The sequence below is a fragment of the Ochrobactrum teleogrylli genome (assembly GCF_037482325.1).
Lineage (GTDB): Bacteria > Pseudomonadota > Alphaproteobacteria > Rhizobiales > Rhizobiaceae > Brucella > Brucella teleogrylli.
In genome coordinates, this window is record NZ_JBBHKQ010000001.1 from 2,466,330 (window position 1) to 2,523,031 (window position 56,702).

Below are 56,702 nucleotides of genomic sequence, written 5' to 3' on the forward strand. Positions count from 1 at the left end.
TTAACTTTTCCCTGCTTTTTCCTTTGGTTATCAGAATGCAACCAGGTGTAAGAATTCGGAAATTCTTCCTAATATGCGTTTACCGATAGCAAAACGGGCGGAAAAACCGCCCGTCATTCAAGTAGCAATTTGGTTTGTTTTACAGGGTCTTGCCGGGGTTCATAATCCCCGCCGGGTCGAAGGCCGTCTTGATGCGGCGCATCAGGTCGAGCGCGAAAGGCTGCTTGAAATGCGCAAGCTCGTCCCGCTTCAGGCGACCGATGCCATGCTCGGCAGAAATCGACCCCCTGTAACTTGTGACAATCGTGTGGATGCGGTGATTAAGCGCGCCCCAATGGGAGAGGAATTCCTTTTTGTCCGCGCCAATCGGCTGCGACACGTTATAATGCAGGTTGCCATCGCCGATATGGCCGAAGCAGACAATGCGTGCACCGGGGATCATGTCCAGCACCGCCGCATTGGCTTCGCGGATAAAGGCCGGGATGGATGAAACGGGCACGGAAATATCGTGCTTGATCGAGCCGCCCTCCGGCTTTTGCGCCCAGGACATTTCCTCGCGCATTTTCCAGAAGGATTGCGCCTGCGCGACGCTTTCTGCAATCGCCGCATCCTGAAGAATATCCGCCTCAAAAGCTTCGTGAAGAATGGTTTCCAGCGTGGTGCGCGCATCTTCTTCCGAGCGCGTGGAGGAAATATCGATCAGCACATACCAGTCATGCGGGCTTTCCAACGGATCGCGCGCGCCATCGACATGGCGCACCGTGAATTCGACTCCGACACGCGGCATCAGCTCAAACCCGGTCAGCGACGGGCCTGCATGTTCGGTCGCGAGCTGGAACAGGCGCAGCGCGTCGTCCGGGCTGCGCATCCCGGCATAGGCGACGCCCTTGCCCTTCGGCTGCGGAAAGATTTTCAGAACCGCCGCCGTGATGACGCCGAGCGTGCCTTCAGAACCCACGAACAGGTCTTTCAGGTCATAGCCGGTATTGTCTTTCTTCACATAGCGGAGGTCGTCGAGAATTTCGCCGGTTGGCAAAACCACTTCGAGACCGAGGCAAAGCTCGCGCATATTGCCATAGGCGAGCACCGCCGTACCACCTGCATTGGAACCGAGATTGCCGCCGATCTGGCACGAACCTTCCGCGCCCAGCGACAGCGGGAACAGGCGGCCCGCCTTCTCGGTCGCGTCCTGAAGATTTTTGAGGATGACGCCTGCCTCGACGGTGGCCAGATTGCCCACCGTATCAAGCGCGCGTATCTTGTTCATGCGGCCAAGGGCCAGCACGATCGTCGTGCCGCTTTCATCCGGCGTCTGCGCACCGACGAGGCCCGTATTGCCGCCCTGCGGCACAATAGGGGTTTTCGTTTCGCTGGCGAGCTTCATGATCGCCGCGACTTCTTCCGTGGAGCCGGGACGCAAGACCAGGGCCGAATTGCCCTTATAAAGGTCGCGCTGTTCTATCAGATAGGGCGCAATGTCTTCCGGCGCGGTGAGTGCGTTCTTTTCACCCACGATGGCGGCAAAACGTTCGATCAATCCGGTGTCCATATTGGTCCTTTGAAATCTAGCGCGGTGCGGCAGCGCGTTTCAGACGGTCGTTGATGGCCTCGCCGAGACCGTCAAAGGGAATGGGTTCAACGGCAATGGTGCTGGCACCGGTGGCGTCAAGCTTGCGCATGAAATCGAAAAGATTGCTGGCCGCCTCGCGCAGATTGCCATCGGCACTGAGGTTAAGCACGGCCTTTGCCGTCTCGGCTCCGGCTACACGCGACGGCCCGAAAGCCAGCAGCGCCTCGCCCGGTTGCACATCGCCAACCGCAAGCCGCATGGCGGCATCCGGTGCATAATGCGAGGCCATCATGCCCGGCGCGATGATATGCGCCTGAATGGCCTCGGTCTGTTCGGTGCGCACCAGCTTTGTGCCAATCGCTGCTTCAATGTCCTCTGCCGCAAGCCCGCCGGGCCGCAACAGACGCACCATGTCGCCCTCGACCTTCACGATAGTGGATTCCACGCCCACTCCGCATGGACCGGCATCGAGGATCAGGTCTATTTTGTCGCCAAGATCGTCCGCGACGGCTTTGGCGCTTGTCGGACTGATACGCCCGGAGGTATTGGCGCTCGGTGCCGCAACAGGGCTGTCCAGCGCCGTGATGACCTCCTGCACGCGGCCATGCGGCATGCGGATGGCGAGCGTCGGCAGTCCCGCCGTCACCAGCGGATGAATGGGCCGACTGGTATCCTGTTGGTCTTTCAGCGGCAGCACGATGGTCAGCGGGCCGGGCCAGAACAGTTCCGCCAGCTTGCGCGACAGGGCATCGAAGGTAACATAGCGCTCTGCCATGGCAATGCCGCTGACATGGGCGATCAGCGGGTTAAACTGCGGGCGACCCTTGGCGGCGAAAATACCGGCCACGCCTTCGCCGTGCGAGGCATCGGCGGCAAGACCGTAGACGGTTTCGGTGGGAATGGCGACAAGACCGCCGCGCCGCAGGATTTCCACCGCGCGCTGAACTGCCTCATCATCGAATTTCATTACATCTGACACTGGTTTTCCGCCTCTCGGGCGTCCAAGTTGAGTGCATCCCGAAAAGTGCAAAGCGGTTTTCGGACAAGATGCACGCATAGATATGAGCGCCTTCTGCCTACACAAGCGCGAAGCCCTGCGCAAGCAAACAGGCGGTTTGCCTCGTGCACATTTATGGCAACGCGACCCGGAAAATTGCGTTTTGTTAGCTTTTTTGCGGCAGGATGTTACTATCCATGCTTGAGGTGAATAATGTTATCGCGATTTATCGCCATTTCACTGACTGTCGCCGGACTGCCCGTTGTTCCATCGGCCCACGGGGCGGAACTTGCGCGAACGACCTATGCGGTCGGCTCCATCGACTATATCGGCTATGACCGGATGGGCGCCAACGGGCTGCCTGTCTGCGGCGCTTGCAGCCAGCGGCAGGAGGCTGAAGCCGAAGCGCTGAAGGAAATCGAAGCACGGCGCAAGCGCGCCCGCGCCTATATGGCGCGCATGCAGGGCAAGCCGCTGCCGGAAGACGTGCAGGAACAGCCCGCTATCATCCCGACCGAACAGAAGATGCCGGACTTCGACCCCGCCAAGCCCGTGCGCGTCGTCGGCGATCCGTGGGCTGGCGCATCGGGAGAAATCGATCTGAGTTCGCTGACGCTCAGACCCAGCCTTCAATAATCCTCAAATAAAAATGGCGCCAACCGGCGCCATTTTTATTTCGTGTGGGCGGGCTATCAGCCAGCGATCTTGGAGAAATCCGCAACCTTGCCGGTGGCCGTGCGGATCAGGTCGAGCAGAGCCAGACGGTTGGCGCGAACATTTTCGTCCTCGTCGTTGACCAGCACTTTTTCGAAGAACGTATCGACCGGGCCGCGCAACTTGGCCAGCGCCAGCATCGCGCCCGAAAAATCTTCACGGGCGATCGCCGCTTCGGTTTCGCTCGATGCGAGTGTCACCGCTTCGAACAGAGCCTTTTCCTCGTCCAGCTTGAGAAGCGAAGCATCGACGCTGCTCGCGACTTTGGTGCCCTTCTTCTCTTCCGCTGCCAGAATATTGGCGGCGCGCTTAGTGCCTGCCAGCAGGTTTTTGCCGTCTTCCTCATTAATGAAGACGATCAGCGCTTCCAGGCGGCGTGCGACCAAAAGCAGGTTGTCGGCTTCCGGCGTCAGCACGGCGTCGATAGCATCGTAACGTGCGCCTTCGTCTTTCAGATGTACCTTGAAACGGTCGTGCAGGAAGGAAAGCAGATCAGCCAGCACCGGTTCGGCACTGCTGTCAGCTTCGGCACGGACTTCCGTCTCATAGTTACGCAGCGCATTATCGACGTCTTGCTCGCCATCGACATCGCCAGACTTTTCACCTGCAAGCTTCGCTTCAAATTCGCGCAGCTTGCGCTGGACCTGACCTTCTTTCAGCGCGGCAAAGGCGGAACGGAACAGCGGCAGCAGCGGGAACTTCCAATCCTGCGACAGCAGAAGGCGGATCACGCCCAACGCCGCACGACGCAAAGCATAAGGATCCTTCGAACCCGTCGGCTTTTCATCGATGGCCCAGAAACCGACCAGCGTGTCGAGCTTGTCGGCCAGCGCGACGGCAACCGAAACCGGGTTCTTCGGCACCACATCGGACGGGCCTTGTGGTTTGTAATGTTCTTCAACCGCTGCGGCGACGGCTGCATCCTCGCCCTGAAGTAAAGCATATTTGCGGCCCATCGCGCCCTGAAGCTCGGGGAATTCACCCACAACTTCGGTGGTCAGATCAGCCTTGGCCAGCACTGCCGCACGTGCAGCAAGCTTCGGATCGGCGCCGACCAGTGGCGCGATTTGCGCAGCCAGTTCGCGGATACGCTCAACGCGAGCGCCTTGCGTCCCGAGCTTGGCATGGAAGGTCACGTTCAACGCGTCCAGCCGCGCCATGCGCTGATCGAGCGGCTTCTTCAGGTCAAGGCCGAATTTCTCCGCCGAGGCGCTGAGCTTGTCGAGGTCGGGCAGATCATGCTGATCGGTGTGCCAGAAATAGAGCGCATCCGACAGACGTGCGCGCACCACCTTGCCGTTACCGTATGCGATTTCCGTGCCGCCATCGCGGGCTGCGATGTTCGACACCAGAATGAACCGGTTGGACAGCGCTTCCGTTTCGCCCTGCTTGCGCGTGACAAAACACTTCTGGTTGGCGCGGATGGTGAGGCGGATGACTTCCGGCGGAATGGCCAGAAACTCTTCCTCGAATTCGCCCATCAGCACGACCGGCCATTCGACAAGACCGGACACTTCTTCCAGAAGCCCTTCGTCCTCGACCAGTTCGAGACCCGACGCGAAAGCAAGGTTATGCGCGTCCTGCGAGATCATTTCCTTGCGGCGTTCGGCATCGAGCACCACAAAAGCCTTTTCCAGCTTTTCGACATAATCATCGAAGCGGCGCACCTTGATCGCCTGACCGTCGCTCAGGAAACGATGACCATAGGTCAGATTGCCGGACTTGATGCCGTCAACGTCGAAATCGATAACCACCGTTTCCTCGGTTTCAGGGCCGAAGGTGCACAGGATCGATTGCAGCGGACGCACCCAGCGCAATGCACCGGGCTTTGCCGAAGCCGCGCCCCAGCGCATGGATTTCGGCCACGGGAAATTGCGGATCGTCTGCGGCACCAGCTCGGCGACGATTTCTTCCGCCGGGCGGCCCGGCTTCGTCAGATGGGCGACATAGAAATCGCCCTTCTTCGGATCGGAATGCACATGCGCCTGCGCAACATCGCTGAGACCGGCCTTGCGCAGAAATCCCTGAATGGCCTGCTCGGGTGCAGTGACCGACGGGCCCTTGATGTCTTCATGCACGTCCTTGGAACGCACGGTCAGGCCACGAATATCGAGCGTCAGACGACGCGGCGTCCAGTAGGCGGTCGCGGCTTCATAGGTCAAACCGGCTTCGACCAGACCATCGGTGATCATCTTTTTCAGATCGCCGGCGGCCTTGCGCTGCATGCGGGCCGGGATTTCCTCGGAAAAGAGTTCGAGAAGTAAGTCAGGCATTACACAGCCTCATTCTTGTAATTAAAGCCGCCTGCATCGGTGAGCAGAAATGCCTCGCCGCACTGACGCGCGAGATTGCGGACGCGCAGGATATAGCTCTGGCGTTCGGTGACCGAAATCACGCCGCGCGCATCCATCAGGTTGAAAACATGGGATGCCTTAATGCACTGGTCATAGGCGGGGAGCACGCATTTGTGCAAAGAACCCTCGCCCGTGCTGCCCGCCTTCAGGATGGCTTCGCATTCACGCTCGGCATCAATGAAGTGGCGATGCAGGATTTCGGTATCGGCCATTTCGAAATTGTAGCGGGAATATTCCTGCTCAGCTTGCAGGAACACATCGCCATAGGTGACCTTCTCGTCGCCTTCGAGACCGTTGAAATTGAGGTCGTAGACATTGTCCACGCCCTGCACATACATGGCGAGGCGCTCCAGACCATAGGTCAGCTCACCGGCAACCGGCGAGCATTCAATGCCGCAGACCTGCTGGAAATAGGTGAACTGCGACACTTCCATGCCATCGCACCAGCATTCCCAGCCAAGGCCCCAGGCGCCGAGCGTCGGGCTTTCCCAGTCGTCTTCCACGAAGCGCACATCATGCAGCGTCGGATCAAGGCCGATGGCCTTCAGCGAACCGAGGTAAAGGTCCTGAAGGTTCGGCGGCGATGGCTTGATGATGACCTGATACTGGTAATAATGCTGCAGCCGATTGGGGTTTTCGCCATAGCGGCCATCCTTGGGACGGCGCGACGGCTGCACATAGGCGGCTTTCCACGGCTTCGGCCCGAGCGAACGCAGCGTGGTTGCCGGATGGAACGTACCCGCACCCACTTCCATGTCGTAAGGCTGCAAAATAGCGCAACCATGTTCCGCCCAATAGTGATGGAGCGTCAGGATCAGACCCTGAAAGGAACGGGTGGGATGCATATGTGCGGGCAACATGCTGGACGAATTAGACACCGGGCTGGGCCTCGTTATTGAAATGATGGCCCGGTCTAAGCAGGATTTCCGAAAAGTGGCAACCGGTTTTCGGATAAAAATCCTGCCAGATCATACATCAGCACCGCAGGGTCAAGCACAGACTGCCGGTTTCAGTGTCCTATCGCCCTGAAACCGGACCTATCTGCCGCTTTTAATCCGTCGTCGGCTTTTCCGGTGTGGGCGCAGCTGGTGCAGGCGCGACAGCAGGCGTGTCCTGCTTCGGTTCTTCCGGCTTCGGCTGGTCCGGCTTTTTCTCGCCTGGCTTGGTCGCATCGGCGGAAGACTGGCCCGGAACGTCGGGCAGGCCCTTCTTCAGCTTTTCCTCGATCTTGACGAGTTCTTCCGGCTCCGGCTTGCCTGCAATCGCATGGTTCCACTGAAACGTCGCCTCAAGCTGGCGACCAACGCGCCAATAGGCATCGCCCATATGATCGTTGATCGTCGGGTCTTCCGGGCGCAGCTTAACAGCCTTTTCCAGTTCCACCACCGCTTCGTCGTAACGACCGAGCTTGTAATAGGCCCAGCCCAGCGAATCGACGATGTAACCGTCCTGCGGGCGCAACTCGACCGCCTTCTTGATCATGTCGAGCGCACGATCGAGATGGATGCCCATATCGACCCAGGAATAACCAAGATAATTCAGCACCTGCGGCTGGTCGGGATAAAGCTCCAGCGCCTTGTTGAAACTCGGTTCCGCCTTGTCCCACTGCTTCAGACGCTCATAGGCGATGCCGCGCTGGTAGAAGACCGGCCAGTCCTTGCGTTCCGGCGTCTTGATCTGTTCGACAGCCGCGTCATAAATCTTGGCGGCTTCGGCGAAATTCTTGTCCTGCGCGTAAACGCCACCCAGCGCCAGATAGGTACGGATGTCGGTCTTGTCGCGGCCCAGAAGCGTCTTCAACTGCTCAATGGCCTCGGCAGACTTGTCATTATCGGCAAGGTTCAGCGCGCGCTGCATTTCGGCATCGCGGCGATAGGGCGATTTTTCCGGCACTTGCGCATAATATTCCACTGCCGCTTCCGGACGGCGCAGCTTGGCCGAAATATCGCCAAGCTGGAACAGGGTCGCATCATTGCCCGGACGCAGCGGCAGCGAGAGTTGCAGATAAAGCTTCGCAAATGCCTCTGCACCGCTGCGGTTGATCGCGGTGCCGAGCGTATAAAGCACTTCACCAGCGCCCTGCTGCGGCGTTTCGATCAGGCGGTCAACTTTCTGCCCCGCCTCGACCTGCTCGCGCAGTTCGGTGAGCGTCATGCGACCATTCAGCAGTTCCTCGCCATCCTTCAAGATCTGGATGGCCCCGGCCTTGTCGCCCTGACGCAGCTTGAACGAGGCATAGGCCATAATGATGCGTTCATAGGTGTCGGGCGCAGCGCTGCCGCCGGGACGGTCATCGAAGGCCTGCTGGTAGAATTCCGCCGCTTCCTTCTTCATCCCGGCCTGATCGGCGATCAAAGCAGAATTATAGGTGCGGAACAGGCCATACCATTCGGGGCCTTCCATCTTCTTGATATCGGCCAGTGCCTGCTTGGGATTGCCCTGCCCCACCTTGACCCACGCATTCATGAAGCCTGTCGCAAGCCGGTCCATGTCGGACTGCATGGACAGCATCAAAAGCGGTCCGACCTTGCGGTACTGCTTTTTGGAAATAGCGTCGATGGCAAGGGCGACGCGAGAGAAACGCTCGATATCCGGCACATTCTGCAATTCGGAAGCAAGTGGCAGGGCGTCTTTGAAGCGGCCTTCGGTCAGCAGAACGAGAAGCAGGTCCTGCTTGACCTGACTGTTGCCCGGATCGAAAGCCATGGCCTGACGATAGAAATCGGCGGCGGCGGACAGGTTGTTATCGGCTTCGGCGGTGCGGCCCGCCAGATAGGCGCCAGCAAAGGAACCGGCCCGAACAGCAGGCGTGACGACGGGAGCGGGATCGGCTGCCGCCTTGGCCCATGCGCCGCTGGCAGGCATTGCAATTCCCGCCAGAAGCGAAAAAAGCAAACCGTAAAGCGGGCCGTTTTTCATTCCATGCCGCATGAAGCCCAATCCTCTTCTCACATTCCCACCTGTGCCATCGGCAACGAATCGCCGACCGTATCCAAAACCGACAAGCCGTCTCCTCACCGGAAAAGGCACTTCAAGCATGGCCTTTTTGGGATGAGGGGGCAAGAAAAGCATCCGTGATGGGGTGCTTTTCCTGATCGATCCCGTTCGAAATATTCGAACTCAGTTCACGCGGCTGATGCAGAAGTCGATGACTTCGATGAGGGCATCCTTTTCCGGCGAGGCCTTCAGCGGCGCCAGAGCATCGCGGGCAATCTCGCCAAAGTGGCGCGCACGCTGCACGGTATCGGCAATCGCGCCATGTTTGGTCATCAGGCCGATGGCCTTTTGCAGCGATGCATCGTCGCTGGCACCGTCCTCGATGGCGTGCTTCCAGAACGCGCGTTCATCATCGGTGCCACGACGGTAGCTGAGAATCACCGGCAGCGTGATCTTGCCTTCGCGGAAGTCGTCGCCCGTGTTCTTGCCCAGATCGGCAGCCGAGCCACCATAGTCGAGCGCATCGTCAACCAGCTGGAAAGCGAGACCGAGATTGAGACCGTAATCCCGCAAGGCTGCGCGATCCGAACGCTGCACACCGGCGATGATCGGGCCGACTTCGGCAGCCGCCGAAAACAGCGCCGCCGTCTTGGCCTTGATGACCGCCAGATATTCGTTTTCGGTGGTTTCCATGTTCTTGGCAGCGGCAAGCTGCATGACTTCGCCCTCGGCGATCACCGAAGCAGAGGTCGCCAACACGTCAAGCGCGTCGAGCGAGCCGACATCGACCATCATCTTGAAAGCCTGACCGAGCAGGAAATCGCCGACGAGAACGCTGGCCTGGTTGCCCCAGATCATGCGGGCGGTGCTTTTGCCACGGCGCAGATCGCTTTCATCAACCACATCATCGTGCAAAAGCGTTGCGGTATGCATGAATTCGACAGCGGTTGCGAGACGCACATGACCGTCGCCGTCGTAACCGAACATGCGGGCGGCAGCGAGCGTCATCATCGGGCGCAGGCGTTTGCCGCCCGACGAGATCAGATGATTGGCGACTTCGGGAATCATTTCGACGTCGGAACCGGCGCGTGACAGGATCATTTCGTTTACGCGCGCCATATCGGCCTTCGTCAGGTCGACAAGCGGCTGCACCGATCCTGTCTGCTTTTTCTTGTCGTCGAGATTCAGAACCACACCCAATGCCATTACTCCTTGATGGGGCCGCCACCATATTTAAGCGCGGCGGAATGCTCAAGACGCATTCCGTGCCTTCACTGCCTGTTCAACATTGACGGAAGCTGTTGTCAATGCGGTGCATTGGCTCCAAACTAGGTAAATGATCGAACTTATCCGCACCAACGATTCCGTCCTTTTGTCTTTCGCCGAAGCCTTGATGAAGGAAGCGGGAATAGCTTATTTCATCGCAGACACCAATATGAGCATTATCGAGGGGTCGTTAGGCGTACTGCCGCGCCGTCTTCTGGTCAGTGAGGATCAGCTGGACGAAGCGCGGCAAATCCTGATCGATGCCGAGATTGAACACGAACTGCGCGATCAATGACCCTGACGACCGAAGACGAGATTGAAGAAACGCTGGATGTCTTTCATCGCGGCGCTTTTCATCTCGTGCAACCGGCAATGAAAGGGCATCGCTCCGGCGTCGATGCGATGATCCTTGCAAGCGCGGTGCCGGACGGCTTTGCCGGACGCCTCGCCGATCTTGGCAGCGGTGCGGGTGCAGCCGGGCTTGCGGTTGCGGCCCGATGCGCGGCAAGCCGCATTACCCTTGTCGAACGCTCTGGCCTGATGGTCGGCTTTGCCAGAAAGACCATCGCGCATCCCCTGAATACAGCTCTGGCAGACCGCCTCGCGATTGTGGAAGCGGATGTGGCGCTGACCGGAAAAGCGCGTGTTGCGGCAGGTCTTGCCGATAACAGCTTCGATTTCGCCATCATGAACCCGCCTTTCAACGAAGCGGCGGACCGGCGCACGCCCGATCCGCTCAAGGCGGAAGCGCATGTCATGCCCGAAGGCATGTTCGAACAATGGGTGCGCACGGCGGCGGCCATCGTCCGGCCGGGCGGCGGCATCGCCATCATAGCGCGACCGGGCTCGATTGCGCTCATTCTGGAAGCGCTCACCGGGCGCTTCGGCGGCTTGCGCATCGTGCCGGTGCACCCCCGCGGTGACGCAGCGGCAATCCGTATCGTCGTCACCGGCACGCGGGGCAGCCGCGCCGGTCTCTCGTTCATGCCGCCACTCGTCCTGCATGGCGACAGCGGCAACGGTTTCACACCCCGCGCCAATGCCATCAACAACGGCCAGACCGCGCTTCTTTGATCCGGGGAGAATAAACCGTGCTGCTTATCGTCGGAACCGTTCGGCTGCCTGCTGCGAAGTTGAATGAGGCGCGCCCTGTCATGCAGCAAATGATCGAAGCCAGCCGCGCCGAGGCTGGCTGCATCGACTATTCCTATGCCGCCGACATTCTCGATCCGGGTCTTATCCATGTAAAAGAGCTGTGGCTGGACCGGGCTTCGCTGGACAAACATTTTGCCTCCGGGCACATTGCCGCCTGGCGTTCGACATGGCCGACACTCGGCATCACCGACCGCGATCTTGTGCTCTACGAAGTGGATGCGCCGCAAAGCACCTAACAGTTTCTTTAAGGAGACCGATGAACCACAGTCCAAATTCCGCTCGCCCCGTATCTCTCATGCGACGCTTTCTGGATAGCGAGGTTGCCGGTGGCCTGGTGCTGATGGCAGCGGCAGCGCTTGCGCTCATCGTGGCCAACTCACCCTTCTCGCAAATCTATTTCGATGCGCTTCACGTCTATATGGGCCCATTGAGCCTTGCGCACTGGATCAATGATGCGCTGATGGCGGTGTTTTTCCTGCTCGTCGGGCTGGAGATCAAACGCGAATTCATCGACGGGCAGCTTGCAAGCTGGCCAAACCGGATGCTACCGGGCATTGCCGCAGCAGGCGGCGTGATCCTGCCTGCGATCATCTTCGCGTCGCTGAATTTTCACGATGCCGAAAAAGTGCGGGGCTGGGCGGTGCCTTCCGCAACCGATATCGCCTTTGCGCTCGGGGTCCTGTCGCTGCTCGGCTCACGCGTACCGTCGAGCCTCAAGGTTTTTCTGGCGACGCTCGCCATTCTCGATGATCTGGCCGCCGTCGTCATCATCGCCATTTTCTACACAGCCGAAATCTCGATGCCCTATCTGGGCGGGGCTTTCATAACTGCGATTGCGCTTTTCGCGATGAACCGCATGGGCGTGATGAAGCTGCTGCCCTATCTGATCGGTGGCGCAATTTTGTGGTTCTTCGTGCTCAATTCCGGCGTTCACGCCACCGTCGCCGGTGTGGTGACAGCGCTGATGGTGCCGCTGAAACCTGCGCCCGGCAAACCGGATGACATGACGTCACCGCTGCACATCCTCGAACATGCGCTGGCAAAACCGGTCGCCTTCCTCATCGTGCCGATCTTCGGCTTTGCCAATGCGGGCATTTCCTTTGCCGGGCTCGATGCCTCGGTGATGGGCGACACGCTGACACTCGGCATTCTGCTCGGGCTTTTTGTTGGCAAGCAGCTTGGCGTGTTCGGCGCAGCCTGGCTCGCCATCAAGACCGGCCTTGCGCAAAAGCCGATGGGCGCCAGCTGGGCGCAGCTTTATGGCGTCGCCATATTGTGCGGCATCGGCTTTACCATGAGCATTTTCATCGGGCTTTTGTCCTTCCCGTCCGATCTCATGCAGACCGAAACGAAAATTGGCGTTCTGGCCGGTTCGGCGCTCTCGGCCATATTCGGCTACGGACTGTTGCGGATCGTGGCAAAACCCGCGAAAAAATGATCCTACTCACCCTCCGAAGATATAAATTTTCGGAGGGTTTTCTTTGTGTTTCCCAGATTGGTTCCTACATTGGCAACCAACAGTTGATCCAGTTTGGAGTTTGCCTTGCCCGGTTTATTGACGCGCCTTGTTCCGCGCCGCTTTCGCAATGCCGCAATTGAAATTCCCGTCGTGCGCCTGCATGGCGCCATCATGAGTGGGGGTTCAGCGCTGCGCCCGTCGCTATCGCTGGCATCGACCGCCGCCGTGCTGGAAAAGGCTTTCAGCAACAAGCATGCGCCAGCCGTGGCGATTTCGCTCAATTCTCCCGGCGGTTCACCGGTGCAGTCGCGCCTGATCTATCGCCGCATTCGCGATCTCGCCTCCGAACACCAGAAAAAGGTTTTCATCTTCGTTGAGGATGTGGCCGCATCCGGCGGTTATATGATTGCCCTGGCCGGTGACGAGATCATCGCAGACCCCTCCTCCATCGTCGGCTCCATCGGCGTGGTGTCCGCGTCATTCGGTTTTCCGGAATTGCTGAAGAAAATCGGCGTGGAGCGGCGCGTCTATACCGCCGGCAGCAACAAGGTCACGCTTGATCCGTTCCAGCCGGAAAAGAAGGCCGACATCGAACGGCTGAAATCGCTGCAACTCGAAATCCACGACACCTTCATCGAAATGGTCAAGGAACGGCGTGGCAACAAGCTTGTCGAGGAATCCGACCTGTTCACCGGCCTGTTCTGGACCGGCACGACAGCCTTGCAGCTCGGCCTCATCGACGGGCTGGGCGACATGCGCAGTTTCCTGCGCAAGACCTATGGCGACAAGGTGGAGCTCCAGCTGATCCAGCCCCAGCGCGGACTGCTTGGCCGCAAGGTTCCGGGCGTCGGCATGGCGCTTTCATCGGCGTTTTCCGGCTTGGAACCGGCGGAAATTGCCGCCCATCTCGGCGACGGCCTGCTCTCCGTTGCTGAAGAAAAAGCGCTTTGGGGACGCTATGGTCTTTGAAACATCACGGTTTCTCGTGATAAGATGTCAGAAATGACAGGGTGCGATAAGCGCGCGCCCAACACGACACATAAGGAATTTGGTCATGCCACAGCTCATTTTTCTGCTGCTGATCATCATCGCCGCCTGGTATGGCTACCGCTCGTTCAAGCGTGAAGCCACACGCGTGTCGCAGCGCGTTCGTCAGGCCGAGAAGGAAGCGCAGAACCGTGCCAACGGCACGCTGGTGCAGGACCCGAAAACCGGCGAATATTACGTCAAGAAAGACTGATCCGCTTAAACCCCGATGACCGACACCCTGTTGCGCGCCCGGCCTGCTGACAGCCGGTCTGTTACCCGTCTTGCCCCTGCGAAAATCAACCTCGCGCTGCACGTCACCGGACGGCGCGACGATGGCTATCATCTGCTCGACATGCTGGTGGTCTTTGCGCACTATGGCGATACGATAACGGTTGCCGATGCTCCGGAAGACCGGTTTACGGTCAGCGGGCCTTTCGCCTCGGCGGTTCCCCTCGATGGCGGCAATCTGGTGCTCAAGGCGCGCGATGCATTGCGCGCGCATTCCGGGCGCGATCTGCCGCCCGTTGCCATTCATCTTGAAAAAAACCTGCCCATAGCATCGGGTATTGGCGGCGGCTCCAGCGATGCGGCGGCCACATTGCTTGCCCTCAACACGCTCTGGAACCTCCAATTCGATTTCGACCGGCTCGCCGCGCTCGGTCTGGCGCTTGGCGCTGATCTGCCCATGTGCCTGCATGGTGCGGCGCATGGCACGCCGCTGACGGCGCGCGGCATTGGCGAAGACCTTGCACCTGTTACGGGCCTTCCGGCCCTGCCCCTGCTGCTCGTCAATGACGGCACGGCGCTTGCCACGCCCGATGTGTTTCGCGCCCTCGACAAGCGGAACAATCCCGCCTTGCTGCCGCCCGACCAGAATGAACTCGGCGCGCTCTGCCATTACCTTGGCACGACGCGCAATGATCTCCTGTCGCCAGCCCTGGCGCTTGCTCCGCAAATCGGCGACAAGCTTGCGCTGCTACGGGCGGGCGATGCGCTATACGCCCAGATGTCCGGTTCCGGCGCGACCTGTTTTGCAATCTTCGCCGACGAAGACGCCCTGCAAAAGGCCGCAGCCCGCATGAGAGCCGAAAAGCCGGACTGGTTTGTCATCGCGACCGGCACAGCTGCATCGTAACCCTCACACAGCTGTAACCCGCCTCCTCCGATATTGATTCTGCCTGCTTTGCGCTTGCGTGCAGCCCGCAGAAATCCATTCTCCTTCGATAGTCAGTAACACCCTATTCAAAAGCCAGCTATTGTTCACTCTTATTGGACAATAAACACGGACACTCTGTTCGCGATTTATGAACAAAAAGCGTCATATAACAGTCACGTGATTGCTGGTATATCAATCAAACTGTTGATTTTACGTATATATTTTTCCTATTTTCGATTGTTTCCAAATATTAACGAGCACGAATGTGTGATTAACAAAACATTTTCGTGACTGGAACTTTTGCCCATTGTCACCCATTTCAGCTGCATCGGAACGACGAAAAGAAACGCCGCTCCAGTTTCCAAGGAGATAGGAAATGAAAAAGATTGTTCTTGCTGCTGCTGCCCTCGCCCTGAGCGCCGGCGCTGCCTTCGCTGAAAACCCATATGTTGGCGAACCTGCAGACCTCTATGCAAATGACCGCACCCCGGTTGTTTCGCAGACCGTTGACCACACCGCAACCGCGACCATCCAGTCTGGTTCGGCCTATCAGGACGGCTCTGCTCATCGCTTTGGCGATGCTTCGCCTTCGAGCTACCAGAACTAATCAGGCCAACGCCTGACTGCATAACGGGCGTCGCGCTAAAAACGCCGCTGACGCCCGCCCTGCCGGAATCCTCCCAAGCAATCCCGGCGATTGATTTCCCCTCCCTGATGGATGGCATTTCGGCCACCCGGGACGCCCCGGACAGAACCCAGTGATTGGGTGTCGTTCGTGCGGCAAACGAAAAGGAATATGAAAATGAAAACGTTTGCTCTTGCTGCTGCCGCCCTTGCCCTTAGCGCCGGTGCTGCCTTCGCAGAAAACCCACATGTTGGCGAACCTGCAGACCTTTATGCAAACGACCGCACCCCGGTTGCTTCGCAGACCGTTGACCACACCGCAACTGCGACGATCCAGTCGGGTTCGGCCTATCAGGACGGTTCCGCGCATCGTTTTGGCGACGCTTCGCCTTCGAGCTACCAGAACTAATCAGGCCAAAGCCTGCTGCATAACGGGCGTCGCGTTCGAACGCTGACGCCCAAGGCCGGGCCTCAAACGATCCGGCTTCAACAGTTATCTCCCCGAAGGATGGTGCCTGAGCCACCCGGGTGCCCTTACTTGCTTCCCGATTGGTTCGGGTGCCATCCGAAGGGCGATCTTCAAAGGAATATGAAAATGAAAAAGCTTGCTCTTGCTGCCGTTGCCGTTGCCCTTAGCGCCGGTGCTGCTTTCGCAGAAAACCCGCATGTCGGCGAACCGGCCGACCTCTATGCAAACGACCGCACCCCGGTTGCTTCTCAGACCGTTGACCACACCGCAACCGCGACGATCCAGTCGGGTTCGACCTATCAGGACGGTTCTGCACATCGTTTTGGCGACGCTTCGCCTTCGAGCTACCAGAACTAATCAAGATAGAAGCGAAAGCTGCTATCTTACAAAAAGGCGAAGCTCCTGCTTCGCCTTTTGCTGTTTAGAGCCTGAATCAAAAAGCGGCACGTGTGTGCGAAAATGGTGATTTTCGAGTACCGGAGCGGGGCGTACTCAAAGTACGTGAGCACCGGAACGCAGAAGATTGCCATTTGCAGCCACACAGGACGACTTTTGGAACAGGCTCTTAGGGACCGCTTCAATCCTGCGTGGGCGGATGAATGCCATGCTTGAGCCGCACTGGCTTCATCTGACGCGGAAGCCCAGCAAAAGCCATCCCGTCCAAAATCAGAGGCTTGATCATATCCAGCCGAACCAGAAGCCCGGCATCGAGCGTCGGCCCCTTGCCGAACACTGCCGCCTTCAACCCGCCAAGCCCGCGCTCCCCGGCCAGCGTGAACCGCGCCGGATCACTTGTGCCTTCCATATGGCGACGCGCAACTTCTTCCCATCCATCCTGCGGAATAGCGCCCGGCGCGAGAACCAGAACCCAGGGCGTGCGGATCTCGCTTAACGCCGCCGCCTTATCCGCGCCATCGCTGAACGAACATCCGGCGCCAATCGCCACCAGTGCGGTTTCATCCGACGAGCCTTTGTCGATCACCAGAACGCGACGAACAAGCCCCTCCACCACCGCTGGCACAAGCGCCGACAATGTGTGGGTCAGAGGCTTTTCGGAATTCTGCGTTTCTATAATCACGGACAGCATGCGCGCTTCTTATATCAACAGCGCGTGAACGGAAAGCGGAACGAACTATGTTCTTGATTTGTTCTTACTCTTCGGATAGGAATAGATTCATCAGACAGAGTCGGACAATTACCAGAAGCGTTGCCGCATGCAAGCCGTCAGAGGCTTTGCCGGACATGCTTTGAAGCTCCGCAGGGAGATGAAGATGGCAGCTATCCAGCACGCAGATATCATCAAGCAGGCAGACATGGCCGCATTCGGCACTGGCCGTGCGGAGCATGCCAACGCGCTTGTCGGCGAAGCGGGGCTGAGGATCGATCACAGCCGTCGGCGTGGACGCGGTGCGGGCATTAATCCGACGGGACGCTTTGAGCCGACCACGCGCGAGGATTTCGACGACGGCTGGACGACGCTGGAAGAGCTGCCCGCTTTTAACACCGATGTGCAGGTGGAAAAGCCGCGCACGATCATCACCCGCAACGATTCTCCCGATATCAGCTTCGACCGTTCGATCAATCCTTATCGCGGTTGCGAGCATGGCTGCATCTATTGTTTCGCCCGCCCGAGCCATAGTTATATGGGGCTGTCGGCTGGTCTCGATTTCGAATCCCGCCTGTTCGCCAAGCCGGATGCGCCGCGCCTTCTGGAACGCGAACTGGCGAAGGCTGGCTATCAGCCCAAGACGATTGCCATCGGCACCAATACCGATCCATACCAGCCGATCGAGAAGAAATGGCGCATCATGCGCGAAATTCTCGAAGTTCTGGAGGCAGCCAACCACCCGGTGGGCATCGTAACGAAATCGGCGCTTGTGGTGCGCGATATCGACATTTTGAGTCGCATGGCTGAAAAGGGTCTCGCCAAGGTCGCGCTATCGGTAACGACACTCGATGCGCATCTGGCCCGCACGATGGAGCCGCGCGCCTCGACGCCGAGCCTGCGCCTTCAGGCAATCCGCAAGCTGACCGATGCGGGTATTCCGGCTTCGGTCATGATGGGACCTGTCATTCCGGGTATCAACGATCACGAGATCGAGCGCATTCTCGACGCGGCTTATGCGCAAGGAGCGCGCGAGGCTGGCTATGTGCTGCTGCGCCTGCCGCTGGAAGTAGCGCCCTTGTTCAAAGACTGGCTGCTGCGCAATTATCCTGACCGCTACCGGCATGTGATGTCGCTGGTGCGCTCGATGCGCGACGGCAAGGATTACGATGCAGAATGGGGCAAGCGGATGCGCGGCACCGGCCCTTATGCCTGGCAGATCGGCCGCAGATTCGAAATCGCCGCCCGCAAGCTCGGCTTTAACACCCAGCGCAAACACCTGCGCACCGATCTGTTCGAACCCGTCCAGAAAGGCGGCAAGCAATTATCCCTGTTTTGATGGCCACCCCCAATACGGGTTAACACACTATCTTTTTCCGCCTGTCCCGTCAGGCGGATCGGGTCCTGCTTCCCGCCACCATTCCTCTTGGCAGGACCTTGCGGAGAATCGGAGGCAATGCGAAAATCGCCGCCTCATGAAAAGCACGGCTTCTGATTCTCCTCTTCTATTCGACATCCCACTCGTGCCCGACTTCTCTGAAGAAGCGAGGCTGCTGGCGCGTGGGCTTCGCCATATTGTCGGCATCGATGAAGCGGGGCGCGGGCCTCTCGCCGGGCCGGTCGTAGCTGCTGCCGTGCTGCTGGACGCAAGCGACGTTCCCGACGGGCTAGACGATTCCAAACGTCTCAATGCAGCCAAGCGCGATGCGCTCTATGAGACTATTCTGGCGAAGGCCATAAGCGTCTCTGTTGCAAGTCTCAGCGCCCGCAGCATCGATGTCAGCGATATTCGGAAAGCTGCTTTGGAAGCCATGCGTCGCGCCGTACACGGGCTGATCTTACAGCCATGCCACGCATTGATTGATGGGCGCGATGTACCGCCCGGCCTGCCCTGCCCCGGTTCCGCCCTCGTGAAGGGCGATCAGCGCTCCGTGTCGATTGCTGCGGCTTCCATCGTCGCCAAAGTGACGCGGGATCGCATGATGGAGCGCGCAGGCAGCGTTCACACGATCTACGGCATGGAAGTGCATGCAGGCTATGCAACCGCCCGCCACCGCGCCGCCATTGAAAGCGACGGCCCCATCCCCGGCCTGCACCGTTACACTTTCGCACCGATCAAGGGACGCTTTGAGCCTCACACTTAAGCGCATCGTGTAGATGCGAAACGCCTGAACGGAAATCAGTCCGCAGGAATGAGCCCTTATCCGGCTCGGTCCGAAAAGATGCGAGCGCAAAACCGGAAGCTGCACCGATCGAATCCTGGTGGATTTATCAGGCGCCACTGGCGGCGATCAACCAGATCGCGCCGGTTATGTCATCCATCGCCCCCGGTAGCTCCATTCTTTTCGAATACTCGGCATGTCCCTGAATGGCTCATCCATTCCACTGGTATGCACCGCCGAATTGGCGCACCCTCTCCGAGGCCTTATTAAAACAAAAATGCCGCCCTTTCAGGCGGCATTTCAAAACTCAAAAGGTCGCGAGAACCTTAGTTCATGTTCGACTTGACCTGAACCAGTGCGTCCTTGAACAGACCGCCGGAAACCTTGGTGTCAACCTTGTCGGCGACAAGCTTGCCAGCGGCGGCAACGGCGAGATCGACAGCCGAAGCGCGGACGGCATTGATAGCGTCGACTTCAGCGGTTGCGATCTTCTGTTCAGCCAGCTTGTTACGGCGGGCCACATATTCTTCAGTCGCACGCTTGGCGTCTTCGAGAAGAGCCTTGGCTTCGCGTTCAGCAGCGGCGACGATATCGCCTGCTTCCTTTTCGGCTTCCTTGCGCTTGCGATGGTATTCGGCCAGAAGCTGCTGTGCTTCTTCGCGCAGCGTACGGGCTTCTTCCAGTTCCTTCTTGATGTGATCGGCACGCTCATCGAGCGAACGACCAACCATGGCCGGAACTTTCAGATAGGCGAGGATCGCCAGGAAGATGATGAGGCCAACAAGTGCCCAAAATGTAGCGTCCATTGTCCTCTCCTCAGGCGTTCACGGCCTTGACAGCGGCTGTTACCGAAGCCTTGTCGGCCTTGGTGCCCAGAAGCTGTTCGACGATTTCAGCCGTGGTTTCCTCGGCGATGGTGCCGACGTCGCTCATGGCCTTGGCCTTGATCGCAGCAATACGCTCTTCGGCGTCCTTGAGCTTGCCTTCCAGCGCAGCTTCGGCAGCAGCGCGTTCGGCGTCTGCTTCGCCCTTGCCTTTTTCGCGAGCAGCTTCTGCAATGGAAGCGGCCTTGGTGCGGGCCTGGGCCAGTTCCTGCTCATAAGCAACGATGGCGTTATCGGCATCCTGCTTGAGACGGGCAGCCTGCTCGAGATCCTGGGCGATACGGTCACGACGGGTTTCGATCACGCCGCCAATGCGCGGCAGAACCACGCGCGACATGAACAGATAGAAAAGACCGAAAGTGATCGCCAGCCACAGAAGCTGCGAGGCGTAGTGGGTGGAATCGAACGGAGGGAATACGCCGCTGCCGTGTCCGGCATCCTGCGCGACCCCGGTTTCGGTGTGCACAGCATCAGCTGCGCCGTGCTCACCAGCAGCTGGTGCCGGTTGCGATTCGGTGGCGGTTTGGGCAAACGCCGTGGACACGAACATCCAGATTTCCCCTTAAATCGAGCATGATCTGATCCGAAAACCGGTTCCCGTCTTCCGGGATCATGCCTACTCGAACGTCATATGCAAAGGCCAGCCGCGCTGCATTTCAAGATACAGATCGCGGCAGGCCAGACTCTTGAACCGTTTATTAGACGGCGAAGAGGAGCAGAAGCGCGATGAGCAGCGAGAAGATGCCCAGAGCTTCCGTAACGGCGAAACCGAACACCAGACGGCCGAACTGGCTGTCAGCAGCGGACGGGTTGCGCAGAGCGCCGGAGAGGTATTGGCCGAAGATGTTGCCGAGGCCGAGAGCCGTACCGGCCATACCGAAACAGGCGAGACCGGCGCCGATGTACTTTGCTGCTTCCGCTTCCATGTTAAGCTCCTTCTGGATTGAAATATAAGCGCGGATTTCAGTTCTGGCGGTCGCCCGCCGGTTTGAACTCAGTGTCCCGGATGTACTGCGTCGTTGATGTACATGCAGGTGAGAACGGTAAACACGTAGGCCTGGAGGAAGGCTACGAGGAATTCGAGTGCGGTGATCGCAACCGTCATGATGAGCGGCAGCACCGCGCCACCGACGCCGATGGGCCCAAGAGCGGCCAGCGAAACAACAAAGCCGGCAAAAACCTTGAGCGTGATGTGGCCTGCAAGCATGTTCGCAAAAAGACGAACCGAGAGGCTGATCGGACGCGACAGGAACGAGATGATTTCAATGGCGACAACCAGCGGCACGATGATGCCGGGAACACCGCTCGGCACGAACAGCTTGAGGAAGCCGAAACCGTGCTTGAAGAAACCGTAGACGATGACCGTACCGATGACCAGGCACGCGAGAGCGAACGTCACGATGATCTGGCTGGTGACAGTGTAGAAATACGGGAAGAGACCGATGAAATTCGCGACCAGCACGAACATGAACAGCGAGAAGACGAAGGGGAAGAACTTCATACCCTTCGAACCAGCCGAATCCCGCAGGCTTGTCGCCACAAATTCGTAGGCCATTTCCGAAACCGACTGCAGACGGGTCGGGATAAGACCGCGGCCCGACGATGTCAGATAAAGGAAGCCCGAAGCGACCACGACGGTTGCGACCATGAAAGCCGAAACATTCGTGAACGACAGGTCAACGCCGCCTACATCGATGGGAATCCACCGAGAAATCTGGAACTGATGGATCGGATCGTTCGCCACCTTAACCTCGTCTGTCTTCCCTGCCCGAAGGCGATTTGGCCTGCCCGAAGGCGATTTAGTCTGCCCTGAGGCGACTTGGTCTACCCGAAGGCGTTTCAGTCTCGGGGCCCGACATGCATCCGGCCCGCTTATCACTTACACTTGAACGAACTTTACCGTAAAGTCCGCCAAGTCTTATTTCCTGTCACTCTTTTCCGCGTTAGTCTTAATGCCGCCTTGATCGGCGACATAACCTACGGAACGAAGCACATTGAGGACACCCGCTGCGAAGCCCAGTAGGAGAAATACGATCAATCCCCAAGGCGACGTGCCGGCGACACGATCGATGAACCAGCCAAGCACCGCACCCACCACGATCCCAGCGATAAACTCGCTGGAAAGCTTCATGGCCTGCGCGACCGAACTTGCCGTCTCCGACCGCTCCTCCTCGGAAGCTGGCTTCTTGAACATGCCCTTCTTGACCAATTCGGCCTCAAGACGGTTCAAACGCTGATCCAGCTCCCCGGAAGCAGGTTGCCCTTGCCCATCCTTGACAGCACCGGATGGCTTTTCGGGCTCAATTCCCCGTGCCATTGGCAGCTCCTTTTTTCAAGAAAGGCAGGTTCAAAACCCCATTTCCAAGTTGCGCGCAACATATTGACACCCCGCCCGCTAGTCAAGGCGGTGAAGCCACTGCTCCAGAAGGTTTTTTATTCATAAAAAACAATTGGATAGCTAATGGTGCGACTCATTTTCCGCCCAAAGTCCAAGAATGTGGCGCGAATCCTTCACTTTTTCGTTGCCACTATCCCCAGCGTATCGCAGCCGGAGCGGCTCCAGCGCCAATGAAACGCGGGCCCTGCTTCAGCCATCCGGTTTCCGCCGCGATCAACGATCAAACTTGCCCTGGATTCGCGTGAGAGCGCACTGCGCCAAGTGCTTGCTGTCGAGCAGTGAAACACAGACAGGGAAAGCTGGGTCAAGAACGGGCGCAACGCAACAGGCGGAAGAGGTTGCCCTCTCCCGCCTGTTTGTTTTCATAATGACAGTTTCGCTAAACGGCACGTCGAAGCCGATCTGCCGTCGGCTCTAACGCTTCATGCCAAGCAGAACCGTTCCTTGCCCGGCAAAGCTTAAAACTTGCCAGAAAGGCCGATGATCGCGCCGAAGGCCGTATCCTTGTTGACCGTGCGGTTTACATAAGGCGTCACGCCGATGCTGACGGCATCGCTGAACGCATAGGAAACCGTGGTCGACAGGCTGCCGCGTGTATGCGCCGCATCGGAATCGAACTTGAACGAGCCGATATAGTCGGCGCTGGCGATTACGCTCGGGTCCTTGTGCGACAAATCCTGCTCGATCTCGGCATTGACGGACCAGTTGACCTTGTCGGTCAGCGCCATGCCGTAATTGAGACCGAGATAGGCCGTGGTGCGCTGTGACTTCACATCCGAATAGGTGAATGGGAAATGAGCGCCGGATTCGGTATAGCCGTCCATTTTCAGGTCGGTATAGTCCAAGCCGCCGTAATAACCGAACGATGCCTTGTTGCCGAGATCAAACGACTGCCCTGCTTCCAGCTGTACGCCCCAACCATTGACGGTGCTGTCACCGCTGCCCGGTTCGGTATAGCCCAGCACCTGACGCGTCCGCTCGACATCATAGCGATTGATCGCAGCCGAACCACGCATATACCAGGTTCCGCTCTGGGTCCGGTCTTTCCACTGCGCATAGATACCGCCGCCGAGATTATTGTTGGTGCGGTCGAAATTGTCCGGCATGTCCTGCCAGAACGTATGGGCAATGGTTGCGCCTGCCGAGAAATTATCGGTGAAGGCGTGACCGAGCGTCATCCAGCCGAGCACATCCTTGCTGTCGCCTGCGCGGCCAACGTCGGAATAGATGCCGTACCAGCTTTCGCCACCCCGCGCCATGCCGAGACCGGCGCCGGAGAAGTCGTTGAAGCCCTGACCGCTGCTGCTGCCGCCCATCAGCCGGCCAACAATGGCGCCTTGCGAGCCGACGACCGAGAAGGTGTCATTGGCAAGTGCGGCAACCGTCTGCACCGTATTGGTGACATCGATGCCGACAGGCGTGGGCGTTGGTTCCGGTGCTGGTGTCGGCTTCCCATTCGCGTTCGGGTCCGGATCAGGGGTCGGAGTGGGGTTCGGCTTAGGATCGGGCGGCGTTACCGTCACGAGTTTCCAGAGCGCGGTATGTGGAACAGTATCGGCGCCATAAGAGTAACCGACGATCACAGTCCCATCAGCAGAGACGCCGCTCGTATAGGAAGCCTTGCCCCCCAAAGTCCCAAGGTCTGTCGGCGATGTCGCACCGCCAATCCAAACCACGGCGTGGATTGCATCGCTCTCATTCGTCGCATGGCCAACGATAACCCCCCATTCGCTGAAACGGCAGTTGCGTCAGAAGCCTTGCCCCCTAAAGTGCCCAGATCGGTCGGTGTTGTCTCTTGATTATACCACGCTACGGCATGGGTATCAGCTGTTGATGAATACGTTGCCCCCCCGATGATGACACTGCCATCAGCGGACACAGTACGGGCAAAAGAGCTCGATCCGCCATTCAAAACGCCCAGATTCACCGGATTCGCGTTTTTGCCGTACCACGCCACGGCGCGCAAATCTCCACCAGCCAGGTTCGACTGTCCAACAATTACGGTTCCATCGGCAGACAAGCCGCGTGCGCTGGAGTTACCACCCAAAGTCCCAAGATCCACCGCATGCGAATCTATGTCGTACCATGCCGCAGCATGGTTATGTGTCGCATCCAAATCTGCCGAACCGACAATCACCGATCCATCGTGGGAAACGGCAGCCGCGGCGGAAGTAGCGCCACCCAATGTTCCAAGATCAAGGATCGAATAGGCACCGTTAACACGCGACCAAAGAACGGCATGACCGTTGTTCAAAGCACCATTACTGTTCGAGGATCCGACAATCGTCGTTCCGTCAGCCGAAATTGCATGGGCGACCGCCGTACTATTGGCATCGAGAGCGTCAAGACCAGTTGGCGTCGACGTTTCATTCAACCACACCAGAGGGCGCTGCACACCTTGGGCGTCGACCGTGCCGCCAAAAATAACCTTCCCGTCAGCAGACGCACCATTCGCAGAAAACGGACGACCTGCGTCCAAAGCCAAATTTTGGAGGACAGTCAGTTTTCCAGTTTTGCTATCCCAGACTGAAGCAGTAGTAGCGCCGCCAGTCGTATCTGCAACGTACCCAAAAATCACACTGCCGTCAGCAGAAACGCCTTGGGCAACAGACCTAACCCAGCCAGCCCCCTCAACCAAAATGGGTGCAGGGTTAGGATCAAGCTCCAGCTGCTGCGCCATCGCAATATGTGCAACGCCTAATAAAGAAGATGTACCAATAAGCAAATACGCCAAATTCTTATTTAAAACTTTCATTACCCCTCACACATCAAAAAAGATGAACAAACTCCGATGATTCCTATCTTATATTTATTTTAAAATATCATGTCTATATTACAAAATATTCATATATACACTAATAAAGTTAAATATGAAGTAACTTTATCTATATATTATTTTACATCTAATTTAGATAATAAGAATAGCTACGCGCAGGCGGGCCGGATCGACACGCCAGACATTTATTCGCGCATATTTTATGAAATCGAAGCCGCAGCAAGCTCTGCTAAAGCGGGCCTTTGCGGGTGGATACCGGATAGATCAAAGCTGTATCAGTGGGCAGTCCAGCGGGCTTGCCGCCGCGGGCTTCACACTTTTGCTGGAAATGCTTTCTTCCCTACGCTTTTCCGAACGCAAAGTCGCTTCGCAATTTTTGCTGGAAATGCTTGTCAGCTCCACCCGCCGCCATAGGTGCGGTAGAACACATGAAGGCCGATCTTGGTCAGCTTCTTCATGGTGGGTGCCCAGAAGGGCTTCACATAGGTTGCATGATAATGCGTGGCCGAGCCCACTTCCGGCAGCCATATCTGACCGGACGACACCGTCTTCGCCACCTGCTGCGCCATGCGCCATTGCGGCATCTCGGTAACACGATGTTTCTGCCCGTCGCAGGCAAAGGAGAACTGGCAGGCATTCAGCCAATCGCGGTTCTGATAGACCACCCCGCAAATGGTGCCCGGATAGGCCGGGTTGCGCACGCGGTTGAGCACGACCTGCGCCACAGCCACCTGCCCTTTGACCGTTTCGCCACGCGCCTCGTAATAAACGGCTTCGGCGAGGCACTTCTGTTCGCCCTTGCTAAATGCCGAAGGCGGCAACGGAGTTGCCGCCCAGTCGTGATCTTCCTGTCCGATGGGCGGGACGAAACGCCCCTCGCTCGGGTCTGGTTTCAGGATACTCTCAAAGGGTGATGTTTTTCCATAATCAGGCGCAGACGGTGCATAACCCAGGGCCAGCACATCCGGCTGGTCATTGTTGATCAGCTTGGCCAGTTGCACCGGCATTTCTGCGCGCGGCTTTGGCGGCTTCACGGCATGGAAGGCCATGGTGATGTCGATTTCCTTGCCTTCAAGCTTGCTGGAAAAGGCCATCTTGGTGTCGGTCTTTTCCGGCGGGCGGGTGATCATGCTGATCTTGTCGAACATGCTGCCCGCGGTGAACGCCTTGGCGGGCGCCTTTGGCTGCACCGAGACCAGACGGCCCGTCTTGTCGGCGCGGTTGATGCGGTTTTCGTCCGGGTTGGGATCATCCGGGCCGAGCTTCGCGGTCTTCTTGCCGCCCGAAAGCGCTACACGACCGATGCCCGGCACTTCGATGCCGTTGGTGGCGATGCTGCCGGTGACGGTCGTTGCATCGACAAAGGGCATTTCCGCCTGATGCACCGAACCAACGGGAGCCTTGGCGACAAAAGCCGTCCAGCGATGCGTGCCGAGATCAGCAGACGGCACGAGGCTCGCCATATCCTGAAAGGCAATCGCATTGGAATTGAAGAGATAGGCGAAGGCTGTGAGGACCAGCGGGATCAGACGCTGCGGCCTGCGGGCGATGTGACGCGGTTTCGCGCGCACGGCATAATAGCGACCATCCTCCGGGCAATAGCCCGTGACAGGATAATGCCATACCGGCTCGGCAACGGCCTTCCGTCGGCCAAACAGCGCTCGTATCGACACAAGACGCACCGCACACTCCACTCACACAGACTTCAGTTCTCGCGCACAGGTTCCGAAGCCGTTTCACGCTTTTCGGGATGTGCTTAACGAAGCCGATAATGGAGTATTAACCTTGATGGATCGTTAACGATGTCTTGTTTACCCTTTGAAAATATTGATTAATTTTGAATTAACACTGTCCGCCCAACGATTGTTTTCATTGCGTTTTTGAGTGGCAATGGTCAAAACGGTATGGCAGGGATAAAAGCCCTTTGGCAAAAAATGCCTGCATAAGATTACCGACAGGAACCAGCGAACGTCATTGGCACGTGATATTCAAACAGAGGCAGAATGGACTTTTTCCAAATGTTTGCGGCTGGCCTTATCAGCATAGTTGGATGTTATGCTGCTTCAGCGGAAGTCATGAACCTCAGAGTGACCAGCTCATCCATGATGCCCACTTTTGGTCCGGGGGATGTGGTCGCCACCACCAGCTATGCGTCGACCGAAACCATGGAACGGGGCGATCTCGTTGCCTACAAGGTCCACTATATATCGAAAAGCTTGTTGGGCGGCCCCGGCCAGCTTGTGGATACGGTATTCCTCGGGCGGATCATAGGCTTGCCTGGAGAAACAATCGAGATCGAGGACGGGATACCAATTATCAATGGTGAACCGCTTAAGATGACACCAATTTCATCGACTCTCGATGGGGGGTGCCCCGAAGAGACAGAATCCAGCACTTATTATCAATGTCGTTTCGTGCGGGAAACAACACCGAAAGGCAAAAGCTATATACTGCTGGACATGGTCAATAATAGTTTCGGTGATAATATCGACGCAAAGACACTCGCGGATAATGAATACTATATTATGGGGGACAATCGGGACAACGCGAATGACAGCCGCTTTCCATCGGTCGGCCTTGTTCTCAAGGACCAAATAAAAGGTAAGATTCGCATGTTTTCCGCATCGGTCCGCAAGCCGGATCGTCAGTGGCGACTGGATGGCTTTCCGGGATTTAAGTAAGCTCTATCAAGCGCACTCGACAGCAATCGTTCGGAGGGGAATGATGAACGCAATCTTCAAGACGGCCTGCATCAATGGTTTCATTGCAATGGCGTTTCTGGCATCGCCGGGGAGCGCCTTCGCCAAATCGCCCTGCGACGGGGTTACCACGAGCCTGACCAAGCAACAGCGGTCCGATTACTCGGCCCTGATTGCCAAAAGCCTTCGCAAGAAGGTGAAGCCAACTGCGGTCAAAATCGACAGTTTCATGCAAAGCGGTGAATGGGCAGTCGTTTATGCCGATGTTCCGGTCGCCGACCCCGGCTATTTCTTCTTCGACCTTTCAGGCAAGACACCGCAGCTTAAAGACGTCTGGGGCGGCATGGCCGACAGGAGTGAAGTGCCGGATCTGGTCAAATGGGCCAAAAAGCTTGGCGCGAATGGAAAGATCGCCAGCTGTTTTGCCGATACGGCAACTGCATCCTAAAGCGCTTGTCAGAACAGAGCGCCTTTGGCAATCACTTCACCGACCAGCGGTCGATATCGGCGTCCTGTCCGATCAGCGCCAAACCCGTGGCAATCGAATCGAACTGGTTGGAGCTGGTCACGGCCGCATCGGGAAAGCGGCTTTCGAATGCGGTGCGGATGGCCGGCACAAAGGACGTGCCGCCCGTCAGGAAAACGCGGTCGATATTGCCGGATTGCAGTCCGGCCTTTTCCACGGCTTCATCCACCGACTGTTCGATCTGGCGCACATCCTCGGCGATCCAGTTTTCGAAATCGTTGCGGGTGATATCCGAGCGAATTTCAAAATCGTCCGCCTTGAAATGCAGTTCCGCGATGCGCTCGGATGAGAGGCGAACCTTCAGGTTCGAAACGGCGCGATAGATTTCGTAGCCGTAATCATTCTCGATCAGATTGATGAAATGCTCCAGCGCTTCCGGCTCGACCGCCTGCTTGGCAAGCTCGGTCAGGTCGCGGATCGTCGCGGGCGAGTTCATCAGGAACAGCGTGTTCCAGCGCGCGAAATTTGCGTAATAATGGTTCGGCATGGTCAGGCGCTTGCCGAAGGACTTGTATTCCGTGCCCTTGCCGAGCAATGGCGAAACCGCATTGTCGATGATGCGGTAGTCGAATGTGTCGCCCGCAATGCCAAGACCGGTCTGGCTCATCGGCGTGAAGGAAAGACCGCCCTTACCTACTTCGAAGCGCACGATGGAAAAATCGCTCGTGCCGCCGCCAAAGTCGGCCACCAGAACAGTCGAATCCGCCTTCAATTCCTGCGCATAAAAATAAGCCGCGGCCACCGGTTCATAGACATAGTGAATGTCGGTGAAGCCGAAGGCGCGAAACGCCTTTTCGTAGCGCTGCATGGCCAGCTGCTCGTCCGGCGAGCCGCCTGCAAAAATAACCGGACGCCCGACCACCACGCGATTGCCCTTTGGCGGCAACCTGTCGCCGAGGCGCGCGGCAACCGTTTCGAGGAATGTCGTCAGAATATCCTCGAACTTGAACCGTTTGCCGAAGACCGGCGTATCGGTGAAGGATTTTGACGCCGCAAAGGTCTTGAAGGATTGCAACATGCGCGTTGAATGCGGCGCATTGACAAAAGCATCCATCGCCCATGGGCCGCTTTCCACCGTGCGCTCGCCGGTTTCGCGATCTTGCCAGAAACAGAGGATCGAGCGATAGCCGGTCACGTCGGCGCCATCCTTGACGACGCTCAGCACAGCCGCGGTGCCATCGGGGCTTGCAACCGACAGAACCGTGTTGGTGGTGCCGAAATCGATGCCTAATGTCACGCCATCAAATGGGCTCTCAATAGCCTTCGTCATCGTGGCACCTTTTGGGAGAAAATCGGGGAGCGGGCGGATTAGCAGCCGCGACGACCAAGCTCAACCCGTTAATGTGCGTTTTGATGCCAACGGATAAGATCGGCGCGAAAAAAATACCTGAAACACCGGCCCAACCCATCATGTAACGAACGGAAAAGAAGTTTGAAGTAAAAGATTGTAGGTTTTTTGAAAATTTATAGAATTTTTGTTTTCAGACTGTTAGGTTTCAGCCCCGCATCCGGAGTGGTTCACCTTTTAGAGCATAATCCGATCAAACCTGCTCTCATAATACCGCCAGAACTGCTCCCTTATTTGTTCTCACCGCATGAATGCGACGCCGGGTGATTTCTTCCGACTGCATAATGCTCCAGGCTGTCCAACAAATGAAAGCGATACTCATGGCGTTTCTCTCACGTACACTTCTCGCCACCGTCTTGCTGTCTGCAAGCGCCCTGCCCTTTGGAGCGCTGGCTGAAGAATCAGCGGGCCAGCCGCTCGCCACCGGCTATCACAGCAGCGGTCAGGTTACCGCCGAGGTCAGCGGCGCCATCCGCGACGGCGACAAGCTAACCGTCAAGGTTCGTTTCAAGAACGCCACGGAAGGCGACAACGTTTCCTCGACGCTTTACAGCTCCATGTCAGACAAGGAGTACGAGAATGATTATTACCTTCTCGCCGGCGACAAGAAGTATCTGCTGTTGAAGGACTCCGAGGGCAAGCCGCTCACGCCAACCTCCGTTTCACTGTTCGGCAAGGGGCCTGTGGTCGGCGTCTGGCACGGCGTTTTTCCGGCACCACCGAAAGATCAGAAGGTGACGCTCTATATCAAGGGGGTCGAGCCGCTCGGACCATTCGCCGTTCCCGCCGAATAGGGGGAACAGCCAATGGCTACAATCCATCGATTGACCCGTCTCGGTCTGATCGGCCTTGCTGCGCTGTGCCTGCCGTCGGTCGGAACAGCGCAGGATGCAGGGCTGAATACGGATAAGAACGCCTATATCCGTGATCTTGTGCCGGAAATCCGCGATCTGGTTTCGGCTTCCGGCGGTACGGATGACAACGCACGCGGCCTTTCGGCCGCAGCGCAACAGATTGTCGAGAAGAGCGGCAACATCACGATGCGCGAGACAGACAACAGCGTCGTCCTGTCTGTCTCGAGCGATATCCTGTTCGGTTTCGACAGCGCCAAGCTGACGGCTAAGGCCAAGTCCACACTGGGTGGTGTCGTCAAGATATTGGACAGCACACCGGATTCCACCGTGCAGGTTGTCGGCTATACGGATTCCAAGGGCTCCGATAGCTATAACCTCAAGCTTTCGAAAGCGCGGGCCAGAGCGGTTGTCGAATTTTTAGTCGGCAATGGCGTGCCGTCGGCGCGCCTGAAGCCGGAAGGGCGTGGCGAAAGCGAACCTGTCGCTCCCAACGACATCAAGGGTAAGGACAACCCCGATGGACGCGCCCAGAACCGGCGTGTGGAATTTGTGCTGCCAAAGGCATGATGCCGTCTGCACAGTAATGCCAAAAGAAAAAGCCCGGATCACTCCGGGCTTTTTTACATGATGCTTATCGCTTCTTCTTGGCGCGGCCCGCGAACGGATTGTCCGAGGTGCGCAGCGCAAGGCGGATCGGCACGCCCGGCATATCGAAGGTTTCGCGCAGGCCGTTGACCAGATAACGCACATAAGATTGCGGCATCGCGTCGGGACGCGAGCAGGAGACGACGAAGCCCGGCGGGCGGGTCTTCACCTGCGTCATATATTTCACTTTCAGGCGGCGACCGGAAACAGCCGGCGGCGGCTGATGGGCAATCACGCTTTCCAGCCAGCGATTGAGGCGGCCGGTGGAAATACGGCGATTCCATATCTCATGGGTCTTCACGACATTTTCCATGAGCTTGTCGAGACCCTGGCCGCGTTCGCCGGAAATCGGCACGGCGCGCAGCCCGCGCACCTGCGGCAGAAGACGGGCGGTCTTTTCGTAAAGATCGGCCAGAACCATCTGACGGTCTTCGATCAGGTCCCACTTGTTGAAGGCGATGACCGGCGCACGACCTTCACGGATGATGAGATCGGCGATCTGCAAATCCTGCTTTTCAAAGGGGATCGTCGCATCAAGCACGATGATCACCACCTCGGCAAAGCGGATGGCGCGCAGGCCATCGGCAACCGAAAGCTTTTCCAGCTTTTCCTGCACGCGCGACTTGCGACGCAGACCGGCAGTGTCGAACAGCTTGATCTTGCGACCGTGCCATTCCCAATCGACCGAGATCGAGTCACGGGTGATACCCGCTTCCGGGCCAGTCAGCAGGCGGTCTTCACCGAGCATGGTGTTGATCATCGTGGACTTGCCCGCATTCGGGCGTCCCACAATGGCAATGCGCAGCGGCTTGGTCGCGTCATAGGCCGGGATGACTTCCTCATCCGGATCTTCAATGTCGTCGCCGATCAGCTCGCCGACCGCCTTTGGCGTGAAGACTTCGTCAGCGCCTTCCGCTTCTTTTTCGTCGGCGAAGACGCGTTCTTCGCCCAGAAGTTCGACAATGGCGTCGCGCAGGTCGGGCATGCCCTGACCATGTTCAGCGGAGATCGGGCACGGTTCGCCGAGACCAAGCTGGAAGGCGTCATAAAGGCCCGACTGCGCGCCGCGCGCTTCGGCCTTGTTGGCCACCAGCACCACGGGCTTGCCGGACCGGCGCACCAGTTCAGCAAAGGTGTTGTCGGCAGGCGTCAGGCCGTTCTTGGCATCGACCACGAACAGCACCGCATCGGCTTCGCTGATGGCGGCTTCCGTCTGGGCGCGCATACGCGCTTCCAGCGAGTCATTGGCGGCCTCTTCGAGACCAGCCGTGTCGATCACCTGAAACTTGAGGTCGTAGAGCTTGGCGTCATGGATGCGCCTGTCGCGCGTGACGCCCGGCAGGTCGTCCACCAGCGCCAGCTTGCGGCCGACGAGACGATTGAACAGCGTGGACTTGCCGACATTGGGACGCCCGACGATTGCGAGAGTGAAACCCATGAACGAAAATTACTCCAGAAAGAAACAGGGCCGGTTCAAGACCAGCCCCGAAGGTAGCCTTTGTTTAACTTTGTGCCGCAACGCCTGCGCTGCGCATCAGGTCCAGCATCGTATTGGCGCGCTGGCGGATATTGGCCTGCGCCATACCGTCATCGGCGATCTGCTTGAACAATTTGACCGCATCGTCGAAACGTTCGGCCTTCCAGGCTGCGAGGCCAAGGGCTTCGCGCGCGCTGGAGCGCATCGAATTGCCATCGGCAGACAGGGTTTCAACCCGCTTGGCGACATCGTCATAAGAACCGCTATCGACCAGCAGATAACCCGCCCGCAAACGCGCCACATCGCGCAGCGTACCCGGCACGGCATTGTCGGCAGCGATATCGTCAAACGCCTTCACGGCGCCAGCCGCATCGCCCTTGCTGGCAAGGACGGAGGCCGCACGCAGGCGCGCCAAAACCGGATAAGACCCATAGCCGGTCTTTTCCAGATCGTCGAGCGCAGCAAGTGCTTCATCGTTCTTGCCTGCCGATGCAAGGTCAAGCGCCGCAAGGAACTTGTCGCCGGAAGCAGAGGCCTTGCTGTCGGTCCAGTGCTGGTAGCCGACCCAGCCGGCAGTGCCCAGAACGATTGCAACGGCAGCACCGATCACGATCGGGCCGAAATTCTTCCAGACCTGCTTCGCCCGTTCCGAACGGAGTTCCTCGTTTACCTCGCGAATGAAACTGTCGTCTGCCATGGACCTGCCATTGTTCTTGAATCTGATTTACGAAATAGCTGTTCTGGCGCTTTTAGTCGGAATTGTCGCCATATGTAAGACCCGTCCGCGAAATAAGCATAGCGAGCCCTGCGTAAAAGTGAATTTCGGTCCGACCTTCGCCATATTCAAGGGATAGCCGGGTCACTGGCCCCTTCCCGGCCTTGGATTTTCCCGGTATTTGATGGCAATGCGCGTTTTCTTCCCCAAAACTCTCCTCGCTCTTTCCCTCTCGGCGGCTTTTTGTGCGCCTGCCGGGGCCACATCACCGGAAACAACGGCCAGCAAAACGCAATATGTGCTGATTTCCTTCGACGGCGCGCATGACAATGCGCTTTGGACGCGCTCGCGCGAGCTTGCGAAGAAAAACAACGCTCGTTTCACCTATTTCCTGTCCTGCGTCTTTCTGATGACCCGCAAGGACCGCGCCAGCTATCAGCCGCCGCACAAAAAGGCGGGCGCGTCCAATGTCGGCTTTGCCCAGACCCGCGATGAAGTCGTGACCCGGCTTGGCAATATCTGGCAGGCGCATCTGGAGGGCAACGAGATCGCCAGCCACGGCTGCGGCCATTTCGACGGCACGAGCTGGTCCACCGCCGACTGGAACAAGGAAATCGGCGCGTTTCGCCGCATCGTGGCCGACGCCTACAAAAATAACGGCATCGACGGCGAACCGGAAGGCTGGCGCAACCTCGCTCTCAACGGCATCAACGGCTTTCGCGCGCCCTATCTCGCCGCTTCGAAGCCGGTGCAGGACGCACTCAAGGCCAATGGCTTCCGCTATCAGGCATCATCCGTCACACGCGGGCCGGAACTGCCGCAGATCGCCGGTCAATTCGCATCTTTCGGTCTGCCGCTGATCCCGGAAGGCCCGTCAAAGCGACCGATCGTCGGCATGGATTACAATCTCTATGTCCGCCATTCCAAGGCTAAGGAAACACCTGACCAGTCGGCAGCGTTCGAAGAGCGCGCCTATAAGGCGTTTCGCGCCGCCTTCGACAAGCAATATGACGGCGAGCGCATTCCCTTGCAGCTTGGCTTCCATTTCGTGCTGATGAATGACGGCGCATACTGGCGCGCCATGGAGCGACTTGTTTCCGAGGTCTGCACCAAGGCCGACGTCAAATGCACCACCTATGGCGATTATCTGAACAGCCTCGACAAGAACACCGGCTCGACCATTCAGAACCGGTCGTAACCGGCGTTTTTCCAAACCCTCGTGCTTCGAGACGGCGCTGACGCGCCTCCTCAGCATGAGGGTGTTGGCGCTCTTTAGCATGAGGTGTTGGCGGACTTCCCTAAACGCTCTGCGGCGTTTCCAGATTTTGACGATCCAGCGTCGGCAGTTGCTCGCCATGGATGGTCGCCTCGAAGGCGCGAAGGCGCTTGTAGATCGACAGAAGCTCGATGATCGTTGTCCAGGAATTGACCAGATACTGGAACGAGCCGCGCACCTGATCGAAGACGTTCAAGATCTGGTTCATCAGGCCCAGGGTCAGTTTGCCTGCCACAATGGACGGAATGAGGATCAGGGTCGGGAAAATATTATCCGCCTGAATGTAGAAGATGCGGGCGACGTTGAAATAGACGTAGTGGAAATAAAGCCGGAAATAATTATGCCGGACATTGCGGAACAGTTCCTGCATCGTCACCGGCGCGGCGCGGTCTTCGTGATCCTCACCATAGACCAGCTCCTTACGATAGGCTGCTTCCACGCGCTGATTGTTGAACTCCAGCCCCGGCAACTTGATGCCGACGAGCGCCAGAAAACCGGTGCCGAAGGCGGCCCACAAAATGGCCGCCCAGACAAGCGCATGCGGAATAGCGCCGATGATCGGCAGTTCATTGACCTTTTCCGAAAAGGTGAACAGGACCGGCAGAAAGGCGATCAGCGTCATCACGGATTTCACAAGGCTGACGCCCAGCTGTTCCAGCGTGGAGGAGAACCGCATCGTGTCTTCCTGCACGCGCTGCGCGGCGCCTTCGATATGACGCAATCGCGGCCAGTGGCTCATATAGTAATTGTTCATCGCCGTGCGCCATCGGAAGATATAATGGCTGACGAAGAACAGGCTGAGCACGCTCACCGTGACCGCGATGAAGGCGATGCCAGCGAATTCGACCATCCCCCAGTAAAAATCGGCGGCTGTCACCGAACCCGGCGTCGACAGCGCCTTCTGCACCATGTCGTAGAATGGTCCGTACCAGGCGTTCACCGCAACACTCACCTGCACCGAAAAATAGGTCGTGAACAGGATCAGTGCCGAACCGAGGATCGACCAGCGCTGCCATGGATGCGGTGAAAACAGCGCCCAGAAAGCGTAAAACGCAAAGGTCGCCACGGCGAAATAAATGTAGAACCAGAGAAACGGCGCCGACCAGAAAAGGCTTGCGCCGATGATCGGCGCGGCGTCCGGCGCGGCGGGCGGCAGGCCGAAAAGACGCCCGAGATTTTCGCCCCCCATATACCAGCCGAACACGGCCAGCAGACTCCAAAGAAAGACAGATGGAAAAAACAGTTTTGGGCGGGGGAAAAAAGATACGAACACGAAAGCGGTCCCGATTCTATGGGGTTATCGCCCCATAGAATGCTTCTTGCAGCGCCTTTGCCAGTTAAATGTTTGTAAGATTTTGACAGAAACCTTTTTTAGATTCCCAATTTTGCAGTGCTACTTGGCCTTTTGACCGGCCAGCACGCCGATGACGGCGACTGCCACCAGCGAGAAGGCGGCGGCAAGGCTGGCCGAGGTGAAGGAGCCAGAACGCTGCGCCATGTAACCGGCGACCAGTGGCCCGACAATCTGCCCGATGCTGAACGATACGGTCATGCGCGCCAGTGCCCGCTTCGGCGAGGCGGGAGCCAGAACCCGCGCGATCTGGAGACCGAAAGCAGTCAGCGCCATGAAGGTCATGCCGAGAAGCGCACCGCCGACCAGCGGACCGACAGGCGGGGCGATGACGACGCTTGCGGCGACACCGATGGCTTCCAGTAGCGCCGTCAGCGCGAAGGCATTGAACAGGCCGAACTTCTTCGCCGCCGGAGACCACAGCCAGATCGACGGCGCGGCGGTCAGGCCGGTGACGATCCACACGGCTGCTTCCATCAGCGGCCCGCCATCATTGGCGCGCACGATGGCGATCAGAAAGGTGGCGGTGATGACATAGCCGAAGCCGAAAATGCCATAGGCGAGCGCCAGCGCGTTGAAGGCAAAGCTTTTCGGCAAAGCCGGTTCACGCGCGTTGCCGCCGTTGCCGCGCGGTCCCTCGCGCACCAGAAAGACCACTGCCGCCAGCATGACCAGCGTGAGCAAAGCCGCGCCGATCCAGTCCGCACGCCAGCCGAGGCCGGAAAAACGGATGGCCGCCACCAGCACTGCCGAAATGGCGATACCGCTGCCCACGCCGCCGAAATGCAACGCGCCAAGCCCGCTGCGCTCGGCGGCGGTCACATGGCTGAGCACGATGGCCGTGCAGAGGATCATGGTCACGGCGCTGGCGAAACCGGCGGCAAAGCGGATCGCGGCAAACATCCAGACGCCGTCGAACAGTGCCATGGCGGCGCAAAGTGCGGCACTGATGATCAGGCCGGTGATCACGCTGGCGCGCTCTATGCCTGCCGACCAGCCATAACCCGCCGCGACAGCGCCGAGCAGATAGCCAATATAGTTGGCGGATGCGATGAACCCCGCATCGGCGGCGTTGAAGCCAAGATCGGCCATCATGCCCGGCAGGATCGGCGTATAGATGAAACGCCCGATCCCCATTGCAGACGCCATGGCGAGAAAACCGCCCAGCGCATAACGGATCGCCGTCTGGTGTTGAGCGGAGTTTAGTGAGGATGACATTGAAAAATCCGAACGGGAGAAGGCAGACTTAAGGAAGTTCGACTTGGGAGAGAACTGAGTCATGCGCGGGAAAATACGCCTCAAATGCAGCCGCACAATTGAATTTTTCTGATGGCAGCGATCAAGGGGAGTAAGGGAGTAAGGGAGTAAGGGAGTAAGGGAGTAAGGGAGTAAGGGAAGAGGATCGCGGGCGCTTATTCAGCGCAAGCGTTTTTCTTCAGGGCACCGAGTGCCTACCCTATTCCCCTATTCCCCTATTCCCCTATTCCCCTACTGCCCTCCTCTATCCCCTCACCACCGGCACGCTGTCCGGAACCCCGGCATGGAGGAAGTGCAGCAGCGTATCCTGCACCGATTCCAGCCGGTGCACGCAATCGCGCCAGCCGAAGGGAATTTCCTTCGGCACGGGCGGAATGCGCTGCGGCGCCACGCCTTCATCCAGCGAACAATTGGCGATGATGATCTGCAACGCCTCGCTGACCCATGGCGGCGGAGGCGCTTCCTTCTTGCGCAGCGCATTACCCAGTGCTTCGCCGAACAAGAGCGCTGATGCATAAAGACGAATGCCGCGACGGTCATAACGCCCGGCCATTTCGGTCACTTCGCGCGCCGCCAACCGCCCGCGCAACGACCAGCGCGCATTGCTGCGCGCAAGCGCAATGCCGTCACCCAACGCGATTACCGCGCGATGCGCGGAGGTGAACTGGTTGATTGCGTTTTGGGCGCGTGCCGCATCCTCCTTATCGAGCGCGATGGCCGCCTGTTTCAGCCCGTTGGCCAGCCGGTCCAGCAGGCCCCGCGCCGCCCGGTCGATCAGCCGCACCGGGTCCGGTGTCAGCAAGATCTGGCTGAACAGAAGCCCGACACCTGCGCCCACCAGAACGTCGATCAGGCGCGTCACACCCGCCACCTGCGGCCCCATGGCGAGCACCAGAATGGCCGAAACACCGGACTGGATGGCAATTGCCGGCGCCATGCCGAACGAGGTTGCCAGCACCATGGCGATGAAGGTCACCACCGCCATATGCACGACGAGAACGGTTTCCGGCAGCAGCAGCGACAATTCTCCCGCGACTACCCCTGTCGTCACGCCGACCATGACGCCGATGGCCTGCTTGCCATGGTTTGGCAGGTTGGGCGCAAGGCAGATCACCGCCGTGACCATGGCGAAGACCGGCCTTGGCTGACCGAGAAGCCACTGGCAGATCAGCCACGCCACAGCCCCACCAATGGAAGCAATCAGCGCATCGCGCCAGCTCACCGACCATTGCTGGACAACCTTGTTCACGCGCTGATGCATGGGGTTTTCTCCGCTTGGGCAGGCCTATCCGCAGATACTTATGGCAGAAGCCCGGCAGCTCAAGCCTTGAAGAACGCCTCATACTGATCCGGCTTGAAACCAACCGTCAGCACGCCGTCCCTGTCGAGCACCGGGCGCTTGACCATGGAGGGCTGTTCCAGCATCAGCGCCCGCGCCTTGGCGGCATCGACACTCTGGCGTACATCTTCGGGCAATTTGCGGAAGGTCGTGCCAGCGCGGTTCAGAAGCTGTTCCCATGCGACGGTTTTAAGGAAACGGTCGAGCGTTGCCGCATCCAGCCCTTCCTTCTTGTAATCGTGAAAACCATAGTCGATGCCATGGTCCTCCAGCCATGTGCGCGCCTTCTTCATGGTGTCGCAGTTTTTGATACCGTAAATGGTCACGCTCATGGTCGACTCCTTCAATCCATTGCGCGATCAAAGGCTAATACGCGTTTCGGTTCAACCCCTTATGTCGTCCTATCGCGCATCGTGAAAGATTATGCCCAGCGTATGTCGCATGCCGGAGCGGATACGGCTGACGCCGTGCCGCATCTTGACCCGGTAGTCGCCACGCGTACCCTGCACCGGGCGGTCATTGACGGCGAAGATCACCGCATCGCCCTGTTGAAGCGGCACCACTTCCGCCCTGCTCTGCATGCGCGGACGTTGCTCGGTGAGCACGAATTCGCCGCCCGAGAAATCCTCGCCCGGCTTTGACAGGAGGATAGCCACCTGCAACGGAAAGGCGATGTCGCCATAAAGGTCCTGATGCAAACAATTATAATCCCCCTCGCCATATTGCAGGAGAAGCGGCGTCGGGCGTAACTGACCGGCTGCGTGGCAGCCTTCCAGAAAGGCGTCATGGGTCGGCGGATAACGGATGTCGCTGCCCATTCTCCGGCTCCACGCATTGGCGATGGGCGCGAGCTGCGGATAGAGATTTTCGCGCAGGCTCGCAATTAAGGCAGGCAGCGGATAGGCGTAATATTTGTATTCGCCGCGCCCAAAACCGTGCCGCGCCATGGAAATGGTGGTACGAAATACGGCGGAATCATGCCATTTCGTGGCAAAATTGTGGCATTCGCTATCTGAGAGGAGTTTCGGGAGAATGGCCGTACCGAATGTGTCGAGTTCGGCGCCGATCTTCTCCCAGTCATAAGCGGCGACTTTTGCCGCCGCCGTTTCGTGATCGCCACTCATGCTTCACGCTCCCGCTTCAGGAGGTCGCGCTTGCGCTCGACACCCCAGCGATAGCCGGACAGTCCGCCATCATTGCGCACGACACGATGGCAGGGCACCGCGACGGCGATCTTGTTGGCGGCGCAGGCCTGCGCAACAGCGCGAACGGCTTTCGGCGCGCCGATCCGTTCGGCAATATCCGTATAGCTTGCTGTTTTTCCTGCCGGAATTTCCCGCAAGGCCTGCCAGACACGCTGCTGGAATGCCGTGCCGCGCAGATCGAGCGGCAGATCGAGACCAATGCCCGGCGCTTCGACAAAGCCGACCACCTGCGCGATCATGTCCTCGAAGTCGCGGTCGGCCCCGATGAGATTGGCTCTCGGAAAGCGCTTTTCCAGATCGCGTATCAGTGCTTCCGGGTCGTCGCCCATCAAAATGGCACAGACGCCCTTGTCGCTCGCCGCCACAAGCACTGCGCCAAGCGCCGATTGCCCGATGGCGAAACGAATGTCGGCATCCTTGCCGCCCTGCCGGTAAGCCTTTGGCGTCATTCCGAGAATCCGGTCTGAGGCTTCGTAGAAGCGGCTGCTGGAATTGTAACCCGCATCATAGATTGCATCGGTGACGCGGATTTCCGGCGCGTCGAGCGCCACACGCATTTTGCGGGCGCGATGCGCATCGGCATAAGCTTTTGGCGTCAGCCCGGTGAAGGCTTTGAAAATGCGGTGGAAATGCGCGGGGCTGGTCTTCACCGCATCTGCGATTTCCTCCAGGGACGGCACTTCTTCCGCCGCCTCGATATAGCGGCAGGCAGCGGCTACAATTTCGGCATGGCGCGCATTATTCTGCGTCGCGAGCGTTTCGGTCAGATGCGGCTTGCAGCGCAGGCAGGGGCGAAAGCCTGCCCGCTCCGCATCCTCACAGCGGTCGAAAAACTGCACGTTTTCGCGCTTTCCTCGCCGCGACGGGCAGGACGGGCGACAATAAACGCCAGTGGTGCGCACGGCATAAACGAAGGCGCCGTCCGACGCCTTGTCGCGTCCGAGCACCTTCTGCCAGCGGCTTTCATCGGGATCGTGCTTTGCGAGTGTCATAAGGTTCATGTCCGTGTTCCTTCTTTATATGAACCAGACATAGAAGCTTACAAGAGCGCTCACACTCCGCTGCTTGCTTTCAAATTCGCATCACGCTTTACGCGCATCCGCGATAGCTGCGATCAGTTCCTGCTGCTTCATGACCCCGCCATAGAGCTTGGTGCCGATGACGAAAGACGGGGTGCCGCTGAAATTAAACGCTTCGCCCTGATTCATGTTGCGCTCGAGTATGTTGTTGATGCGCTTGGAATCCGCCTTATAGGCCGCCTGAAGCTTGGCCGCGTCCAGACCAGCCTTCTTCAAGGCTGCATCGACCTGTTCCTTGGTCAGACGGCCCGGCGTGGCCATCATGGCTTCCATCGCCTTGGCGTAATTACCGGATTTTTCCGCCGCCAGAACAAGCCGCGCCGCATAGGCTGACGTTTCGCCAAAGATGATCCAGTCCTTCAGCACCAATCGCACATTGCCGTCATCCTTGACGACGCGCATCAGTTCGCCATGGCCCTTTTTGCAATAAGGGCACTGATAGTCGAAATATTCGACGATGGTGACATTGCCATTCGGGTTGCCGAGAACCGGGATTTCGGTGTCGTAAAGAACCTCGGCCACGGTCGGAACGGCCTGTGCCAGACCTTGCACGCCCGAAAGGCCGAGCGTCGCAACGGTTCCGGCTGAAACAGCCAGCATCTGACGACGATTTATCATGCACTCACTCCCGTACCGGATTGCGACTTGTCGAGCACCACAACGCGGGCGCCCGTCGGGGCGCGCTTGTAGAGATCGAGAATGTCCTGATTGAAAAGGCGGATACAGCCCGAGGACGCCGCCTTGCCGACCGACCACGGTTCGTTGGTGCCATGGATGCGGTAGAGCGTGTCCTTGCCGTCGCGATAGAGATAGAGCGCGCGGGCGCCAAGCGGATTGCGAATGCCGCCTTCCAGACCATTGGCATATTTCGCGTAATGATCGGGATTGCGCTTGATCATATTGGCGGTCGGGGTCCAGCGCGGCCATTGCGACTTATAGGCGACCTTGGCTTCGCCCTTGAAGGTCAGCCCTGCACGGCCGACGCCAACCGAATAGCGCATGGCCTTGCCGCCCGGCTGCACCAGATAAAGATAGCGCGCATAGGGATCGACAATGATGGTGCCCACCGGATGGTCGGTCGCGTAATCGACCTGCTTGCGCAGGTTGCGCTCGGCAATCTTGTTCACGTCGAGCGCGGGAATGAAGTTCTTTCCGTCGGTGACGGCACCATACATCACTTCATATTCGCTGCGCGCCGTCTGTACTTCCGGTTCCGCAACGGCCGCGACTTGCACCGGCTGCGGTTCTGCCACAACCGGCTGAACCATCGGCGCGGGCATAACAACCGCGACCGGCTGCTCGGCGGAAGTGGTCGTGCAGGCGGCTGCCGCCAGTGGCAGCGCAGCGACAGTGGCAATGCGCAACAGTCGCGCTGCAATACGATATCTATCGTCCCCGCGTTTCATAATAGTCCAAGCCCCCGGCATCATCTTCAATCCTTGTTTCTGCAATTACATCCGGCCATCGGCTGTGAGACCAACCGACCGGGCAATGGTGGCAGACGTGACATCGCCCACCAGTCTCGTCCCCTCCCGCTCGCGGCTTGCCTTGTCGAAGAAAATCATCGTCGGCGGGCCAGCCACTTTCAGCTTCGCCATCAGGTCGGCATTGCCACTGGTGAGATCGGAAATATCAGCCTTGATGAGCTGATAGCCGTTCAGGCTTTTCTTCACATCGGCATCCGGCAACACACGTTTTTCCACGGTGGAGCAACTCACGCACCAATCCGCCGTGAAATAGACCAGTGTCGGGCGCGAGCCTTCCACTGTCGCAAGCTTCTCCTGAAGGGAAGAAACCGTATCGACCGGCGCGAATCGCAGCTCGATCCTATTCTGGTTGTCGCCACGGTTAGCGAATGCGGCCAGCGGTTGCAACGGATCTCTGCCGCCCGAGGCAAGACCGAGCATCAGAATGGTTGCGTAGACGAAGGCCGCCGCGCCAATCGTGCGGGCCACCACGCTGTGCCCCGGCACTTTGAGAAAGGCAAAACTTGCCACGCCGAACAGCAGGATCGCCCAAAGCGCCATGTCCACGCCTGACGGCAGAAGCGGCGCGGCCATGAAGATGGCGGTTGCCAGAAAACCGAAGCCGAAAATCTGCTTCACGGTTTCCATCCATGCGCCTGCGCGCGGCAAGGTGCCCGCGCCAAGGGTCGCGAAAGCGATCAACGGCAGGCCCTTGCCGATGCCGAGCGCAAAGAGGGCCCCCGCACCCAGCGCGATATTGGCCGTCTGTGCAATATAGAGAAGCGCGCCCGCCAGTGGTGCGGTCACGCAAGGACCGACGATCAGCACCGACGAAAAGCCGAGTATGGCGGCGGAGCGCTTGGAGCCTGTGCGCTGACCAGTCCGCGCGGAAACCGCGCTCACCCACTGGTTGGGAAGCTGGATCTGGAACAGGCCGAACATCGACAGGGCCAAAAGCGTGAACAGCCCCGCCAGAGCAAGCGCGGTCCATTTCGATTGCAGGACCATTTGCAGGTTCTGCCCCGACCAGCCAGCGATCGCCCCCACCAGCGCGAAGCCCAAAGCCAGACTGACCACATAGATGGAGGAAAGGGCGAAGCCGCGTTTTGCCGTCAGCTTTTCACCTTCGCGCGCCAGTGTTCCGGCAACGATGGGATAGATCGGGAAGACACAAGGCGTGAAGGCCAGCAGCACCCCGAAAGCCAGAAATGCCGCGATAACAAAGCCCGTGCCGCCCTCAGCCAGCAGGTTTTCGACCATGCCCTTTTCCGGCGCGAGCGCAAAGGCCTTGCTTTGTGCGCCAGGGGTCGGCGGGACCGCGGCTCGCGTGAAGGCCGAACTCTGCCCGAATGATTTCGCCAGATTTCCCATCTGGCTGGAAACCGCCAGCGTCACCGGATCGACCGTCCGCGTTTCAGGCCGGTAGCAGATGCCGTCTTCCTGACAGCCCTGATAGGTGATTTCCATCGGCGCGGTTTGCGCGTTCACGCTGGCGCTGGCATAGCGATAATAGACTTCAAGCCTGCCGAAATTCGGATCATCCTTGGCAATGCCGGGCTGTGTATCGACATCGAGCGCATTGCCCTTGTCGTCCTTCGCGGCAATATGATCGCGATAGAGATAGTAGCCTTCGGCAATGGTCCAGCCAAGCACGAGGCGTCCGTCGGCATCTTTCGTCACGCCGAGACGAAAGGCTTCGTTCACCGGCAAGGGGCCCGCGGCAAAGGCGGACGAGCACGCCGTGAAGATCAGGAGAGCCAAACACGCAAGGCTCGCAGAAAGACGCATTCCGGTTTTCCGAACTGATTCGTAGAAAATTGATTATGCTGTAAAAGGCGAATGACGCCGCCACCTTAAGGCAGCCTTAAGCTGGGTTGCCGACAAGCCCGGGCGGTTTAAAACGACAAACAAGGCGAAAACAGGAAGACCAATGCGCATTCTGGTGGTTGAAGATGATGCAATCCTGCTCGACGGCCTGTCCGTCGGTCTTGGCATTGCCGGTTTCACCGTGGATGCGGTCTCGACCTGTGGCGATGCGGAAGCAGCCCTCGCCGCGCAGAATTACAATGCCGTGGTGCTCGATCTGATGCTGCCGGACGGGTCCGGCCTCGACATTCTCAAAACCATGCGGCGCGGACGTGACGATACGCCGGTGCTGCTTCTGACCGCCCGCGATCAGGTGCCGGAACGCATTGCCGGGCTGGACGCCGGTGCCGACGACTATGTCGGCAAGCCGTTCGATCTGCATGAGCTGGCCGCCCGGGTGCGTGCTGTTGCGCGGCGCGGTGCCGGTCGCGCCAATGCCGTGCTGGAATGGCGCGGCGTCGAGCTTGATCCGGCGGAAATGTCGGCGCGTTTTAACGGCGAACCGCTGCGGCTGACGCGGCGCGAATTCTCGATCCTGCGCGCGCTGATGGAGCGCCCCAATGCGACGCTTTCGAAATCGTCGCTGGAAGAAGCGCTTTATGGCTGGCAGGAGGAAGTAGAGAGCAATGCGGTGGAGGTCCATGTCCACCACCTGCGATCCAAGCTTGGCTCCGATTTCATCGAGACGGTGCGCGGGGTCGGCTATCGTCTGGCGGGAGCCTGCGCATGAATTCGATCCGTGGCCGTCTGACCGGCATTCTGATCGGCGTGACCTGTATCGTCTGGCTGGTTGCGGTGGTGTGGATTCACATCACCACGCAGGCGCAACTGGAAAAGGTTCTGGATGCGCGTCTGATGGAAGCCGCGCGCATGGTCAATTCACTATTGAGCGATCACCGTGTCGAAGTCGGCCCGAACGGCGATGGCGGCCAGCTTTCGCTAAAACCCATGCCGGAATTTTCCGACTATGACCGGCAGCTTTTCTGCCAGATCTGGGCGCTGGACGGCAAGCTGGTCGGGCGCTCGGAAAGTGCGCCCATCACACGGCTGACCAATGTGGCAAACGGCTTTTCCAACACCGTTGTCGACGGCGAGCGCTGGCGGGTCTTTGCGGTTGAAAACACGCAGCTCGGTTTGCGCGTCATGGTTGGCGACAGTCTCTATGTCCGTGAAAGGCTGGTGCGCACGGTGGTGACGGGGCTGGCCGTGCCAGCGCTTCTGGTGTTGCCGCTGCTTGCGGGCATGATCTGGCTTTGCGTGCGGCGCGGACTCAATCCGCTGAGCAACCTTGCCGCCGTGCTGTCGAAACGGCAGGCGCAGGATTTGCGCCCGCTGCCGGAAGACAATCTGCCCAAAGAAATTGCCCCTGTCGTGACGGCGCTGAACGGGTTGTTCCACCGCGTCGAGGAAGCGCGCGAGCGCGAGCGCAACTTCGCGATCTTCGCCGCCCATGAGCTGAAGACGCCGCTCGCCGGACTGAAGACGCAGGCGCAAATCGCCGAAAGCGCGAAGGACAAAGCCGTGCGCGCCAATGCGGTGCGCCAGATTGCGGCGGGCGTGGACCGAACCAGCAGGCTGGTCGGTCAGCTGCTCGATCTCGCGGCGCTTGAAACCAGCGACGAAGCCGAGACACCGGTGCCGGAACCGGCCTGCAAGCTTCTGCACACCATCGCCACCGATATGCGCATGCTCGGCGCGCAGCGCGGCGTCGCCGTCGAATTGCTGGAGGGGATGCCGCTTGTGCAGATGCCGTTCCCACATCTCTTCACGCTTGCTGCGCGCAACCTGATCGAAAATGCCGTGCTGCATTCCCCGGTGGATGGCTTCGTGCGCTGCGGCTTTACCGTCGCGGACGACCGCCTCACCCTTACCGTCGAAGACAGCGGCCCCGGCATTCCCGACAATGAAATGCCGCATGTGACGGAACGCTTCTTCCGTGGCAAGCACCGGCAGGATAATGGCAGCGGCCTTGGGCTTGCCATCGTGCACATGGCGGTGACGCGCATGGGCGGCAGTTTTGCTCTGGTCAACCGTTCCGATGGTGGTCTTCGCGCCTCTATGATCGTCCCGGTGACATAAGTTCCGGGACCACTTCCCTCCCTAGAAAATCGTCGTTGATTAGGATCAATGACAGCACGTCACCGAGCGCAGATAGACATCCTGTCGCTACAACTGCCCCTGACGGGCGGTCTTCGTTACGCGCTGCGAGGGGATTTCATGAACTACGCCGCTGGAACAGTCCTATCCGGTCTGGGAGCGCTTTTTGCCGTGCTTCTGGCCGGATTTTCCCATGACGAGCTGTTCAGAACCCATATGTGGATTCTGTTCGTCGTGCTCGCCATTTTCACCATTCTTCTGATGCGCAATGCCGATTACGGTCTGACGCCGAAAAAGACGGACCAGTCCGTCTATATGGATGGCCCGATCCGCTACGGCGTGATCGCCACGGTGTTCTGGGGCGTTGTCGGCTTCCTCGTCGGCGTCGTTATCGCAGCCCAGTTGGCTTTCCCGGATCTCAATCTGGAACCATGGCTGAACTTCGGTCGGGTGCGCCCACTGCACACTTCCGCCGTCATCTTCGCCTTCTGCGGCACCGCGCTCATCACCACATCCTTCTATGTGGTGCAGCGCACCTGCCGCGCCCGTCTGTTCGGCGGCGATCTGGCCTGGTTCGTGTTCTGGGGCTACCAGCTTTTCATCGTCATGGCCGCCACCGGCTATCTGCTCGGCATCACCCAGAGCCGCGAATATGCCGAGCCGGAATGGTATGTGGACATCTGGCTCACCATCGTCTGGGTCGCCTATCTGGTCGTGTTCCTCGGCACGGTCCTGAAGCGCAAGGAGCCGCATATCTATGTGGCCAACTGGTTCTTCCTCGGCTTCATCATCACCATCGCCATGCTGCATATCGTGAATAACCTTGCCGTGCCGGTCTCCTTCCTTGGCACCAAGAGCTATTCCGCCTTCTCGGGCGTTCAGGATGCGCTGACGCAATGGTGGTACGGCCACAATGCCGTCGGCTTCTTCCTCACCACCTCGTTCCTCGGCATGATGTATTATTTCGTGCCGAAGCAGGCGAACCGTCCAGTCTATTCCTACCGCCTGTCGATCATCCACTTCTGGTCGCTGATCTTCCTCTATATCTGGGCTGGTCCGCACCACCTGCACTATACCGCCCTGCCCGACTGGGCGCAGACGCTGGGCATGGTGTTCTCGATCATGCTGTGGATGCCGTCCTGGGGCGGCATGATCAACGGCCTGATGACGCTTTCGGGCGCATGGGACAAGATCCGCACCGATCCGATCATCCGCATGATGGTGGCGGCCATCGCCTTCTACGGCATGGCGACCTTCGAAGGTCCGCTGATGTCGATCAAGGCGGTCAATTCGCTGTCGCACTATACCGACTGGACCATCGGGCACGTCCATTCCGGCGCGCTTGGCTGGAACGGCATGATCACCTTCGGCGCAATCTATTATCTGGCTCCGAAGTTGTGGAACCGCGAACGCCTCTATTCGGTGCGCATGGTCAACTGGCACTTCTGGCTCGCTATTCTCGGCATCGTGCTCTACGCCGCCGCCATGTGGGTTGCGGGTATCCAGCAGGGCCTAATGTGGCGCGAATACGACGACCAGGGTTTCCTCGTCTATTCCTTCGCAGAAACGGTCGCCGCGATGTTCCCTTACTACGTCATCCGCATGACTGGCGGCCTGCTCTACCTCACGGGCGGTCTCGTCATGGCCTGGAACGTCTATCAGACCATTCGCGGAAATCTGCGCGATGAAGCGCCGATTGCCGGCGCAACCCCGGCCAAGCCGACACCAGCGATGCAGCCTGCGGAATAAGGATCGAACACACATGTCCTTTCTGAAAAAACATGCCGTAATCGAAAAGAACGCAACGCTGCTGCTGGTTGGATCGCTGACCGTGGTGCTGATTGGCGGCATCGTGGAAATCGCGCCGCTGTTCTATCTCGAAAACACCATCGAGAAGGTGGAAGGGATGCGACCCTATTCACCGCTCGAGCTTGCGGGGCGCAATATCTATGTGCGAGAGGGGTGCTATCTGTGCCACAGCCAGATGATCCGCCCCTTCCGCGACGAGGTGGAACGCTACGGGCATTACAGCCTTGCGGCGGAATCCATGTATGACCACTCGTTCCAGTGGGGTTCCAAGCGCACGGGGCCAGACCTCGCCCGCGTCGGTGGCCGCTATTCCAACGAATGGCACGTCCAGCACCTGATCCGCCCGCGCGACGTGGTGCCGGAATCGGTCATGCCGGGCTATGGCTTCCTGAAGGATACGCCGCTCAGCGCCGACACCATTGCCGCCGATCTCAAGGCCAATGTCGCGGTTGGCGTGCCCTATACGCAGGACATGATCGACAATGCGCTGGCCGACCTGAAGGCACAGGCCGATCCCGAAGCGGATACATCCGGCGTCGAAGCCCGCTATCCGAAAGCAAAACTTGGCGATTTCGACGGCAACCCGGCTGTTTTGACCGAGATGGATGCACTCGTCGCCTATCTCCAGATGCTCGGCATGCTGGTCGATTTCTCGACCTACGATCAATCCCCCAAAGCGCGATAGGAGCTTCCCATGGATTACAACGCCATGCGCCACTTCGCCGACAGCTGGGGCCTGCTCGGCATGACGGTCTTCTTCGTTATCACCGTCTTCTATGTCTTCCGTCCCGGCAGCAAGAAGATCGCCGACGAGGTGAAAGCCATTCCGTTCAAGGATGACGCAAATGACTGATAAGCATATCGACGACGTCAGCGGTGTTTCCACCACCGGCCATGAATGGGACGGCATCCGCGAACTCGACAATCCGATGCCGCGCTGGTGGCTGTGGACCTTCTACGCCACCATCCTGTTCGCCATCGGCTACACCATCGCCTATCCGGCATGGCCACTGATTTCCAGCTCGACTGCGGGGCTGACCCAATGGTCGAGCCGCGGCGCGTTGCAGGAAGACATGCGCCAGGTGGCGGCAGAAAAACAGGGCATTCTCGACCAGATCAAGACCAAGGATGTGCACGAGATTCTGGCCGATGAAAATCTGCGCCAGTTCGCCGTTGCAGGCGGCGCGGCTGCCTTCCGCGTCAATTGCGTGCAGTGCCACGGCTCCGGCGCGCAGGGCGCGCCCGGCTATCCGAACCTCAACGACGATGACTGGCTGTGGGGCGGTTCCATCGACGAAATTCTGACGACCATCCGTCATGGTGTCCGCTCGAAGGACGACGCGGATACGCGGACTTCCGAAATGCCTGCCTATGCCGACATTCTGGAACCGCAGCAAGTTCGCGATGTGGCGGCCTATGTGGTGAGCCTCACCGGCACGCCGCATGACCCGTCGATGGTCCCGGCAGGCCAGAAAGTCTTCGCCGAAAACTGCGCCGTCTGTCACGGTGCCGACGCCAAGGGCAGCCGCGAATTCGGCGCGCCGAACCTGACCGATGCGATCTGGTTCTACGGTTCCGGCGAAGACGCGATCATCCGTCAGGTCTCGCACCCCAAACACGGCGTCATGCCCGCATGGGAACCGCGCCTCGGCGACACGACCGTCAAGCAGCTGGCGATATTCGTGCACTCGCTGGGCGGGGGAGAATGAAGAGAGGGGGGTAAGGCAGTAGGGGAATAGGGGAGTATGTTTTGGTTGTGAAGGCCCGCAACGTCGCTCCCCTTTTTTTTCATACTCCCTTACTCCCCTATTCCCCTACTCCCTTCTCCTCTCAAGGAGCATAAAATGTCAGAGCAGGTCGAACGCATCGACGTTCAGGCAGTGAATTCCCCCAAGACCCGGCAATCGCTCTATGCGGCGCGGGTCAAGATTTTTCCGAAGCGTGTTCGCGGTGAGTTCCGGCGCTTCAAATGGCTCGTCATGCTCATCACGCTGGGCATCTATTATCTCACGCCGTGGCTGCGCTGGGATCGCGGGCCTTATGCGCCCGATCAGGCCGTGCTGATCGACCTCGCCAATCGCCGCTTCTATTTCTTCTTCATCGAAATCTGGCCGCAGGAATTCTATTACGTCGCGGGTCTGCTCATCATGGCGGGCCTCGGCCTGTTTCTGGTCACATCCGTCGCAGGCCGCGCATGGTGCGGCTATACCTGCCCGCAGACCGTCTGGGTCGATCTCTATCTCGTGGTGGAACGCGCCATCGAAGGCGACCGCAGCGCCCGCATGAAGCTCGACAAGGGGCCATGGACTTTCGACAAGATATGGAAGCGGGTGGCGAAACATTCGATCTGGCTTTTGATCGGGGTGCTGACCGGCGGCGCGTGGATTTTCTATTTCGCCGATGCGCCGAAATTGCTCCTCGACTTCGTGAGCGGACAGGCGGCGCCCGTCGCCTATTTCACCCTCGCCATTCTCACCGCCACCACCTATGTGCTGGGCGGGCTGATGCGCGAGCAGGTCTGCACCTATATGTGCCCATGGCCGCGCATTCAGGCCGCGATGCTGGACGAGAATTCGCTGACCGTGACCTATAATGACTGGCGCGGCGAACCGCGTTCGCGCCATGCCAAGAAGGCGATTGCCACCGGGGAAGCCGTCGGCGACTGCGTGGATTGCAATGCGTGTGTCGCCGCCTGCCCCATGGGCATCGACATTCGCGACGGCCAGCAGCTTGAATGCATCACCTGCGCGCTATGCATCGATGCCTGCAATTCCGTTATGGACAAGATCGGCAAGGCGCGCGGGCTTATCTCCTATGCGACACTGGCCGATTACAACGCCAATATGGCGCTTGCGACCGACAACGGAACGATGCCCATCACCCCAGCGCGGGTTTATGATGCGCCGAACCGCTTTTCCGACAAGGTGCAGAACCTGTCGTGGGGCAAGGTGCTGCGTCCGCGCAGCCTGTTCTATTTCATCGTCTGGGCGCTGATCGGCCTCACGCTGGTCATTTCGCTGTCGATGCGCCAGCGCATCGGCATCAATGTCCTGCATGATCGCAACCCGCAATATGTGCTTCTGTCCGACGGTTCAATCCGCAACGGCTATACCGTCAAGCTTCTGAACATGATCCCGACGCCGCGCACCTTCCGGCTTTCCATCGAAGGTCTGCCCGGCGCGACCCTGACCGTACAGGACGAGACGGCAGACGCAGACGGCAATTATGCCGTGCCCGTCGAACCCGACCGGCTGAAGACATTGCGCGTCTTCGTGACCCTGCCGCACAGCGCCATCACCGATCACCGCCAGGATTATGAAATCGAAGTGCGCGATGCGGACGGCGCGGAACACGCCCGCTACAAGGCAACCTTCATGGCTCCGGAGGGACGATAATGTCGGCAGAAACCAAGACAGCATCCGCAAATTCGTCGGGCACTTTCACCGGCTGGCACATGCTGGGCATCATGGTGGCGTTCTTCGGGGTGATCATCGCCGTCAATGTGACGATGGCCTATTTCGCCATCAACAGCTGGAGCGGGCTGGTCGTCGCCAATTCCTATGTCGCAAGCCAGGAGTTCAACGAAAAGGCCGAGACCGGCAAGCAGCAGGCCGCTCTGCAATGGCAGTCGAAACCGTCCTATGAAAATGGCGTGCTGACCTATCGTCTGCTCGACCGCAACGGCCAGCCGGTTGCAGTGACTGGCGGTACCGTGGAGTTCAAGCGTCCGGTGGGCGATGTGAACGATACCAAGGCCGCGCTCACCGCTGGCGACGAAGCAGGTGTGCTCGGCGCCAACATCGCGCTTACCGATGGCGCTTGGGTCATGGAAATCAATGCCGATGCCGGTCTGGAAGACCCGTATCGCCACATCATCCGTGTCCTGATCAAAAACGGCAAAATGCTATGAGCTGCTGCGTCGAGAATGCACAGATCGCGACCGTCATCCAGCGTGTTTCTCCGGATGAAATGCAGCTCGCCAGCCGCGCGCTTGGCGACGGGCTGCGGCAACTCGACCTCTCGGTGCCGGGCGTTCACTGCGGCCTGTGCATCAAGACCATCGAAGATTCGCTGGGCCAGATTGCGGGCGTTGCCTATGTGCGCGTCAACCTGACGGCGCGCCGGGTCGCGATCCGCTGGAAGGACGGCGAAACGCCGCCCAATGTCGTCGATCCGCTGCGGAAGCTCGGCTATGAAGCGCATATTTTCGACATGGCGCAGGAGAAGGACCCCGCCTTCACGCGCCTGCTGATCGCGCTTGGCGTTGCGGCTTTTGCCTCCAGCAATGTCATGCTGCTTTCCGTCGCCGTCTGGTCGGGCGCGGATGCGGCAACCCGCGATCTGTTCCACTGGGTCTCTGGCCTCATCGCCCTGCCGACGCTGATCTTCTCGGGCCGTATCTTCTATGTTTCCGCTTGGAATGCGCTGCGCAACAGGCGAGTGAACATGGATGTGCCGATAGCGCTCGCCATTTCGCTTGCTTTTGCGATGAGTATCTATGAGACCATGAACCACGGTCATCATGCCTATTTCGATGCCTCCGTGACGCTTTTGTTCTTCCTGCTGATCGGTCGCACGCTGGACTACATGATGCGCGCCCGCGCCCGCTCCGCCGTGCGCGGACTGGCGCAGCTTGGCAGTCGCGGCGCGGTGGTGATCGGCGATAATGGCGAGCGGAACTATCTGCCCGTCAATGAAATCCGCCCCGGCATGCGCATCATTCTGGCGGCGGGCGAGCGTGTGCCGGTGGATGCCAGAATTGAGGAAGGCCGCTCCGAACTCGATTGCGCCATTGCATCAGGCGAAAGCGATGCGGTGCCGGTCGGCCCCGGTTCGGATATCCGCGCCGGTACGCTGAACCTCTCCACGCCACTCATCATCCGGGCGACGGCGGAAGCGAAAGATTCCTTCCTTGCCGAAATGGTGCGCCTGATGGATGTGGCCGAGAGCGGACGCGCCTATTATCGCCGCCTCGCCGACCGCGCATCGGAGCTTTACGTGCCGATGGTGCACACGATCGCCTTCCTCGCATTTACAGGCTGGATGGTCTACACGGGTGGCGACTGGTATCGCTCGATCTATATCGCCATCTGCACGCTGATCATCACCTGCCCATGCGCGCTGGCGCTGGCGGTGCCGATTGTGCAGGTGGTTGCGGCGCGCCGCCTGTTCGAAAACGGCATCATGATCAAGGACGGCTCCGCCATGGAGCGCATGGCCGAGATCGACACGGCGATTTTCGACAAGACCGGCACGCTCACGCTCGGCCAGCCGCGACTGATCGGCGTTGAAAGCGTCAATGCGCGCTATCTGGAAATCGCCGCCGAACTGTCGCTCTATTCCCGCCATCCGCTGTCGCGGGCGTTGGCGCAGTTTTCCGGTCAGGGCCCGATGAGCGCCTTCACCCGGATCGAGGAATTTTCCGGTTCGGGTATCGAGGCGGAAATCGACGGCAAGCTCTATCGTCTCGGCAAATCCGAATGGGTGGGCGGCATGGCCGATGCAACCGCCGCAAACGGCCCGGAAACCTGCCTTTCCATCGACGGTATGCTGGTTGAAACCTTCCGTTTCGAGGACAGCCCGCGCGAAGACGCGGCCGCTGCCATCGCCGCGCTGAAAAAGGATGGGTTGAAGCTCGCCATTATTTCCGGCGACCGGTTGCCCGCCGTCAGACAACTCGCGGATTATCTCGGCGTCGATGATTATCGCGGCGCAGTGCTGCCCGCCGACAAATCCCGGCTTGTACAGGAGCTTTCCGGCGAAGGCCGAAAGGTGCTGATGGTGGGCGATGGTCTCAACGATGCGCCCGCCCTCGTCGCGGCCCATGTTTCCATGGCGCCTGCAACTGCAGCCGATATCGGGCGCAATGCCGCCGACTTCGTGTTTTTGCGCGAGAGTTTGGCCGCCGTGCCGCTGGCCTTTGCCGTCTCAAAGGAAGCGGGCCGACTGATCAGCCAGAATTTCGCGCTGTCCATCGGCTATAATATCATCGCCGTGCCGATTGCGATCTTCGGATATGTCACGCCGCTCGTGGCAGCACTTTCCATGTCGCTGTCGTCCATCGTCGTCGTCAGCAATGCACTGCGGCTGAAAGCCGGAAAGCAGAAACAACAGGCGCAGACACGAGCCGCGCCGGTTACCGTGGTAAAGGAAGCGCATAAATGAGCGGGCTTCTCTTTCTCATTCCCGTTGCGCTGCTTATGGGTGCGGTGGGGCTTGCCGCCTTTCTCTGGTCGCTGAAAAACGGCCAGTATGAGGATCTTGATGGCGCGGCTAGTCGTATTCTCTTAGACGACGACGCTAGGCCGTCACAAGAATCGCGCGCAGATCGTTGACATTCGTGCCGGTCGGACCCGGTATGAACAGATCGCCGATGGCGTCAAACGCCGTCCAGGCATCGTTGTTGTTGAGGCGCGCCGCACCATCCTCGCCCGCCTTTTGCAGACGCGACACCGTGCTGCCATCGGCGAAAGCACCCGCATTGTCCTCCGAACCGTCAATGCCATCCGTGTCAGCGGCCAGCGCATGGATATTGCCATAGCCGTCGATATCGAGCGCGAAGGACAGCAGGAATTCGCTGTTGCGCCCACCCTTGCCACCCTTGCCGCGAATGGTGACGGTGGTTTCGCCCCCGGACAGAATGACCACCGGTTTCTTGAACGGGCGGTCGCGTTCGGCCACTTCACGGGCAATTGCGGCGTGGACATGCGCCACCTCGCGCGATTCCCCTTCCATGGCGTCTGACAGAATCACGGCTTCGACGCCGTGGCGGGCGGCCTCTTTCGCCGCCGCTTCCAGCGATACGGCGGCAGATGCAATCACCCTCACCTCGTTTTGCGCGAAAACCGCGTCATCGGGTTTCGGTGCATGTGCGCCTTCGCCGCGAATATGCTTGAGCGCAGCCTCCGGCAAGTCGAGCCGGTAGCGTTCGATTATCTTCAGCGCATCGTCGCGGCTGGTTTGGTCCGGCACAGTCGGGCCGGAAGCCACGAAGGCCGGATTGTCGCCCGGAATATCCGAGACCACCAGCGAGAAAATTTTGGCCGGATGGGCGGCGGCGGCAAGGCGTCCGCCCTTGATGGTCGAAAGATGCTTGCGCACGGCATTCATGGCCGAGATCGGCGCGCCCGACGCCAGCAAGGCCTTGTTGACGGCAATTTCGTCTTGCAGCGTCAGCCCTTCCGGTGGTGATGGCAGCAGTGCCGAGCCGCCGCCTGATATCAGCGCCACCACGAGATCGTCTTCCGTGAGGCCCGATACGGCTTCGAACAGGCGCTTGGATGCCACAAGCCCGGCATCATCTGGAACCGGATGCGCCGCCTCGATAATCTCGATGCGTTCGCAGGGCGTGCCATAGCCATAGCGTGTCACCACAAGACCCTCAATCGGGCCGTCCCACGCCCTTTCGAAAGCCGCCGCCATCTGCGCGGAACCTTTGCCCGCGCCGATGACGATCGTGCGGCCCTTGGGCTTCGCGGGCAGGTTTGCCCGTATCACCAGTTCCGGATCGGCAGCGGCAACAGCCGCATCGAAAAGGCTGGTCAAAAACTTCTTCGGATCGGCGATGGCGCTTGGGGCAGTCATGAGATTCCCGATTTTGATTATTGGTTTGGCAGCACTATTTCGTGCCGCGCACATAAAATCAATGGAGCCGGCCACCTCCTCCAAAGCGGCCAGCTCCACCTTCTCCCCTCCAGAGAAACAGTCAGGCGACCTCGTGATTGGCCATCCGCTCCAGCGCGCGCACCAGACCGGAATGGTCGAGACCGTCATCGCCATGCGCCGCGCAGGAATTGAACAGCTCCTGCGCCAGGGCCGTGTTGGGCAGCGAGACGCCCAAGGCCTTCGCGCCCTGAAGCGCCAGATTGAGGTCTTTCTGATGCAGGGAAATGCGGAAACCCGGATCGAATGTGCGCTTGATCATGCGCTCGCCATGCACTTCGAGAATGCGCGAGGAAGCAAAACCGCCCATCAGCGCTTCACGCACCTTGGCCGGATCGGCACCCGCCTTTGAGGCGAAGACCAGCGCTTCGGCAACGGCTTCAATGTTGAGCGCCACGATAATCTGATTGGCGACCTTGGTGGTCTGGCCATCGCCACAATCGCCGACCAGCGTGATGTTCTTGCCCATCAGCTTGAGAAGCGGCAGCGCCGCGTCGAAGCTTGCCTGCGCGCCGCCCGCCATGATGGAGAGGCTGGCGTTCTTCGCGCCCACCTCGCCGCCGGAAACCGGCGCATCGATATATTCCGCACCCGTGGCGCGGACTTTTTTCGCAAATTCCTGGGTCTCGATGGGCGAAATCGAACTCATGTCGATCAGCGTCTTGCCCTTGCCAAGACCTTCCGCCGCGCCGTTTTCCCCGAAAAGGACTTCGGCCACCTGCGGCGTATCCGGCAGCATGAGTATGGTCGTCTCGCATTCCGCAGCCACCGCCTTGGGCGTATCGAGAACCGTCAGCCCCGCATCCATCAGGTCCTTGTGCGGCGGCTGGCTATGCTTCGAGGTGAAAAGCTGGTGGCCTGCATTCTGCAAATGCTGCGCCATTGGCTTGCCCATGATCCCCAGTCCGATAAAGCCGATCTTGGCCATTCTCTATCTCCCTATGCAGTTATGCGCTGAGACGCTCGGCCTCATATT

General features: G+C 59.0%; 58 protein-coding genes (1 of these 58 only partly in view). 28 read left to right on the top strand and 30 right to left on the bottom strand.

Annotated features, from left to right (window positions below; genetic code table 11):
* Positions 1-139 precede the first annotated feature (139 nt).
* Positions 140-1,549 (bottom strand): FAD-binding oxidoreductase, encoded by a 1,410-nt coding sequence (locus tag WIX40_RS11615; RefSeq protein ID WP_339439955.1) that lies wholly within the window; start codon positions 1,547-1,549, stop codon positions 140-142.
* 16 nt (positions 1,550-1,565) lie between these two features.
* The gene (locus WIX40_RS11620; protein WP_210261383.1) at positions 1,566-2,537 is read right to left on the bottom strand and encodes an L-threonylcarbamoyladenylate synthase; all 972 of its coding nucleotides are present in this window, start codon (positions 2,535-2,537) and stop codon (positions 1,566-1,568) included.
* Positions 2,538-2,780: 243 nt separating this feature from the next.
* Between WIX40_RS11620 and WIX40_RS11625 the strand changes: the two genes are divergently transcribed.
* Complete coding sequence (locus tag WIX40_RS11625; RefSeq protein WP_171316569.1) at positions 2,781-3,203, top strand: hypothetical protein; 423 nt, start codon at positions 2,781-2,783, stop codon at positions 3,201-3,203.
* 56 nt (positions 3,204-3,259) lie between these two features.
* Here the strand turns inward: WIX40_RS11625 and glyS are convergent, their stop codons facing one another.
* From glyS to WIX40_RS11645, 4 genes are all read right to left on the bottom strand, one after another.
* Positions 3,260-5,554: a glycine--tRNA ligase subunit beta gene (gene glyS / locus WIX40_RS11630; protein ID WP_171316572.1), complete on the bottom strand. Its 2,295-nt coding sequence runs from the start codon at positions 5,552-5,554 to the stop codon at positions 3,260-3,262.
* Positions 5,554-6,480, bottom strand: a complete 927-nt coding sequence (locus WIX40_RS11635) for a glycine--tRNA ligase subunit alpha (protein WP_109370177.1) — start codon at positions 6,478-6,480, stop codon at positions 5,554-5,556. The genes glyS and WIX40_RS11635 overlap by 1 nt, the downstream gene beginning before the upstream one ends.
* 205 nt (positions 6,481-6,685) lie before the next feature.
* Complete coding sequence (locus tag WIX40_RS11640; RefSeq protein ID WP_109370176.1) at positions 6,686-8,566, bottom strand: tetratricopeptide repeat protein; 1,881 nt, start codon at positions 8,564-8,566, stop codon at positions 6,686-6,688.
* 189 nt (positions 8,567-8,755) lie between these two features.
* Positions 8,756-9,772, bottom strand: a complete 1,017-nt coding sequence (locus tag WIX40_RS11645; protein ID WP_109370175.1) for a polyprenyl synthetase family protein — start codon at positions 9,770-9,772, stop codon at positions 8,756-8,758.
* A gap of 136 nt (positions 9,773-9,908) precedes the next feature.
* On the opposite strand from WIX40_RS11645, the gene WIX40_RS11650 reads away from it, so the two are divergent.
* From WIX40_RS11650 to WIX40_RS11695, 10 genes are all read left to right on the top strand, one after another.
* Complete coding sequence (locus tag WIX40_RS11650) at positions 9,909-10,133, top strand: putative signal transducing protein (protein WP_109368435.1); 225 nt, start codon at positions 9,909-9,911, stop codon at positions 10,131-10,133.
* Positions 10,130-10,912: a tRNA1(Val) (adenine(37)-N6)-methyltransferase gene (locus WIX40_RS11655; protein WP_109368434.1), complete on the top strand. Its 783-nt coding sequence runs from the start codon at positions 10,130-10,132 to the stop codon at positions 10,910-10,912. Before WIX40_RS11650 ends, WIX40_RS11655 begins: the two co-directional genes overlap by 4 nt.
* A 17-nt stretch (positions 10,913-10,929) precedes the next feature.
* Entirely contained in the window at positions 10,930-11,229 is a 300-nt protein-coding gene (locus tag WIX40_RS11660) for a putative quinol monooxygenase (protein WP_109368433.1), read from the top strand.
* A 20-nt stretch (positions 11,230-11,249) separates the two neighbouring features.
* Complete coding sequence (nhaA, locus tag WIX40_RS11665) at positions 11,250-12,431, top strand: Na+/H+ antiporter NhaA (protein WP_171316575.1); 1,182 nt, start codon at positions 11,250-11,252, stop codon at positions 12,429-12,431.
* A 105-nt stretch (positions 12,432-12,536) separates the two neighbouring features.
* Positions 12,537-13,421 (top strand): S49 family peptidase, encoded by an 885-nt coding sequence (locus WIX40_RS11670; protein WP_171316579.1) that lies wholly within the window; start codon positions 12,537-12,539, stop codon positions 13,419-13,421.
* An 85-nt stretch (positions 13,422-13,506) separates the two neighbouring features.
* Positions 13,507-13,692 carry a hypothetical protein gene (locus WIX40_RS11675; RefSeq protein WP_109368432.1) on the top strand — a complete coding sequence of 62 codons (186 nt, stop codon included), beginning with the start codon at positions 13,507-13,509 and terminating at the stop codon, positions 13,690-13,692.
* Positions 13,693-13,707: 15 nt separating this feature from the next.
* Complete coding sequence (locus WIX40_RS11680; protein WP_109368431.1) at positions 13,708-14,616, top strand: 4-(cytidine 5'-diphospho)-2-C-methyl-D-erythritol kinase; 909 nt, start codon at positions 13,708-13,710, stop codon at positions 14,614-14,616.
* Positions 14,617-15,013: 397 nt separating this feature from the next.
* On the top strand, positions 15,014-15,244 hold the full coding sequence (locus tag WIX40_RS11685; RefSeq protein WP_109368430.1) for a hypothetical protein: 231 nt from the start codon (positions 15,014-15,016) through the stop codon (positions 15,242-15,244).
* A gap of 195 nt (positions 15,245-15,439) precedes the next feature.
* Complete coding sequence (locus tag WIX40_RS11690) at positions 15,440-15,670, top strand: hypothetical protein (RefSeq protein ID WP_109368429.1); 231 nt, start codon at positions 15,440-15,442, stop codon at positions 15,668-15,670.
* Positions 15,671-15,856: 186 nt separating this feature from the next.
* Entirely contained in the window at positions 15,857-16,087 is a 231-nt protein-coding gene (locus WIX40_RS11695) for a hypothetical protein (RefSeq protein ID WP_109368428.1), read from the top strand.
* 220 nt (positions 16,088-16,307) lie between these two features.
* Here WIX40_RS11695 and WIX40_RS11700 read toward each other — a convergent pair whose 3' ends face one another.
* Positions 16,308-16,817, bottom strand: coding sequence for a glycosyl transferase (locus WIX40_RS11700; RefSeq protein ID WP_109368427.1), 510 nt, complete (start codon positions 16,815-16,817; stop codon positions 16,308-16,310).
* Between the two features lie 184 nt (positions 16,818-17,001).
* On the opposite strand from WIX40_RS11700, the gene WIX40_RS11705 reads away from it, so the two are divergent.
* Together WIX40_RS11705 and rnhB are read left to right on the top strand one after the other, a co-directional pair.
* A complete protein-coding gene (locus WIX40_RS11705) occupies positions 17,002-18,174 on the top strand; it encodes a PA0069 family radical SAM protein (protein WP_171316582.1) in 1,173 nt (390 codons plus the stop codon).
* 136 nt (positions 18,175-18,310) lie between these two features.
* Positions 18,311-18,979: a ribonuclease HII gene (rnhB, locus tag WIX40_RS11710; RefSeq protein ID WP_109368425.1), complete on the top strand. Its 669-nt coding sequence runs from the start codon at positions 18,311-18,313 to the stop codon at positions 18,977-18,979.
* A gap of 344 nt (positions 18,980-19,323) precedes the next feature.
* Here rnhB and WIX40_RS11715 read toward each other — a convergent pair whose 3' ends face one another.
* The 8 genes from WIX40_RS11715 to WIX40_RS11750 all read right to left on the bottom strand — a co-directional run bounded on the left by WIX40_RS11715 (position 19,324) and on the right by WIX40_RS11750 (position 26,737).
* On the bottom strand, positions 19,324-19,803 hold the full coding sequence (locus WIX40_RS11715; protein ID WP_109368424.1) for a F0F1 ATP synthase subunit B: 480 nt from the start codon (positions 19,801-19,803) through the stop codon (positions 19,324-19,326).
* Positions 19,804-19,813: 10 nt separating this feature from the next.
* Positions 19,814-20,431, bottom strand: a complete 618-nt coding sequence (locus WIX40_RS11720) for a F0F1 ATP synthase subunit B (RefSeq protein WP_109368423.1) — start codon at positions 20,429-20,431, stop codon at positions 19,814-19,816.
* 148 nt (positions 20,432-20,579) lie between these two features.
* On the bottom strand, positions 20,580-20,807 hold the full coding sequence (locus tag WIX40_RS11725; RefSeq protein ID WP_002963544.1) for a F0F1 ATP synthase subunit C: 228 nt from the start codon (positions 20,805-20,807) through the stop codon (positions 20,580-20,582).
* Positions 20,808-20,875: 68 nt separating this feature from the next.
* Positions 20,876-21,625, bottom strand: a complete 750-nt coding sequence (locus tag WIX40_RS11730) for a F0F1 ATP synthase subunit A (RefSeq protein ID WP_109368422.1) — start codon at positions 21,623-21,625, stop codon at positions 20,876-20,878.
* Between the two features lie 174 nt (positions 21,626-21,799).
* On the bottom strand, positions 21,800-22,198 hold the full coding sequence (locus WIX40_RS11735) for an AtpZ/AtpI family protein (protein ID WP_109368421.1): 399 nt from the start codon (positions 22,196-22,198) through the stop codon (positions 21,800-21,802).
* 539 nt (positions 22,199-22,737) lie between these two features.
* Positions 22,738-23,955, bottom strand: coding sequence for an autotransporter outer membrane beta-barrel domain-containing protein (locus WIX40_RS11740; protein WP_124915182.1), 1,218 nt, complete (start codon positions 23,953-23,955; stop codon positions 22,738-22,740).
* A complete protein-coding gene (locus WIX40_RS11745; protein ID WP_109368419.1) occupies positions 23,859-25,034 on the bottom strand; it encodes a hypothetical protein in 1,176 nt (391 codons plus the stop codon). The genes WIX40_RS11740 and WIX40_RS11745 overlap by 97 nt, the downstream gene beginning before the upstream one ends.
* A gap of 413 nt (positions 25,035-25,447) precedes the next feature.
* Positions 25,448-26,737: a cell wall hydrolase gene (locus WIX40_RS11750; RefSeq protein ID WP_109368418.1), complete on the bottom strand. Its 1,290-nt coding sequence runs from the start codon at positions 26,735-26,737 to the stop codon at positions 25,448-25,450.
* Positions 26,738-27,058: 321 nt separating this feature from the next.
* Between WIX40_RS11750 and lepB the strand changes: the two genes are divergently transcribed.
* Positions 27,059-27,736, top strand: coding sequence for a signal peptidase I (gene lepB / locus WIX40_RS11755; protein WP_121537328.1), 678 nt, complete (start codon positions 27,059-27,061; stop codon positions 27,734-27,736).
* Positions 27,737-27,776: 40 nt separating this feature from the next.
* A complete protein-coding gene (locus WIX40_RS11760) occupies positions 27,777-28,202 on the top strand; it encodes a hypothetical protein (RefSeq protein ID WP_235858907.1) in 426 nt (141 codons plus the stop codon).
* Between the two features lie 31 nt (positions 28,203-28,233).
* Here WIX40_RS11760 and WIX40_RS11765 read toward each other — a convergent pair whose 3' ends face one another.
* Positions 28,234-29,550 carry an Hsp70 family protein gene (locus WIX40_RS11765; protein ID WP_109368416.1) on the bottom strand — a complete coding sequence of 439 codons (1,317 nt, stop codon included), beginning with the start codon at positions 29,548-29,550 and terminating at the stop codon, positions 28,234-28,236.
* Between the two features lie 383 nt (positions 29,551-29,933).
* On the opposite strand from WIX40_RS11765, the gene WIX40_RS11770 reads away from it, so the two are divergent.
* A complete protein-coding gene (locus WIX40_RS11770) occupies positions 29,934-30,422 on the top strand; it encodes a hypothetical protein (RefSeq protein WP_121537466.1) in 489 nt (162 codons plus the stop codon).
* Between the two features lie 12 nt (positions 30,423-30,434).
* Positions 30,435-31,049, top strand: coding sequence for an OmpA family protein (locus WIX40_RS11775; RefSeq protein ID WP_109368415.1), 615 nt, complete (start codon positions 30,435-30,437; stop codon positions 31,047-31,049).
* Between the two features lie 64 nt (positions 31,050-31,113).
* Here WIX40_RS11775 and der read toward each other — a convergent pair whose 3' ends face one another.
* Positions 31,114-32,565, bottom strand: coding sequence for a ribosome biogenesis GTPase Der (der, locus tag WIX40_RS11780; RefSeq protein WP_109368414.1), 1,452 nt, complete (start codon positions 32,563-32,565; stop codon positions 31,114-31,116).
* 64 nt (positions 32,566-32,629) lie between these two features.
* Entirely contained in the window at positions 32,630-33,301 is a 672-nt protein-coding gene (locus WIX40_RS11785) for a tetratricopeptide repeat protein (protein ID WP_109368413.1), read from the bottom strand.
* A gap of 208 nt (positions 33,302-33,509) precedes the next feature.
* Here WIX40_RS11785 and WIX40_RS11790 point away from each other — a divergent pair, with 208 nt between their 5' ends.
* Positions 33,510-34,517, top strand: a complete 1,008-nt coding sequence (locus WIX40_RS11790; protein ID WP_124915232.1) for a polysaccharide deacetylase family protein — start codon at positions 33,510-33,512, stop codon at positions 34,515-34,517.
* A 100-nt stretch (positions 34,518-34,617) separates the two neighbouring features.
* Here the strand turns inward: WIX40_RS11790 and sbmA are convergent, their stop codons facing one another.
* The 9 genes from sbmA to dsbD all read right to left on the bottom strand — a co-directional run bounded on the left by sbmA (position 34,618) and on the right by dsbD (position 44,080).
* Complete coding sequence (sbmA, locus tag WIX40_RS11795) at positions 34,618-35,868, bottom strand: peptide antibiotic transporter SbmA (RefSeq protein ID WP_109368412.1); 1,251 nt, start codon at positions 35,866-35,868, stop codon at positions 34,618-34,620.
* Positions 35,869-35,988: 120 nt separating this feature from the next.
* Complete coding sequence (locus WIX40_RS11800) at positions 35,989-37,164, bottom strand: YbfB/YjiJ family MFS transporter (protein ID WP_339439958.1); 1,176 nt, start codon at positions 37,162-37,164, stop codon at positions 35,989-35,991.
* Between the two features lie 283 nt (positions 37,165-37,447).
* Positions 37,448-38,464 carry an FUSC family protein gene (locus tag WIX40_RS11805; RefSeq protein ID WP_339439959.1) on the bottom strand — a complete coding sequence of 339 codons (1,017 nt, stop codon included), beginning with the start codon at positions 38,462-38,464 and terminating at the stop codon, positions 37,448-37,450.
* A gap of 59 nt (positions 38,465-38,523) precedes the next feature.
* A complete protein-coding gene (locus tag WIX40_RS11810) occupies positions 38,524-38,874 on the bottom strand; it encodes an ArsC family reductase (protein WP_109368409.1) in 351 nt (116 codons plus the stop codon).
* A 69-nt stretch (positions 38,875-38,943) separates the two neighbouring features.
* The gene (locus WIX40_RS11815; RefSeq protein ID WP_339439960.1) at positions 38,944-39,666 is read right to left on the bottom strand and encodes a 2OG-Fe(II) oxygenase; all 723 of its coding nucleotides are present in this window, start codon (positions 39,664-39,666) and stop codon (positions 38,944-38,946) included.
* The gene (gene ada / locus WIX40_RS11820; protein ID WP_339439961.1) at positions 39,663-40,748 is read right to left on the bottom strand and encodes a bifunctional DNA-binding transcriptional regulator/O6-methylguanine-DNA methyltransferase Ada; all 1,086 of its coding nucleotides are present in this window, start codon (positions 40,746-40,748) and stop codon (positions 39,663-39,665) included. Before ada ends, WIX40_RS11815 begins: the two co-directional genes overlap by 4 nt.
* 81 nt (positions 40,749-40,829) lie before the next feature.
* On the bottom strand, positions 40,830-41,444 hold the full coding sequence (locus WIX40_RS11825) for a DsbA family protein (RefSeq protein ID WP_109368406.1): 615 nt from the start codon (positions 41,442-41,444) through the stop codon (positions 40,830-40,832).
* Complete coding sequence (locus tag WIX40_RS11830; RefSeq protein ID WP_109368405.1) at positions 41,441-42,232, bottom strand: L,D-transpeptidase; 792 nt, start codon at positions 42,230-42,232, stop codon at positions 41,441-41,443. Before WIX40_RS11830 ends, WIX40_RS11825 begins: the two co-directional genes overlap by 4 nt.
* 45 nt (positions 42,233-42,277) lie before the next feature.
* A complete protein-coding gene (gene dsbD, locus WIX40_RS11835; RefSeq protein ID WP_339439962.1) occupies positions 42,278-44,080 on the bottom strand; it encodes a protein-disulfide reductase DsbD in 1,803 nt (600 codons plus the stop codon).
* Positions 44,081-44,222: 142 nt separating this feature from the next.
* Here dsbD and WIX40_RS11840 point away from each other — a divergent pair, with 142 nt between their 5' ends.
* From WIX40_RS11840 to ccoS, 10 genes are all read left to right on the top strand, one after another.
* On the top strand, positions 44,223-44,888 hold the full coding sequence (locus WIX40_RS11840) for a response regulator (protein ID WP_121537316.1): 666 nt from the start codon (positions 44,223-44,225) through the stop codon (positions 44,886-44,888).
* Positions 44,885-46,237 carry an ATP-binding protein gene (locus WIX40_RS11845; RefSeq protein WP_339439963.1) on the top strand — a complete coding sequence of 451 codons (1,353 nt, stop codon included), beginning with the start codon at positions 44,885-44,887 and terminating at the stop codon, positions 46,235-46,237. Before WIX40_RS11840 ends, WIX40_RS11845 begins: the two co-directional genes overlap by 4 nt.
* Before the next feature lie 138 nt (positions 46,238-46,375).
* Positions 46,376-48,004, top strand: a complete 1,629-nt coding sequence (gene ccoN / locus WIX40_RS11850) for a cytochrome-c oxidase, cbb3-type subunit I (protein ID WP_339441014.1) — start codon at positions 46,376-46,378, stop codon at positions 48,002-48,004.
* Positions 48,005-48,017: 13 nt separating this feature from the next.
* A complete protein-coding gene (gene ccoO / locus WIX40_RS11855; RefSeq protein ID WP_339439964.1) occupies positions 48,018-48,749 on the top strand; it encodes a cytochrome-c oxidase, cbb3-type subunit II in 732 nt (243 codons plus the stop codon).
* 9 nt (positions 48,750-48,758) lie between these two features.
* On the top strand, positions 48,759-48,917 hold the full coding sequence (locus WIX40_RS11860) for a cbb3-type cytochrome c oxidase subunit 3 (RefSeq protein WP_078337972.1): 159 nt from the start codon (positions 48,759-48,761) through the stop codon (positions 48,915-48,917).
* Entirely contained in the window at positions 48,910-49,773 is an 864-nt protein-coding gene (ccoP, locus tag WIX40_RS11865) for a cytochrome-c oxidase, cbb3-type subunit III (RefSeq protein ID WP_339439965.1), read from the top strand. Before WIX40_RS11860 ends, ccoP begins: the two co-directional genes overlap by 8 nt.
* Before the next feature lie 135 nt (positions 49,774-49,908).
* On the top strand, positions 49,909-51,459 hold the full coding sequence (gene ccoG / locus WIX40_RS11870; RefSeq protein WP_339439966.1) for a cytochrome c oxidase accessory protein CcoG: 1,551 nt from the start codon (positions 49,909-49,911) through the stop codon (positions 51,457-51,459).
* On the top strand, positions 51,459-51,974 hold the full coding sequence (locus WIX40_RS11875) for a FixH family protein (RefSeq protein ID WP_339439967.1): 516 nt from the start codon (positions 51,459-51,461) through the stop codon (positions 51,972-51,974). Before ccoG ends, WIX40_RS11875 begins: the two co-directional genes overlap by 1 nt.
* Entirely contained in the window at positions 51,971-54,229 is a 2,259-nt protein-coding gene (locus tag WIX40_RS11880) for a cation-translocating P-type ATPase (protein ID WP_339439968.1), read from the top strand. Before WIX40_RS11875 ends, WIX40_RS11880 begins: the two co-directional genes overlap by 4 nt.
* Complete coding sequence (gene ccoS / locus WIX40_RS11885; RefSeq protein WP_121537302.1) at positions 54,226-54,399, top strand: cbb3-type cytochrome oxidase assembly protein CcoS; 174 nt, start codon at positions 54,226-54,228, stop codon at positions 54,397-54,399. Before WIX40_RS11880 ends, ccoS begins: the two co-directional genes overlap by 4 nt.
* On the opposite strand, the gene WIX40_RS11890 is transcribed toward ccoS, so the two are convergent.
* The 3 genes from WIX40_RS11890 to hyi all read right to left on the bottom strand — a co-directional run.
* Entirely contained in the window at positions 54,365-55,648 is a 1,284-nt protein-coding gene (locus WIX40_RS11890) for a glycerate kinase type-2 family protein (protein WP_339439969.1), read from the bottom strand. The genes ccoS and WIX40_RS11890 overlap by 35 nt on opposite strands.
* 121 nt (positions 55,649-55,769) lie before the next feature.
* Positions 55,770-56,654, bottom strand: a complete 885-nt coding sequence (locus WIX40_RS11895; RefSeq protein WP_339439970.1) for a 2-hydroxy-3-oxopropionate reductase — start codon at positions 56,652-56,654, stop codon at positions 55,770-55,772.
* A 19-nt stretch (positions 56,655-56,673) separates the two neighbouring features.
* Positions 56,674-56,702, bottom strand: partial view of a hydroxypyruvate isomerase gene (gene hyi / locus WIX40_RS11900; protein ID WP_339439971.1) — the 3' portion only. 766 nt of this gene lie beyond the right edge of the window; only the last 29 of its 795 coding nucleotides appear in the window; its start codon lies off the right edge, out of view; its stop codon occupies positions 56,674-56,676.

Coding starts and splice junctions, on each gene's coding strand:
- WIX40_RS11615 (WP_339439955.1), bottom strand. CDS start 1,549: ATGGACACCGGATTGATCGAACGTTTTGCCGCCATCGTGGGTGAAAAG.
- WIX40_RS11620 (WP_210261383.1), bottom strand. CDS start 2,537: ATGAAATTCGATGATGAGGCAGTTCAGCGCGCGGTGGAAATCCTGCGG.
- WIX40_RS11625 (WP_171316569.1), top strand. CDS start 2,781: ATGTTATCGCGATTTATCGCCATTTCACTGACTGTCGCCGGACTGCCC.
- glyS (WP_171316572.1), bottom strand. CDS start 5,554: ATGCCTGACTTACTTCTCGAACTCTTTTCCGAGGAAATCCCGGCCCGC.
- WIX40_RS11635 (WP_109370177.1), bottom strand. CDS start 6,480: ATGCATCCCACCCGTTCCTTTCAGGGTCTGATCCTGACGCTCCATCAC.
- WIX40_RS11640 (WP_109370176.1), bottom strand. CDS start 8,566: ATGCGGCATGGAATGAAAAACGGCCCGCTTTACGGTTTGCTTTTTTCG.
- WIX40_RS11650 (WP_109368435.1), top strand. CDS start 9,909: ATGATCGAACTTATCCGCACCAACGATTCCGTCCTTTTGTCTTTCGCC.
- WIX40_RS11655 (WP_109368434.1), top strand. CDS start 10,130: ATGACCCTGACGACCGAAGACGAGATTGAAGAAACGCTGGATGTCTTT.
- nhaA (WP_171316575.1), top strand. CDS start 11,250: ATGAACCACAGTCCAAATTCCGCTCGCCCCGTATCTCTCATGCGACGC.
- WIX40_RS11675 (WP_109368432.1), top strand. CDS start 13,507: ATGCCACAGCTCATTTTTCTGCTGCTGATCATCATCGCCGCCTGGTAT.
- WIX40_RS11680 (WP_109368431.1), top strand. CDS start 13,708: ATGACCGACACCCTGTTGCGCGCCCGGCCTGCTGACAGCCGGTCTGTT.
- WIX40_RS11685 (WP_109368430.1), top strand. CDS start 15,014: ATGAAAAAGATTGTTCTTGCTGCTGCTGCCCTCGCCCTGAGCGCCGGC.
- WIX40_RS11690 (WP_109368429.1), top strand. CDS start 15,440: ATGAAAACGTTTGCTCTTGCTGCTGCCGCCCTTGCCCTTAGCGCCGGT.
- WIX40_RS11695 (WP_109368428.1), top strand. CDS start 15,857: ATGAAAAAGCTTGCTCTTGCTGCCGTTGCCGTTGCCCTTAGCGCCGGT.
- WIX40_RS11700 (WP_109368427.1), bottom strand. CDS start 16,817: ATGCTGTCCGTGATTATAGAAACGCAGAATTCCGAAAAGCCTCTGACC.
- WIX40_RS11705 (WP_171316582.1), top strand. CDS start 17,002: ATGGCAGCTATCCAGCACGCAGATATCATCAAGCAGGCAGACATGGCC.
- rnhB (WP_109368425.1), top strand. CDS start 18,311: ATGAAAAGCACGGCTTCTGATTCTCCTCTTCTATTCGACATCCCACTC.
- WIX40_RS11715 (WP_109368424.1), bottom strand. CDS start 19,803: ATGGACGCTACATTTTGGGCACTTGTTGGCCTCATCATCTTCCTGGCG.
- WIX40_RS11720 (WP_109368423.1), bottom strand. CDS start 20,431: ATGTTCGTGTCCACGGCGTTTGCCCAAACCGCCACCGAATCGCAACCG.
- WIX40_RS11725 (WP_002963544.1), bottom strand. CDS start 20,807: ATGGAAGCGGAAGCAGCAAAGTACATCGGCGCCGGTCTCGCCTGTTTC.
- WIX40_RS11735 (WP_109368421.1), bottom strand. CDS start 22,198: ATGGCACGGGGAATTGAGCCCGAAAAGCCATCCGGTGCTGTCAAGGAT.
- WIX40_RS11745 (WP_109368419.1), bottom strand. CDS start 25,034: ATGAAAGTTTTAAATAAGAATTTGGCGTATTTGCTTATTGGTACATCT.
- lepB (WP_121537328.1), top strand. CDS start 27,059: ATGGACTTTTTCCAAATGTTTGCGGCTGGCCTTATCAGCATAGTTGGA.
- WIX40_RS11760 (WP_235858907.1), top strand. CDS start 27,777: ATGATGAACGCAATCTTCAAGACGGCCTGCATCAATGGTTTCATTGCA.
- WIX40_RS11765 (WP_109368416.1), bottom strand. CDS start 29,550: ATGACGAAGGCTATTGAGAGCCCATTTGATGGCGTGACATTAGGCATC.
- WIX40_RS11770 (WP_121537466.1), top strand. CDS start 29,934: ATGAAAGCGATACTCATGGCGTTTCTCTCACGTACACTTCTCGCCACC.
- WIX40_RS11775 (WP_109368415.1), top strand. CDS start 30,435: ATGGCTACAATCCATCGATTGACCCGTCTCGGTCTGATCGGCCTTGCT.
- der (WP_109368414.1), bottom strand. CDS start 32,565: ATGGGTTTCACTCTCGCAATCGTCGGGCGTCCCAATGTCGGCAAGTCC.
- WIX40_RS11785 (WP_109368413.1), bottom strand. CDS start 33,301: ATGGCAGACGACAGTTTCATTCGCGAGGTAAACGAGGAACTCCGTTCG.
- WIX40_RS11790 (WP_124915232.1), top strand. CDS start 33,510: ATGCGCGTTTTCTTCCCCAAAACTCTCCTCGCTCTTTCCCTCTCGGCG.
- WIX40_RS11800 (WP_339439958.1), bottom strand. CDS start 37,164: ATGTCATCCTCACTAAACTCCGCTCAACACCAGACGGCGATCCGTTAT.
- WIX40_RS11805 (WP_339439959.1), bottom strand. CDS start 38,464: ATGCATCAGCGCGTGAACAAGGTTGTCCAGCAATGGTCGGTGAGCTGG.
- WIX40_RS11810 (WP_109368409.1), bottom strand. CDS start 38,874: ATGAGCGTGACCATTTACGGTATCAAAAACTGCGACACCATGAAGAAG.
- WIX40_RS11815 (WP_339439960.1), bottom strand. CDS start 39,666: ATGAGTGGCGATCACGAAACGGCGGCGGCAAAAGTCGCCGCTTATGAC.
- ada (WP_339439961.1), bottom strand. CDS start 40,748: ATGAACCTTATGACACTCGCAAAGCACGATCCCGATGAAAGCCGCTGG.
- WIX40_RS11825 (WP_109368406.1), bottom strand. CDS start 41,444: ATGATAAATCGTCGTCAGATGCTGGCTGTTTCAGCCGGAACCGTTGCG.
- WIX40_RS11830 (WP_109368405.1), bottom strand. CDS start 42,232: ATGAAACGCGGGGACGATAGATATCGTATTGCAGCGCGACTGTTGCGC.
- dsbD (WP_339439962.1), bottom strand. CDS start 44,080: ATGCGTCTTTCTGCGAGCCTTGCGTGTTTGGCTCTCCTGATCTTCACG.
- WIX40_RS11840 (WP_121537316.1), top strand. CDS start 44,223: ATGCGCATTCTGGTGGTTGAAGATGATGCAATCCTGCTCGACGGCCTG.
- WIX40_RS11845 (WP_339439963.1), top strand. CDS start 44,885: ATGAATTCGATCCGTGGCCGTCTGACCGGCATTCTGATCGGCGTGACC.
- ccoN (WP_339441014.1), top strand. CDS start 46,376: ATGAACTACGCCGCTGGAACAGTCCTATCCGGTCTGGGAGCGCTTTTT.
- ccoO (WP_339439964.1), top strand. CDS start 48,018: ATGTCCTTTCTGAAAAAACATGCCGTAATCGAAAAGAACGCAACGCTG.
- WIX40_RS11860 (WP_078337972.1), top strand. CDS start 48,759: ATGGATTACAACGCCATGCGCCACTTCGCCGACAGCTGGGGCCTGCTC.
- ccoP (WP_339439965.1), top strand. CDS start 48,910: ATGACTGATAAGCATATCGACGACGTCAGCGGTGTTTCCACCACCGGC.
- ccoG (WP_339439966.1), top strand. CDS start 49,909: ATGTCAGAGCAGGTCGAACGCATCGACGTTCAGGCAGTGAATTCCCCC.
- WIX40_RS11875 (WP_339439967.1), top strand. CDS start 51,459: ATGTCGGCAGAAACCAAGACAGCATCCGCAAATTCGTCGGGCACTTTC.
- WIX40_RS11880 (WP_339439968.1), top strand. CDS start 51,971: ATGAGCTGCTGCGTCGAGAATGCACAGATCGCGACCGTCATCCAGCGT.
- ccoS (WP_121537302.1), top strand. CDS start 54,226: ATGAGCGGGCTTCTCTTTCTCATTCCCGTTGCGCTGCTTATGGGTGCG.
- WIX40_RS11890 (WP_339439969.1), bottom strand. CDS start 55,648: ATGACTGCCCCAAGCGCCATCGCCGATCCGAAGAAGTTTTTGACCAGC.
- WIX40_RS11895 (WP_339439970.1), bottom strand. CDS start 56,654: ATGGCCAAGATCGGCTTTATCGGACTGGGGATCATGGGCAAGCCAATG.